At 52.2% G+C, this 57671-nt stretch carries 55 protein-coding genes, 2 tRNA genes and 4 rRNA genes (2 of these 61 only partly in view); 23 read left to right on the top strand and 38 right to left on the bottom strand.

Features of this window, described 5'->3' with window-relative positions; translation table 11 throughout:
- The 3 genes in view from aaeB to aaeX are tightly spaced (at most 7 nt apart) and all read right to left on the bottom strand, a layout consistent with a single transcriptional unit that may run on beyond the window.
- Positions 1-1350, bottom strand: partial view of a p-hydroxybenzoic acid efflux pump subunit AaeB gene (gene aaeB / locus QEN32_RS02440; RefSeq protein WP_000510913.1) — the 5' portion only. 618 nt of this gene lie to the left of the window's left edge; the window shows 1350 of its 1968 coding nt (coding positions 1-1350); its start codon is at positions 1348-1350; the stop codon falls past the left edge of the window.
- Positions 1351-1355: 5 nt separating this feature from the next.
- Entirely contained in the window at positions 1356-2288 is a 933-nt protein-coding gene (gene aaeA, locus QEN32_RS02435) for a p-hydroxybenzoic acid efflux pump subunit AaeA (RefSeq protein WP_000855138.1), read from the bottom strand.
- A 7-nt stretch (positions 2289-2295) separates the two neighbouring features.
- The gene (gene aaeX / locus QEN32_RS02430) at positions 2296-2499 is read right to left on the bottom strand and encodes a p-hydroxybenzoic acid efflux pump operon protein AaeX (RefSeq protein ID WP_000051840.1); all 204 of its coding nucleotides are present in this window, start codon (positions 2497-2499) and stop codon (positions 2296-2298) included.
- Positions 2500-2680: 181 nt separating this feature from the next.
- On the opposite strand from aaeX, the gene aaeR reads away from it, so the two are divergent.
- Positions 2681-3610, top strand: a complete 930-nt coding sequence (gene aaeR / locus QEN32_RS02425) for an HTH-type transcriptional activator AaeR (RefSeq protein ID WP_000440300.1) — start codon at positions 2681-2683, stop codon at positions 3608-3610.
- A gap of 122 nt (positions 3611-3732) precedes the next feature.
- Here aaeR and tldD read toward each other — a convergent pair whose 3' ends face one another.
- The 8 genes from tldD to csrD form a co-directional block, all read right to left on the bottom strand.
- Positions 3733-5178, bottom strand: a complete 1446-nt coding sequence (tldD, locus tag QEN32_RS02420; RefSeq protein WP_000055940.1) for a metalloprotease TldD — start codon at positions 5176-5178, stop codon at positions 3733-3735.
- Between the two features lie 144 nt (positions 5179-5322).
- Positions 5323-9123 (bottom strand): AsmA2 domain-containing protein YhdP, encoded by a 3801-nt coding sequence (gene yhdP, locus QEN32_RS02415; RefSeq protein WP_079898407.1) that lies wholly within the window; start codon positions 9121-9123, stop codon positions 5323-5325.
- Positions 9124-9233: 110 nt separating this feature from the next.
- On the bottom strand, positions 9234-10703 hold the full coding sequence (gene rng, locus QEN32_RS02410) for a ribonuclease G (RefSeq protein WP_000123188.1): 1470 nt from the start codon (positions 10701-10703) through the stop codon (positions 9234-9236).
- Positions 10693-11286, bottom strand: coding sequence for a nucleoside triphosphate pyrophosphatase (locus tag QEN32_RS02405; RefSeq protein ID WP_000210306.1), 594 nt, complete (start codon positions 11284-11286; stop codon positions 10693-10695). The genes rng and QEN32_RS02405 overlap by 11 nt, the downstream gene beginning before the upstream one ends.
- Before the next feature lie 8 nt (positions 11287-11294).
- Positions 11295-11783: a rod shape-determining protein MreD gene (mreD, locus tag QEN32_RS02400; RefSeq protein WP_000179403.1), complete on the bottom strand. Its 489-nt coding sequence runs from the start codon at positions 11781-11783 to the stop codon at positions 11295-11297.
- Positions 11784-11785: 2 nt separating this feature from the next.
- On the bottom strand, positions 11786-12838 hold the full coding sequence (mreC, locus tag QEN32_RS02395; protein ID WP_000802538.1) for a rod shape-determining protein MreC: 1053 nt from the start codon (positions 12836-12838) through the stop codon (positions 11786-11788).
- Between the two features lie 64 nt (positions 12839-12902).
- On the bottom strand, positions 12903-13946 hold the full coding sequence (mreB, locus tag QEN32_RS02390; RefSeq protein WP_000913396.1) for a rod shape-determining protein MreB: 1044 nt from the start codon (positions 13944-13946) through the stop codon (positions 12903-12905).
- A gap of 307 nt (positions 13947-14253) precedes the next feature.
- Positions 14254-16194 (bottom strand): RNase E specificity factor CsrD, encoded by a 1941-nt coding sequence (gene csrD / locus QEN32_RS02385; RefSeq protein ID WP_001241381.1) that lies wholly within the window; start codon positions 16192-16194, stop codon positions 14254-14256.
- Between the two features lie 203 nt (positions 16195-16397).
- On the opposite strand from csrD, the gene QEN32_RS02380 reads away from it, so the two are divergent.
- From QEN32_RS02380 to QEN32_RS02320, 13 genes are all read left to right on the top strand, one after another.
- Positions 16398-17372, top strand: coding sequence for an MDR family oxidoreductase (locus QEN32_RS02380; RefSeq protein WP_039589236.1), 975 nt, complete (start codon positions 16398-16400; stop codon positions 17370-17372).
- A 112-nt stretch (positions 17373-17484) separates the two neighbouring features.
- On the top strand, positions 17485-18489 hold the full coding sequence (msrP, locus tag QEN32_RS02375; protein ID WP_265322419.1) for a protein-methionine-sulfoxide reductase catalytic subunit MsrP: 1005 nt from the start codon (positions 17485-17487) through the stop codon (positions 18487-18489).
- The gene (gene msrQ, locus QEN32_RS02370) at positions 18490-19089 is read left to right on the top strand and encodes a protein-methionine-sulfoxide reductase heme-binding subunit MsrQ (RefSeq protein WP_001240053.1); all 600 of its coding nucleotides are present in this window, start codon (positions 18490-18492) and stop codon (positions 19087-19089) included.
- 392 nt (positions 19090-19481) lie between these two features.
- On the top strand, positions 19482-19952 hold the full coding sequence (accB, locus tag QEN32_RS02365; RefSeq protein ID WP_000354626.1) for an acetyl-CoA carboxylase biotin carboxyl carrier protein: 471 nt from the start codon (positions 19482-19484) through the stop codon (positions 19950-19952).
- Positions 19953-19962: 10 nt separating this feature from the next.
- Positions 19963-21312 (top strand): acetyl-CoA carboxylase biotin carboxylase subunit, encoded by a 1350-nt coding sequence (gene accC, locus QEN32_RS02360; RefSeq protein WP_000884627.1) that lies wholly within the window; start codon positions 19963-19965, stop codon positions 21310-21312.
- Between the two features lie 108 nt (positions 21313-21420).
- Positions 21421-21663 (top strand): YhdT family protein, encoded by a 243-nt coding sequence (locus QEN32_RS02355; protein ID WP_000340018.1) that lies wholly within the window; start codon positions 21421-21423, stop codon positions 21661-21663.
- Complete coding sequence (gene panF, locus QEN32_RS02350) at positions 21653-23104, top strand: sodium/pantothenate symporter (RefSeq protein WP_001175684.1); 1452 nt, start codon at positions 21653-21655, stop codon at positions 23102-23104. The genes QEN32_RS02355 and panF overlap by 11 nt, the downstream gene beginning before the upstream one ends.
- Before the next feature lie 11 nt (positions 23105-23115).
- On the top strand, positions 23116-23997 hold the full coding sequence (prmA, locus tag QEN32_RS02345) for a 50S ribosomal protein L11 methyltransferase (protein ID WP_001145849.1): 882 nt from the start codon (positions 23116-23118) through the stop codon (positions 23995-23997).
- A 660-nt stretch (positions 23998-24657) separates the two neighbouring features.
- Positions 24658-25623, top strand: coding sequence for a tRNA dihydrouridine synthase DusB (gene dusB / locus QEN32_RS02340; protein WP_001219664.1), 966 nt, complete (start codon positions 24658-24660; stop codon positions 25621-25623).
- Positions 25624-25648: 25 nt separating this feature from the next.
- Positions 25649-25945, top strand: coding sequence for a DNA-binding transcriptional regulator Fis (fis, locus tag QEN32_RS02335; RefSeq protein ID WP_000462905.1), 297 nt, complete (start codon positions 25649-25651; stop codon positions 25943-25945).
- A gap of 85 nt (positions 25946-26030) precedes the next feature.
- The gene (gene yhdJ / locus QEN32_RS02330) at positions 26031-26915 is read left to right on the top strand and encodes an adenine-specific DNA-methyltransferase (RefSeq protein WP_000642611.1); all 885 of its coding nucleotides are present in this window, start codon (positions 26031-26033) and stop codon (positions 26913-26915) included.
- 82 nt (positions 26916-26997) lie between these two features.
- Entirely contained in the window at positions 26998-27162 is a 165-nt protein-coding gene (locus tag QEN32_RS02325) for a DUF2556 family protein (protein ID WP_000620015.1), read from the top strand.
- 150 nt (positions 27163-27312) lie between these two features.
- Entirely contained in the window at positions 27313-29388 is a 2076-nt protein-coding gene (locus QEN32_RS02320) for a bifunctional diguanylate cyclase/phosphodiesterase (protein ID WP_064044196.1), read from the top strand.
- A gap of 26 nt (positions 29389-29414) precedes the next feature.
- Here the strand turns inward: QEN32_RS02320 and envR are convergent, their stop codons facing one another.
- Complete coding sequence (envR, locus tag QEN32_RS02315) at positions 29415-30077, bottom strand: acrEF/envCD operon transcriptional regulator (RefSeq protein WP_001085725.1); 663 nt, start codon at positions 30075-30077, stop codon at positions 29415-29417.
- A gap of 413 nt (positions 30078-30490) precedes the next feature.
- Between envR and QEN32_RS02310 the strand changes: the two genes are divergently transcribed.
- The 3 genes from QEN32_RS02310 to QEN32_RS02300 all read left to right on the top strand — a co-directional run bounded on the left by QEN32_RS02310 (position 30491) and on the right by QEN32_RS02300 (position 35231).
- On the top strand, positions 30491-31648 hold the full coding sequence (locus QEN32_RS02310) for an efflux RND transporter periplasmic adaptor subunit (RefSeq protein ID WP_000160383.1): 1158 nt from the start codon (positions 30491-30493) through the stop codon (positions 31646-31648).
- An 11-nt stretch (positions 31649-31659) separates the two neighbouring features.
- On the top strand, positions 31660-34773 hold the full coding sequence (locus QEN32_RS02305) for an efflux RND transporter permease subunit (RefSeq protein ID WP_001273283.1): 3114 nt from the start codon (positions 31660-31662) through the stop codon (positions 34771-34773).
- Between the two features lie 236 nt (positions 34774-35009).
- The gene (locus tag QEN32_RS02300) at positions 35010-35231 is read left to right on the top strand and encodes a membrane protein (RefSeq protein WP_000825645.1); all 222 of its coding nucleotides are present in this window, start codon (positions 35010-35012) and stop codon (positions 35229-35231) included.
- 783 nt (positions 35232-36014) lie between these two features.
- Here the strand turns inward: QEN32_RS02300 and rrf (QEN32_RS02295) are convergent.
- The 7 genes from rrf (QEN32_RS02295) to QEN32_RS02265 all read right to left on the bottom strand — a co-directional run bounded on the left by rrf (QEN32_RS02295) (position 36015) and on the right by QEN32_RS02265 (position 41831).
- Positions 36015-36130 (bottom strand): 5S ribosomal RNA (gene rrf, locus QEN32_RS02295).
- A 39-nt stretch (positions 36131-36169) separates the two neighbouring features.
- Positions 36170-36245: transfer RNA gene (locus QEN32_RS02290), tRNA-Thr, on the bottom strand.
- Positions 36246-36259: 14 nt separating this feature from the next.
- A 5S ribosomal RNA gene (rrf, locus tag QEN32_RS02285) occupies positions 36260-36375 on the bottom strand.
- A 196-nt stretch (positions 36376-36571) separates the two neighbouring features.
- Positions 36572-39578, bottom strand: a 23S ribosomal RNA gene (locus QEN32_RS02280).
- A gap of 193 nt (positions 39579-39771) precedes the next feature.
- Positions 39772-39847: transfer RNA gene (locus tag QEN32_RS02275), tRNA-Glu, on the bottom strand.
- Positions 39848-39932: 85 nt separating this feature from the next.
- Positions 39933-41472, bottom strand: a 16S ribosomal RNA gene (locus QEN32_RS02270).
- The 16S, 23S and 5S rRNA genes sit together here with 2 tRNA genes alongside, the layout of an rRNA operon.
- Before the next feature lie 206 nt (positions 41473-41678).
- The gene (locus tag QEN32_RS02265) at positions 41679-41831 is read right to left on the bottom strand and encodes a hypothetical protein (protein ID WP_000795911.1); all 153 of its coding nucleotides are present in this window, start codon (positions 41829-41831) and stop codon (positions 41679-41681) included.
- A gap of 113 nt (positions 41832-41944) precedes the next feature.
- On the opposite strand from QEN32_RS02265, the gene QEN32_RS02260 reads away from it, so the two are divergent.
- Positions 41945-42499, top strand: coding sequence for a gamma carbonic anhydrase family protein (locus QEN32_RS02260; RefSeq protein ID WP_020899306.1), 555 nt, complete (start codon positions 41945-41947; stop codon positions 42497-42499).
- Here the strand turns inward: QEN32_RS02260 and QEN32_RS02255 are convergent.
- From QEN32_RS02255 to dprA, 6 genes are read right to left on the bottom strand one after another with little or no spacing between them, the layout of a single operon-like run.
- A complete protein-coding gene (locus tag QEN32_RS02255) occupies positions 42475-42732 on the bottom strand; it encodes a DUF1488 domain-containing protein (RefSeq protein ID WP_001070575.1) in 258 nt (85 codons plus the stop codon). The genes QEN32_RS02260 and QEN32_RS02255 overlap by 25 nt on opposite strands.
- Complete coding sequence (gene aroE / locus QEN32_RS02250; protein WP_023994025.1) at positions 42729-43547, bottom strand: shikimate dehydrogenase; 819 nt, start codon at positions 43545-43547, stop codon at positions 42729-42731. Before aroE ends, QEN32_RS02255 begins: the two co-directional genes overlap by 4 nt.
- 4 nt (positions 43548-43551) lie before the next feature.
- Entirely contained in the window at positions 43552-44124 is a 573-nt protein-coding gene (gene tsaC / locus QEN32_RS02245; protein ID WP_001063613.1) for an L-threonylcarbamoyladenylate synthase type 1 TsaC, read from the bottom strand.
- A gap of 4 nt (positions 44125-44128) precedes the next feature.
- Complete coding sequence (locus tag QEN32_RS02240) at positions 44129-44671, bottom strand: type I DNA topoisomerase (protein WP_001129708.1); 543 nt, start codon at positions 44669-44671, stop codon at positions 44129-44131.
- Positions 44672-44697: 26 nt separating this feature from the next.
- Complete coding sequence (gene smg, locus QEN32_RS02235; protein WP_000460663.1) at positions 44698-45171, bottom strand: DUF494 family protein Smg; 474 nt, start codon at positions 45169-45171, stop codon at positions 44698-44700.
- Complete coding sequence (gene dprA / locus QEN32_RS02230) at positions 45143-46267, bottom strand: DNA-protecting protein DprA (RefSeq protein ID WP_000124533.1); 1125 nt, start codon at positions 46265-46267, stop codon at positions 45143-45145. The genes smg and dprA overlap by 29 nt, the downstream gene beginning before the upstream one ends.
- A 131-nt stretch (positions 46268-46398) precedes the next feature.
- On the opposite strand from dprA, the gene def reads away from it, so the two are divergent.
- The 5 genes from def (at position 46399) to mscL (ending at position 51165) form a co-directional block, all read left to right on the top strand.
- Entirely contained in the window at positions 46399-46908 is a 510-nt protein-coding gene (gene def, locus QEN32_RS02225) for a peptide deformylase (protein ID WP_000114987.1), read from the top strand.
- Positions 46909-46923: 15 nt separating this feature from the next.
- On the top strand, positions 46924-47871 hold the full coding sequence (fmt, locus tag QEN32_RS02220; RefSeq protein ID WP_001285165.1) for a methionyl-tRNA formyltransferase: 948 nt from the start codon (positions 46924-46926) through the stop codon (positions 47869-47871).
- Between the two features lie 51 nt (positions 47872-47922).
- The gene (rsmB, locus tag QEN32_RS02215) at positions 47923-49212 is read left to right on the top strand and encodes a 16S rRNA (cytosine(967)-C(5))-methyltransferase RsmB (RefSeq protein ID WP_265322222.1); all 1290 of its coding nucleotides are present in this window, start codon (positions 47923-47925) and stop codon (positions 49210-49212) included.
- 21 nt (positions 49213-49233) lie between these two features.
- On the top strand, positions 49234-50610 hold the full coding sequence (trkA, locus tag QEN32_RS02210; protein ID WP_000691374.1) for a Trk system potassium transporter TrkA: 1377 nt from the start codon (positions 49234-49236) through the stop codon (positions 50608-50610).
- A 141-nt stretch (positions 50611-50751) separates the two neighbouring features.
- The gene (gene mscL, locus QEN32_RS02205; RefSeq protein ID WP_000008119.1) at positions 50752-51165 is read left to right on the top strand and encodes a large-conductance mechanosensitive channel protein MscL; all 414 of its coding nucleotides are present in this window, start codon (positions 50752-50754) and stop codon (positions 51163-51165) included.
- Here the strand turns inward: mscL and QEN32_RS02200 are convergent.
- The 13 genes from QEN32_RS02200 to rpsE form a co-directional block, all read right to left on the bottom strand.
- Entirely contained in the window at positions 51101-51370 is a 270-nt protein-coding gene (locus QEN32_RS02200; RefSeq protein WP_001543084.1) for an alternative ribosome-rescue factor A, read from the bottom strand. The genes mscL and QEN32_RS02200 overlap by 65 nt on opposite strands.
- A 57-nt stretch (positions 51371-51427) precedes the next feature.
- Positions 51428-51853: a Zn(2+)-responsive transcriptional regulator gene (gene zntR, locus QEN32_RS02195; protein ID WP_000285588.1), complete on the bottom strand. Its 426-nt coding sequence runs from the start codon at positions 51851-51853 to the stop codon at positions 51428-51430.
- A 10-nt stretch (positions 51854-51863) separates the two neighbouring features.
- Positions 51864-52232, bottom strand: coding sequence for a DUF1992 domain-containing protein (locus tag QEN32_RS02190; RefSeq protein ID WP_000266515.1), 369 nt, complete (start codon positions 52230-52232; stop codon positions 51864-51866).
- 107 nt (positions 52233-52339) lie between these two features.
- A complete protein-coding gene (rplQ, locus tag QEN32_RS02185; protein WP_001216370.1) occupies positions 52340-52723 on the bottom strand; it encodes a 50S ribosomal protein L17 in 384 nt (127 codons plus the stop codon).
- A 40-nt stretch (positions 52724-52763) separates the two neighbouring features.
- Positions 52764-53753 (bottom strand): DNA-directed RNA polymerase subunit alpha, encoded by a 990-nt coding sequence (gene rpoA / locus QEN32_RS02180; protein ID WP_001162094.1) that lies wholly within the window; start codon positions 53751-53753, stop codon positions 52764-52766.
- A gap of 25 nt (positions 53754-53778) precedes the next feature.
- Positions 53779-54399, bottom strand: coding sequence for a 30S ribosomal protein S4 (rpsD, locus tag QEN32_RS02175; RefSeq protein WP_000135226.1), 621 nt, complete (start codon positions 54397-54399; stop codon positions 53779-53781).
- A gap of 33 nt (positions 54400-54432) precedes the next feature.
- Positions 54433-54822: a 30S ribosomal protein S11 gene (rpsK, locus tag QEN32_RS02170; protein WP_001029758.1), complete on the bottom strand. Its 390-nt coding sequence runs from the start codon at positions 54820-54822 to the stop codon at positions 54433-54435.
- Between the two features lie 16 nt (positions 54823-54838).
- On the bottom strand, positions 54839-55195 hold the full coding sequence (gene rpsM / locus QEN32_RS02165; protein ID WP_000090780.1) for a 30S ribosomal protein S13: 357 nt from the start codon (positions 55193-55195) through the stop codon (positions 54839-54841).
- Between the two features lie 146 nt (positions 55196-55341).
- Complete coding sequence (gene rpmJ / locus QEN32_RS02160) at positions 55342-55458, bottom strand: 50S ribosomal protein L36 (protein ID WP_000868187.1); 117 nt, start codon at positions 55456-55458, stop codon at positions 55342-55344.
- A gap of 31 nt (positions 55459-55489) precedes the next feature.
- Entirely contained in the window at positions 55490-56821 is a 1332-nt protein-coding gene (secY, locus tag QEN32_RS02155; protein WP_001118864.1) for a preprotein translocase subunit SecY, read from the bottom strand.
- A gap of 7 nt (positions 56822-56828) precedes the next feature.
- Positions 56829-57263 carry a 50S ribosomal protein L15 gene (gene rplO / locus QEN32_RS02150; RefSeq protein WP_001238917.1) on the bottom strand — a complete coding sequence of 145 codons (435 nt, stop codon included), beginning with the start codon at positions 57261-57263 and terminating at the stop codon, positions 56829-56831.
- Positions 57264-57266: 3 nt separating this feature from the next.
- On the bottom strand, positions 57267-57446 hold the full coding sequence (gene rpmD / locus QEN32_RS02145) for a 50S ribosomal protein L30 (RefSeq protein WP_001140434.1): 180 nt from the start codon (positions 57444-57446) through the stop codon (positions 57267-57269).
- A gap of 3 nt (positions 57447-57449) precedes the next feature.
- Positions 57450-57671 carry the 3' portion of a 30S ribosomal protein S5 gene (gene rpsE, locus QEN32_RS02140; RefSeq protein ID WP_000940121.1) on the bottom strand. 282 nt of this gene lie beyond the right edge of the window, so 222 of the gene's 504 nt are visible here — the last part of the coding sequence; its start codon lies off the right edge, out of view; the stop codon is at positions 57450-57452.

The raw sequence follows: 57671 nt of genomic DNA, 5'->3' as shown, positions 1-57671 counted from the left end.
CTCAATGCCGATAAAGAACCCCAATACCGCCAGGCTCAAACATAACAACAGCATACTTTGCTGCGTATTGGGAATAATCACCAGGAAATAGAGCAATCCCAGCGGCAACGCCGCCAGAGTGCCATAAATAAAATCAATGCAGACCATGCGCGGATTGGGTAAACGCATCGCCAGCGAGGTCACCACGGCAATCATCACCATCGCGCCATTACCCGATGTCCAGCCGGTCCATAGCCAGAATAATGTCCCCAGAATGCAGGAAAGCGTGGTGCGCCAGAAGTTCACCATCGCATGGTGGCGTTCAGCGGATTCCACTTTAACTACGGGCTCGCCTTGCAGGATCTCTTCTTCCGTCGCGCTGATTTTGGTGTTGCTGATCACGCCGCGTTTAAGCAGCAGATAGCGCGTCGCAGCGCCTACCCAGCTATAAAGCGTGACGGGCGTTTCGCGCTCACCGGTCCAGACAATGACACGCCGCATCCGTTTTAACTGCCTGTGGACGTCCTGTACCGTTTCAACCGGCGTCTCGAACAGTTCCCGGAATGTATCGGTAATCAGTTCCGGCCGCGTGTTTTGAATAAGATAAGTTTCACAGGATTGCGTAATCAGCGTGAGCGAAAGCGTATTCAACGCTTTCAGGCGGCGGTTAGCGCGTACCCAGCGCGAAGATTCCATATTCAGATTACTTCGCATCCCCTCCAGCGCCGCCGTGCGTCGCACCAGATCGCCCCAGGCGTTGTCGACTTCTTCGCTGTCGCCATGCTTAATACAAAGTTGCATTAGCTGATATTGCGCTACCAGTAAACTGTCCAGTTCGCGATCAACCTCCTGCTTTATCGATCGCGGCGAGAAAAGCAGATCCGCTAAAATAGCACAGCCAATGCCGATAACGATTTCGCTACAGCGCTCAAGCGCAAATTGCGGCGTGAGCAGCGGCTCCGTCTGAATGGTAATCACAATGATCAGCGCAGTATAACCTGACAGTCCCCACGCATAAGAGTTTTCGATCCGTACTAAAGAGGAGATCCAGGTACAAAAACCGGCCCAGACACAGCACACCAGAATCATCAATAGCGGCGCGCGGATCATAGAGATAATAATGATAAGCGCGGCGATACAGCCAATAAACGTCCCGATAATACGCAACATTCCGCGATAACGGATAGCGCCGGAATAGGGTTCCCCGCCGGCGGCAAATGCCGGGCCTGCCGCCACGATCGCGGCGGTCAGCACCGCCCAACGCGGCGTCTCCAGTTGAAAATGGAAGCCGATAAATAATGCCAGCACAATGGCGCACGCCAGCTTTACCGCAAAACGAATGTGCTGGTTGGCAATGGAGAAAATGCCCATGACGATTAACCGAATTCGCGCAGCCGGTGCGCCAGTTTACGGAAGAAGGAGTCCTGGCTTGCGTCACGATCCTGCTTACCGGTGATCACGACGGTTGCCGTCGTACCGGCAGGCCACAAATTCCCCTGTTGCTCGTCGAGCCGGATGCGCACCGGGACACGCTGGGCCAGACGCACCCATTCGAGGTTAGAGTCTATCGTCGCCATCCCTTTCGCATCGCTGGTACTGCTGGCATTCGTTACCCCTGCCGCCACGCTATCGACGGTGCCTTTTAATACCCGGTTGCTGCCAAGCGGCGTGATTTCGGCACGATATCCCGGACGCACGCCTTCCAGCTTGGTCTCTTCCATATAGGCCTGCACGTAAAAAGAGTTCTTTTTCACCAGGGCGACGGCTGTGGAACCGCGGGTAATAAATTCACCGGCATAAACATTGAGGTTAGTCACCCAGCCGTCGGCAGGCGCGCGAATGACGGTGCGTTCCAGATCGAGTTTAGCCAGATCGCGCGTCGCCTGGGCTTTAGCCAGTTGATGCAGTACAGTCTGCAAGACATTGTTCGCCTGATCGATCTCTTCCCGGGACATCGCCTGTACGCCGAGGCGATTACGGCGACTGGCTTCCTGGCGTTTTTCCTGCGCCAGGACCTGATAATAGGCTACATCAGCTTCCGCTTCCGCCAGCGCTTTTTGATAGCGTGGCTGATCGATGGTAAACAGAACCTGATCCTTTTTCACCAGTTGGTTATCATGCACGTTTACATGGGTAATCAGGCCCGCGACATCCGGGGCAATAGCGACGACATCGGCGCTAAAACGCGCGTCGCGCGTCCAGGGAGATTCGGTGTAATACACCCAGGCGCGGAAAATGGCGATAAAGGCCAGAATAACCAGTACGAGGGTAATGGCCGTACGGGAGAGTTTTCTTGTTAGTGTTTTCACTTCAACCTCAAACGAACAGGCGCGATATTAAATAAAACAGACAACAATACAGCGCGGTATTGAACAGAGCCGGATGCCAGACAAAATCATAGATACCCGTCGGCACAAGCATCCGACGCACCAGCCAAAAAATAGCCAGTGACAAAAGCAATTCGAAAAATATCGGTGGGAAGGAAAGACCAAACACCACGATAACGGGAAACAGACTCATGTTGACCTTGATTTCTGAGAGAGAGCAGGCGATAGATTGTTAAGCTACATCGCCGCAGAGAAGGGCAAGAGACGCCAGGCGAGAGCGACATAGCTCTTATTCGAATAATAGTATATTAACGTAATTGTTATGCTGTTATCTATATTATGTGATCTAAATCACTTTTAAGCCAGAGTGAATAATGGAACGATTAAAACGAATGTCGGTATTCGCCAAAGTTGTTGAGTTTGGCTCTTTTACCGCCGCAGCCAGACAGCTGCAAATGAGCGTATCGTCCATCAGCCAGACTGTGGCGAAACTGGAAGATGAGCTTCAGGTTAAATTGCTCAACCGCAGCACACGCAGCATTGGGCTCACCGAAGCTGGAAAAATCTATTATCAGGGCTGTCGGCGTATGTTGCATGAAGTGCAGGATGTTCATGAGCAGCTTTACGCTTTTAATAACACGCCCATCGGTACATTGCGTATCGGCTGTTCTTCAACCATGGCGCAAAATGTGCTGGCCGGGCTTACCGCAAAATTATTAAAAGAGTATCCCGGTCTGGCGGTCAATCTGGTGACAGGAATTCCGGCCCCGGATTTAATTGCCGACGGGCTGGACGTGGTGATCCGCGTGGGCGCGCTGCAAGACTCCAGCCTATTTTCCCGTCGACTCGGCGCGATGCCGATGGTTGTGTGCGCCGCCAAGCCGTACCTCGCTCAGTACGGCGTCCCGGAAAAACCCGCCGATCTCAGTAGCCATTCCTGGCTGGAATATAGCGTGCGCCCGGATAATGAGTTTGAACTTATCGCGCCGGAAGGAATTTCTACCCGACTGATTCCACAGGGGCGGTTCGTCACTAACGATCCGATGACGCTGGTACGCTGGCTGACCGCCGGAACCGGAATCGCCTATGTGCCGCTGATGTGGGTGATCGATGAGATCAATCGTGGCGATCTGGAGATCCTGCTGCCTCGCTATCAGTCCGATCCTCGTCCGGTGTACGCGCTGTACACCGAAAAAGATAAGCTGCCGCTTAAAGTGCAGGTAGTGATTAACGCGTTAACTGACTATTTTGTCGATGTCGCACACCTGTTTCAGGGAATGCACGGGCGAGGGAAAGAAAAATAAAAACACCAGGTAATTGCTGAAGACGATTGTAGGTCAGATGCCACCCGACGCAGACATTGCCTGGTGGCGCTGCGCTTATCAGGCCTGGGCGGCACACACCACAGGCCTGATAAGGCGGACAGTTATGCGGTGCCGCCAACCGTCAGGTTATCGACTTTCAGCGTCGGCTGGCCTACGCCTACCGGCAGACTTTGCCCCTCTTTACCGCAAACCCCCACCCCGTTATCCAGCTTAAGGTCATTGCCGACCATGGAGATCTGTTGCATCGTTTCAATGCCTGATCCAATTAACGTCGCGCCCTTCACCGGCGTCGTGACTTTGCCGTTTTCAATCAGATACGCTTCCGAGGTAGAAAACACAAACTTGCCGGAGGTGATATCTACCTGACCGCCGCCAAAGTTAGGCGCATAGATGCCGTACTCAACGGATTCGATAATTTCCTGCGGCGTTGACTGCCCCGCCAACATATAGGTATTCGTCATACGCGGCATCGGCAGATGCGCATAAGATTCGCGACGCCCGTTACCGGTCGGCGCAGCGCCCATCAGGCGCGCGTTCAGCTTGTCCTGCATGTATCCTTTCAGCACGCCATTTTCAATCAATACGTTGTACTGGCCTGGCGTACCTTCATCATCGATAGCAACGGAGCCGCGACGGTTCATCATTGTGCCGTCATCCACTACGGTGCAAAGCGCGGAGGCAACCTGCTCGCCGATCTGACCGCTAAACACGGACGTCCCACGACGGTTAAAATCACCTTCCAGCCCGTGACCGACCGCTTCGTGCAGCAATACGCCCGGCCACCCGGCGCCCAGAACCACCGGTAACGTCCCCGCTGGCGCAGCGACCGCGGAGAGATTAACCAGCGCCATGCGTACCGCTTCTTTCGCCCACGCGTCGGCGCGCACCTCGCCGTCGAGATCGGCAAGAAAATACTCATAACCAAAGCGACCGCCGCCGCCGCTGGCGCCGCGCTCGCGTTTACCGTCTTCTTCCACCTGCACGCTAACGGACAACCGCACCAGTGGACGGACATCCGCCGCCAGCGTCCCGTCGGTCGCCGCCACGAGGATTAATTCATATACGCCGGTCAGGCTGGCGTTAACTTCCTGCACGCGTTTATCGGCTTCTCGCGCCACTTTGTCAACGCGTCTGAGGATATCCAGCTTCTCTTCGCGGCTCATACTTTGCAGCGGATCAAGGGTGGTGTAGAGCGGCTGATGCGCTACGGCGGCGAGCGTTTTTACCTTGCCTTCGCCGTTCTCGCGTACAATGGTTCGCGCTGCCTGCGCACTCTGCTCCAGCGCCAGGAGGCTTATCTGGTCAGCATAAGCAAAACCGGTTTTTTCGCCGCTAATGGCGCGAACGCCAACGCCCTGGTCGATATTATATGAACCATCTTTAATGATGCGGTCTTCTAAAACCCAGGATTCGTGATAGCTCGACTGAAAATAGAGGTCGCCATAATCAAGACGGCGTTCGGCCAGTTGGCCCAAAATAGCGAACAGATCCTGATGGTTCAGGCCATTCGCCGCTAGCAATTGTTCACTTACCAGGTTCAGACTCATCGTTTTTGCTACTCGTTGATTTCTGCCGGATGGCGGTTCACGCCTTATCCGGACTACGTTGTTAGATTGTACAAACCGGATAAACGCAGCGCCGTCCGGCATGACTATTTACTGAGAGTGGGGCAATTCCTCGCCCCCGTCAAATCATTGCTGGCTTTCTTTTATCGGTTGGCGCAGAACTTCGTTGATCTGCGGCGCATCGACCGGACCGGTAATGCGATATCGCAAAATGGAGACCTTGCTCCATAGCGGCCCCAACACTTTACTGGCGGCAAATACCGCCGCGCCGACAATCGGGTTAACGGCAAACGCGGCGGCGACGCCCACGGTGGCGGAAATTTCCGGCGCGACAACGGCCTCCATATCAAGACGACGACGCACCAGATCAACAGAACCTTTCATTGCAATATCCGCTTCCAGCCCATCCACCAGCGTATCGTCAGTATGCAGGACGCCATCTTTAATCCACGCGGTACTATGAATAGAGTCGAAATAGAAACCCTCGCTAAAGGTATCTCTGAAGTCAAACCGCAGCTTACGCAGCAACGCATCAAAACTGAGCAGCCGCAGTAGCTGTCCGGCATGACCGCTACTGAGATCAGTAAACTCGCCTTTACCCAGACGCGTGCGTAAAATCCCGTTGAGCGTGGCTTCATCAGGTTGCCAGGGCGGGTTTCGCCAGTGCAGATCGTAATCTACGTTAAAAGACGCGTTCTGGATTGGCGTCGAGATGCCGAAGAACCCGGCTGCCGTGTCGAGGTTACTACCATGCAAACTACCTTTCAGCGAGGTTCGTTCATTACCCGGCGCATTCACCCACTCGCCGTTCGCTTTCAAACGGGCGAATCCGGTATCGATCAGGCCATTCGTCAGAGTCAGCGTATTGCCTTTGATGGCGAAATCGCCATCAATACGCCCATATTTTTGTCCCCACAGCCAGCACTCTTCGCAGCGAAGCTGTAAGTCCGGCCAGCCGCGGAAGCTAATCGTGTTCGCCGAAGCCAACGGCGATGTCGGCGTTGGTGACGAGGCGTGCGTTTTTGCGACGCCAGGGTTGTAGTACAGGTACTTAATGTTCGCCAGCCACGGCGCATGGTTGCGCATGAGCAGTGTGGCGTTCACCTCACGCCCCTGCGCTTCAATTTTTGTTCCGTTCAGCGAGGGGGCTGAAACGACGCTCAAATTGTTCCACTGCTGGCCGCCCAGCGATAGCGCGGGAGTACGCAACGTGACGCGTTGAGGAAACTCGGCCGAACTGCTCACGTTATCCGCCGCGCCTTTCTGGAATAACGCCAGCCATTGCGCGCCATCCAGCGCCGGCAGATTGAGCTCAACGCCTTGTTGAGCAGGTAATGGCGGAATCGTCCGGCTGTCCGTCGTCCAGATAGCCCGATCCAACGTCAGCTTCTGATTTAATAACCAGCGGCTGTTAAAGTGATTTTTACTCCCTGCGCTCCCCGTTAGCGCAAAACTTTTCAGGTTGCCGTCAGCCTGAATGTTCACCGGAATGGCTTCGCCTGCGGGTTTATTTAGCGGAGAAGGTAAGTGACTGCTCACATTTCTCAGATCGCCATTCAGCTCGATGTGATAAGTGGTGTCAGCGTGATACGGAAGATCGATGCCGACTTTACCATTCCACGTCACGCTGCCGCTCAGGGCATCATTCAGTTGCGGCGGTAAGACGCCCATACGCGTTGGTTGCCAGTTACCGTTCAGGTTGACGGCGACCTGATAGGCTTTCGCCCCTTCCGTCGTACTGAAATCCAGGTTAAGCGGCTGATTAAACCAGTTTGCCGTCAGCGGCCCGCTTTTTAGCGCGCCATTTACAAAGCTGAATTTACCGTTCAGATTTTTGAGCGTGCTGTTTAGCGGCTTAATAAACAGGCTGTTGTTACGCAACGAGACATCGCCCTCAGCAGTAACCTGTTCGCCATCCAGCGGAATATCAAGATGTAAGCGAGCATTCACATCGCCATCTAACTGGAGCTCCGCCAGCGTCGAGCCAAGCGAGTCTTTTAGCGGCGTCTCGTCAAAATAAGGCCCAACGGCTTTTCCCGGCCCGTTAATATCGGCATCAATGAGCAGTTTCTCTTTGGAATAATCCGGAATCGCCGCCGCGAGTTTGCTGGCCTTCACCCCGCCCAAATCGACGCTATCCGAACGCATCCACAGACCGTCGTTCAGGAAATCCAGTTCAATGTTGAGATTTTTTAGCGCCGGCCAGTCGGGTTGAAAGGCAAACGTCGCATTGCGCAGCGGCACCAGCACTTCAAACTGACCTTCGTTATGCTTATAGGGAAAGAGGTGCGGGTTACCACCGTAAACCAACGTGGCGTTATCCGCCTCGCCGCCCTGAATCGCGCCGCTAAGGTAATCGACCAGCGCTTTGCCCATCAGGTTTTCCGGAAAATAGCGCCACGCCTGAGATCCATCGTCGGTACTGATTCCGGCCAGAATGCCCAGCCACGGTTCGTCGCCCGTCGGTTGCAGATAGCGGAACCCGCCGCGCGCATGTACCGCCTTTGCTTTGACGTCAATGTCGCGGCCATCAAGCTGAAAGCCGTTCTCATTCTTCAACCAGCTAAGCGTCGCGACGCCGTTTTCAATTTCCAGCGGCGCGCGAAAAACGGTTTCATAGGGCATCTTAGCCTGCTGCATCGCAACCTTCATCTGCCCGTCTTCTACGCTTCCCGCCAGCGTACCGGAAAAATGTTCCGCGCCGGGCAACAGCTTCCACTGTTTCCAGGCAAGATTTTCCCACGATGCCTGAAAACGCGTTTTTTCGGTGGCCTGTAGCGGAATATCCAGCGCCAGTGTGGCGATCTTTCCGCTCGGCTGCGTAGCCTGCCATATTTCGCCCAGCACAGGCGACAGTTTAGCCGCCAGCGGACGTAATGCTTCCAGCCCCGCCAGTTCAAGATTACTGGCGCGAATGCGTAGCTCATCGCTACGTGTGTGATTCTCACCGCCGACGTCCTGCTGCGGGAGCCAGGCCACGGTTAAGGCTCCGCTCGGCCAGGGTTTACCATCAAGCGTAATCCGTGTGTCCGGAATATAAAACTGCCAGCCCGGCTGCTCGCGGCTAATCTGCGCCGTCAGGTTATCGACAGACAGCGTGTGCGTCGTGTTATCGCCCAGCCAGCTTGCGCCACCCTGTTTCAGCCAGACGTCTCCTCCGGCGATTTCGCCTTTACTGAGCGTCATCCAGCCTTCCAGACTGAAACGCGCCGTCTGGAGCGCCACATTATCCTGCATCCATTTGCCCAGCCACGGCTTGACGTCAATATCGTCGGCCTGTAACCAGACTCTGCCGTTATTTAGCAAACCGTCGTCATCGCGTAAATCCATCCGCACCTGCATCACGCCGTGCTGCCCGGTCAGGCTGGAGAGGCTGACCTCGCCTTCGGCGCGGTGCCGCTCTTTGCCGTTTAGCCAGGTAAGCTGTGGGATCGCCAGCTCCGCGCGTTGTCCGGAAAGCGTCAGAAAACTGATTTGGCTATCGCGCAGATCGAAATGATCGAACTGCCGCAGGAAAAGATCGCTTAAACGGCTGGTTTCGATGCCTTCGCCGTCGCTGCTTTGAAGAGGCGTGTTGGTGCGGAAATTGAGTTGCCAGAAGGTCAGGTCGCGAAACTGCCAGCGCATATGCAACAGGCTTTGCCAGACGTCCAGCGCCAGCGTAACGCGTTTTATCGACAGTTCGCCGCCATCTTTCAGGGCTGCATGAATATTATGCGCTTCCAGCGTAGGGCCAAAATTTTGCCAGCTTGCGGAGAGTTGGCTGGCGGCCACCGGCACGCCGGTCACAGACTCAATCTTATTCAGGATAGCTGGACGCCAGGCGTCAAGATGAGGCAACGCCAGGCGCAGCCCGCTAACCAGCAGCGCTGCAATGACGATGAGCGCGGCTCCAGTGAGCAATAAAATCCCCGGCAATCGCCTCACGCGTCTCTCCTTGTCTGCCAAAAAATACGACTCACACCCCTTGAAGGTATATTGCCGGATGGCGGCGCTTGCGCCTTATCCGGCCTACATGCGCTGGTGCTACTACTCAATTACATCATTACGACGTCAAACTGCTCCTGGTTATAAAGCGGTTCGACCTGAACTTTAACCTGTTTGCCGACAAAGATTTCGACTTCCGCCAGCGCGTGTGATTCTTCGCCTTTCAGCGCTTCCGCCACCGCAGGAGAAGCATAAACCAGGAAGCGATCGGAGTCATAAGCGTGATGAACACGTACAATTTCACGCATGATCTCATAGCAGACGGTTTCCACCGTTTTTACCGTCCCACGGCCATGACAGGTTGGACACTCGTTACAAAGCACATGTTCCACGCTTTCACGAGTCCGTTTACGGGTCATTTCCACCAGTCCCAGCGGCGAAAAACCGTTAATACTGGTTTTCACGCGATCCTTACTTAACGCCTGTTCCAGCGAATGCAGCACCCGGCGGCGATGATCTTCATTATTCATGTCGATAAAATCGATAATGATAATGCCGCCCAGATTACGCAGGCGTAGCTGGCGGGCAATGGCCTGAGTCGCTTCAATATTGGTATTAAAAATGGTGTCGTCGAGATTACGGTGTCCAACAAACGCGCCGGTATTGATATCTACCGTCGTCATCGCTTCGGTTTGGTCGATAATCAGATAACCGCCGGACTTGAGTTCAACCTTACGCTCCAGCGCGCGCTGGATCTCATTTTCCACGTCATAAAGATCGAAGATCGGCTGATGGCCACTGTAATGCTCCAGCTTACTGGTCATTTCCGGGATGTATTCTGCGGTAAACTCCAGCAGCGACTCATAGGTCAGACGTGAGTCGACGCGAATTCGGTCCAACTGCGCATCGGCGAAATCGCGCAGCACGCGCTGCGCCAGCGCCAGTTCGCCATACATCTGGTAGCGCGTTTGCGGACGCTTTTTGCGCTCCATGACTTTCGTCCAGACGCGCTTGAGATAGGCGGCGTCAGACGCGAGATCCTCTTCACACACGCCTTCCGCCGCAGTACGGATAATAAACCCGCCCTGTTCGTCGCAGTATTCCGCCACCACCTTTTTCAGGCGCTCGCGTTCACTTTCGCTTTCGATACGCTGGGAAACGCCAACGTGTGACGCGCCGGGCATAAAAACAAGGTAACGGGAGGGCAACGTGATGTCCGTAGTCAAACGCGCGCCTTTCGTGCCGAGCGGATCTTTCACTACCTGCACCATCAGATCCTGTCCCTGGCGCACCAGCTCGGAGATATCGCGCACGGTAAACTGTTTTTGCTCGTCGCCTGCCACGCATTCGGTATGCGGCATAATGTCGGAAGCATGAAGAAATGCGGCTTTATCCAGCCCAATATCTACAAAAGCCGCCTGCATACCTGGAAGTACACGACTTACACGACCTTTGTAGATATTGCCTACGATTCCGCGTCGCGCTTCACGCTCAATATGGATTTCCTGAAGAATACCGCCATCAATGTACGCCACGCGCGTTTCCGATGGCGTTACGTTTACCAACAATTCAGCCGTCATGTTTATCCCTTTTATCACGCAGTGCGTTAAAATGACTCAACAACTCATACGTTTCAACCAGCGGTAAGCCGACCACGGCGTGATAGCTGCCATTTATCTTCCTGACAAAACAGCCACCCCGCCCCTGAATACCGTATGCACCTGCTTTATCTAAAGGCTCGCCGCTGGCGACATAGCCAGTAATATCCTGCGCAGAAAGCGTGCGGAAAGTCACCTCCGTTACCACCAGACAATCCAGCGTCTGCTGCGAGTCCGCAAGCGCAACAGCAGTCATCACCTGATGCGTATTTCCGGAAAGCAAACGCAGCATTTCTGCGGCATGAGCGGCGTCGCGCGGCTTTTCCAGCACCTCGCCGTTTAACACGACTATCGTATCCGCGCCCAACACCGGCAGATCACGGGGAACCAGCGCCACGCCAGCCTGCGCCTTTTCGCGCGCCAGCCGAACAACATACTGCTGCGCGCTTTCCTGAGCACGCCGTTGCTCTTCAATACCAGGCACGACCTGCTCGAATGAAAATCCAAGTTGAGTCAATAATTCCTGGCGACGCGGGGAACCGGAAGCAAGATACAGAGTTGTCATATCGACCTTTATTGCACAGCAAACTGCTGGCGTACTTTACGCATCAGCAAAAAGAGCCAGGGCCACAGCACGCCATTGACTACACTACTCCAGAACACTTCCGGTCTGAAAGAGACGTTGATCACTAAAAACTCGGCCCAGAAAACAATAATGTCCACGGCCAGTGAAAGCAACATTACCACCAGCGCCTGCTGCCAGAGCGCCAGGTTACGGAAGAGCTGGAATTTCAGAGCGACCAGATAGGCGACAATACTCATCGACAGAGCGCGCACGCCAAGTGTGGAACCGCTGATGAGATCAAGTATGGCACCCATCACAAATCCCGTCCCCACATTTACGCGGTGCGGCAGGGCCAGAATCCAGTACAGTAAGATGAGCAAAACCCAGTTTGGCCGGAAAACAATGATGTCGTCCGGCCAGGGCATGATTTGCAGCAACAGCGCAATAAGAAACGAGAGCCAGATAACCCAGCGCCCCTGGCTACGATAGCTCGCCACTATTACCCTCCCGGCGCACGCGCAGGCGGCGTGGTCGCGCCCGAAGGCGATGGTTGCGTTGATACCGGCGCAGTCTGGCCCGCAGATGGCTGAGTAATCCCCGTCGCCGGGTCCGGCACTGGCGCCGGCGGCCCCATCGCATCCGGAGAAGGCAACACCTGCGGCATCATCTGCATCAGGCGCTCATTGGCGACGCGGTGAACCTCTTCCGGCGTCATCGGATTGGCGCCGTTACGATCGGCTCCCCACAACAGCAGCAGATAGCGCAAACGCTGCAAACCCGCGGTTGGACGTGCCTGAATGACGGTATAGGCGCGCTGAGTGTCCAGCTTGACGGAGGAGACCACCGCCACCGGATACCCTTCCGGGAAACGCCCACCAAGTCCGGACGTTACCAGCACATCGCCAACGCGAATATCGGTATTGGCGGGCAGATGTTCAAGCTGAAGATCGTCAGTGCAGCCGTTACCGGCGGCAATCACGCGGATGTCATTGCGCAGTACCTGAATCGGCAGCGCATGAGTCGCATCGCAAATCAGCAACACGCGGCTGGTCAGTTTCGCCACGGCGACAACCTGCCCTACGACGCCTTTGTCGCTAATGACCGGTTGACCTTCATATACGCCATTAACGCTGCCTTTATCGATAACGACCTGATCGCTGTAAGGATCGTTAACCGTTGAAATAACCTGCGTCACCATTTTCTGCTCGTCCTGACGCAGCGGCGACCCCAGCAGCTCGCGCAACCGCGCGTTCTCCTGTTTGTACTGCCCCAGCATCAGCAGGTCGCTGTTTTTTAGCAGTAATTCCTGGCGCAGCGCCCGATTTTCCAGCTCAAGCTGGTCGCGAGAAGCCAGCGTTTGTGACACGCTGTCGAGCAGTTCACGAGGGCCGTTTGAAATAAAATAGAAAGGACTGACGGCAGTGTCCATGTACGTTCGGATTTGACTGAACGTCCCCAGGCGGCTGTCGGCAATGATAACGCCGAGCGCCACCAGCACCGCCAGAATAAGGCGAATCTGTAGCGACGGGCCACGGCTAAAAATTGGCTTCATAGGCTATGCGTATTCTCGCGTCGGAGAGGCAGGACAATCCAGGGATAATCCTGCCCGTATCCAACTACTCTTCGCTGAACAGGTCGCCGCCGTGCATATCGATCATTTCCAGCGCCTTGCCGCCGCCGCGCGCCACACAGGTCAGCGGATCTTCAGCAACCACGACAGGAATGCCCGTCTCTTCCATTAACAGACGGTCAAGGTTACGCAGCAGCGCGCCGCCGCCGGTGAGCACCATACCGCGCTCGGAGATGTCTGACGCCAGCTCCGGCGGACACTGTTCCAGCGCCACCATTACCGCGCTGACGATACCGGTCAACGGTTCCTGCAACGCTTCCAGAATCTCGTTTGAGTTCAGGGTAAAGCCGCGTGGAACGCCTTCCGCCAGGTTACGGCCACGCACTTCGATCTCGCGGACTTCGTCGCCCGGATAAGCGGAACCGATTTCGTGTTTAATACGTTCTGCGGTGGCTTCACCAATCAGAGAACCGTAGTTACGACGAACGTAATTAATGATGGCTTCGTCGAAGCGGTCACCACCAATACGGACAGAAGAAGAGTAAACCACGCCGTTCAGGGAGATCACGGCAACTTCAGTGGTACCACCACCGATATCCACAACCATTGAACCGGTTGCTTCAGAAACTGGCAGACCTGCGCCGATCGCGGCCGCCATCGGCTCTTCGATCAAAAAGACTTCACGGGCGCCTGCGCCCTGAGCGGATTCACGAATTGCGCGGCGTTCTACCTGCGTCGCGCCGACCGGCACGCATACCAGTACGCGCGGGCTTGGGCGCATAAAGCTGTTGCTGTGCACTTGTTTAATAAAGTGCTGGAGCATTTTTTCGGTCACAAAGAAGTCAGCGATAACGCCGTCTTTCATCGGACGGATCGCAGCGATATTGCCCGGCGTACGGCCCAGCATCTGCTTCGCATCATGACCGACTGCAGCCACGCTTTTCGGCGAACCGGCACGATCCTGACGAATGGCCACAACGGAAGGCTCATTCAATACGATGCCTTGTCCTTTTACATAAATGAGGGTATTCGCGGTACCCAGGTCAATGGACAGGTCATTGGAAAACATGCCACGAAATTTTTTCAACATACTAAGGGATAATCCTGAAAGCTGGGGCGGAAAACAAAATCCGCTTACTTTACCAACCACACGCAGCAGCGACAAGGCGCAAAAATCATCTGCTACGGTGAAAATTAGTGCAGTTCGTTTCCTTTGTTACAAATCTCGGCCTGAGTCCCTCAGGGCTGAAAAAATCAGCAGCAATCCTCGCCTTCGTTTGCAACCTGTCAAAGGTCATTCACCTGCATATTTGCTGCAACAATCTGGCGAGCAGACAAGCACACCCCCATGAGGCGCAGCGCGCGTTATTCTACGTGAAAACAAATTAAACGGCAGGTTAAACCGAGTATCTTTGCGAATATTTTTTCACGTTTGTGTCAAGTAGTTGGGAGGAGGCAAAAAAATCACCCTGCCCACCAGCCACGCCGCGTTTTGTCAGCGTCTGCCACTCGCCGCGCGAACGGACGCCCGTCGCGTAAACCTGCGTAGGCGTACCCGCGCAGGCCTCTACCAGACTTTGAACCAGAAGCTGGTTTTCCGTTCGCTTCTCAATGTTTCTGACCAGACTCGGATGCAGCTTGAGTAATTCCACATTGAGCGCTTTAATCCAGCTCGTGCTAACCAGCGTCAAACCCGCCTGTGTCACCGCCACCCGAACGCCAAGCGCATTGACTAAGCGAAGGATGGGTTGTAACCGGCTGATGTGTTGACAAACATCTGCCTCCGCAAGTTCAATAATTATGCGATTTCGCTGTGATTTTTCACACTGCATTAACGTATCGCGCAACCAGCGCTGAAAACGCGGACGAATCAGCGACTCAACCGTCAACTGCATTGCCAGATTTTCATCCGGCCAGTAGCCCAGCAACGTAATCAGGCGGCTAATTTGTAATCTGTCATACTCTTCCGATAAACCAAATTGCAACACCATCGGCATATACTCCGCCGAGCTCACCTCTTCTTTACCGTCATAGATGCGACACATCAATTCCCGATGATGTACGCGACCTTCTCGCGTGACCGCTGGTTTTTGATAAAGTCGCGGTCCGCCCCGGTTCAGCATCTGCTCAATCAATGTGCGCCAGCGTACATTGCCGCGCCCTTTTTCCGGCAGAGTGTCGTCGTAGATAGCCCAGCTATTTCCCCCCTGCAGGGCGGCATTCCGCGCCGCGGCTTCAGCATGTTCCATCACCTGCTCGGTGGACTGTCCGCTGCGCCAGGCGCAAATGCCGATATGTACCATATCGTCACGATCGAGCATTTTGTTAGCCGGTAGCGCATCGACAGCTTTTAAAAGTTGTCCGGCAATACTTTCCGCTTCTTTCAGCGTTCGATGCGGTAGCAGCACGGCAAAGTCGCTGCGGTGATAACGCGCCAGCAGCGAGCCTGGGTAACGCATAATAAATGTCGATAGCAGATTGATAAGCATAAACATCTGCTCTTCCGCCTGATTGCCTCCCAGGCTGTCGCGCAGAAGATTGAAGTCTGGCAAGCGGATCATCATCACCACGCCATGCACTCCCACTTTTTCCTGATCTTCCAGCAGCGTCGCCAGTTGGTTATCAAAAAACAGACGGTTACCGAGCCCGGTTTTGGTGTCCTGCGCGGCGTAGGAGCGAATGAGGGTGTCCAGGCGACTACGCTGTTCGTGAGCAAACTGAATTTCGGAAAGCAATACATCAAGCGCGCTACTGGTGCGCGCCGGCCATTCGTAAACAGAACCGCGGACATTCGCCCCACGTTCGCCGTTCAGAATACGCGTTGAGCGAATTTCCAGAAGCTCTTGCCCGGAAAGCTGCCGCTGCAGCCAGCGCACCGATAAAAACAAAATCAGAACGATAAAACCGATCGCCAGCGTCAGCGGCGCCGTGGTGATCAGTGAGTGAAAATAGTTACCCATCGGGTCCTGGTAAACCAGACGTAGCGACATTCCTGGATGTTTTATCAGCGGTACGACCAGCTCGCGATACATGTCGCTGGTGCCGGCTGGCCGATAACCTCTGGCGCGAGAATGGCTGTAGACGCTGCGCTCCCCCTGCAACAGATCGACACGCACAATATCGGAAGCGATCATGAGCTCGTCGATTTGCGGCGTCAGCGAGACAATATCATGGGTCACCAGGTGCGTATCAATGGCTGTCGCCGTCGCCTGCACACGGCTGACATACTTATACTGTACGGCGTTATAAAAGCTTAGCGAGCAACCTATCAGAGTCACGAAGATCGTTAACCCCGTGAGCAGCGTGATAAAAGCTGAGAATTTCGTCGTTAATCGCATCCTTGAGTTAACTCCGACGGTTATAAACAGTATGAAAAAGCGAATCTGAAGGCGGAATTCGCCACGGCGCGCAATGAAGCAGGCATACTACCAAAATGGATCTATCTGGCAATTTATTGCGTTGCATCGGCATCACGTTTTAATTAGCGAGTATAGTCTTCGTAGCTATTTTTCCAATCTACCATGTAAAGTGAGGACAGGTTATGCAGGCGTTGATCTTAGAACAGCAGGACGGTAAAACCCTCGCATCCGTGCAACATCTCGAAGAGAGTCAACTGCCGGCAGGTGATGTGACGGTGGATGTCCACTGGTCCAGCCTGAATTATAAAGATGCTCTGGCTATCACCGGAAAAGGGAAAATTATCCGTCATTTTCCGATGATTCCTGGTATTGATTTCGCCGGCACCGTTCACGCAAGCGAAGATCCTCGCTTTCATGCAGGCCAGGAAGTACTACTGACTGGCTGGGGCGTGGGCGAAAACCACTGGGGCGGCCTGGCCGAACGCGCACGCGTTAAAGGCGACTGGCTGGTCGCGCTGCCTGCGGGACTGAGCAGCCGTAACGCCATGATCATCGGCACCGCCGGTTTTACCGCCATGCTGTGCGTCATGGCGCTTGAAGATGCAGGTATTCGCCCGCAAGACGGTGAGGTTGTCGTCACCGGCGCCAGCGGCGGCGTGGGCAGCACTGCCGTTGCATTACTGCATAAGCTGGGCTATCAGGTTGCAGCAGTATCAGGACGTGAAAGCACCCACGGCTATCTTAAGAGCCTGGGAGCTAACCGTATTCTCAGCCGCGATGAGTTTGCTGAATCTCGCCCGTTGGAAAAACAGCTGTGGGCCGGTGCAATTGATACCGTTGGCGATAAAGTGCTGGCGAAAGTCCTGGCACAGATGAGCTATGGCGGTTGCGTGGCCGCCTGCGGCCTGGCGGGCGGCTTCGCGCTGCCGACCACCGTTATGCCATTCATTCTGCGTAATGTGCGTTTGCAAGGGGTGGACTCGGTGATGACCCCACCGGCACGTCGCGCAGAAGCCTGGGCGCGTTTGGTTAAGGATCTGCCGGAATCGTTCTATGCTCAGGCCGCCACAGAGATTACGCTGGCGGATGCGCCGAAGTTCGCCGATGCCATCATCAATAATCAGGTTCAGGGCCGTACGCTGGTGAAGATAAAATAACGTCACGTATAAAAAAATTTACACTTAATTAACTATTTATTTTTACACATTGACACACTCCCTGTCATATTCACTACACGCCATGTTGTGGTGGGTAGACCGGGAGTCTGTGATGAAAAAGATACGTCCATTAACAGAAGCCGATGTGACTGCGGAATCGGCTTTTTTTATGCAGCGCCGACAGGTGCTAAAAGCATTAGGCATCAGCGCGGCCGCCTTATCCTTACCCTCAACGGCGCAGGCCGATCTCTTCAGTTGGTTTAAAGGCAACGATCGTCCGAAAGCGCCTGCCGGTAAACCGCTTGAGTTTAGTCAGCCTGCCGCCTGGCGAAGCGATTTAGCGTTAACGCCGGAAGATAAAGTGACGGGCTACAACAATTTCTATGAGTTTGGCCTTGATAAAGCCGACCCGGCGGCCAATGCCGGAAGTCTGAAAACCGAACCGTGGACGTTGAAAATCAGCGGGGAAGTCGCGAAGCCATTTACGCTGGATTACGACGATTTAACACATCGTTTTCCATTAGAAGAGCGTATCTATCGAATGCGCTGCGTCGAAGCGTGGTCCATGGTCGTGCCGTGGATTGGTTTCCCTTTATATAAGCTACTCGCGCAGGCACAGCCCACCAGCCACGCTAAATATGTGGCATTCGAAACGCTATACGCGCCGGATGATATGCCGGGACAGAAAGATCGCTTTATTGGCGGCGGACTGAAATACCCTTATGTCGAAGGGCTACGTCTGGACGAAGCCATGCATCCGCTGACTCTGATGACCGTTGGCGTCTATGGTAAGGCGTTACCCCCGCAAAACGGCGCGCCTATTCGACTCATCGTTCCATGGAAGTATGGTTTTAAAGGTATTAAATCTATTGTCAGCATTAAACTCACCCGCGAACGTCCGCCAACCACCTGGAATTTGTCGGCTCCCAACGAATATGGTTTTTACGCCAATGTGAACCCGCATGTGGATCATCCACGCTGGTCTCAGGCTACCGAACGCTTTATTGGTTCAGGCGGTATCCTCGATGTACAAAGACAGCCGACGCTGCTGTTTAACGGCTACACCAATGAAGTCGCTTCGCTGTATCGCGGTCTCAATTTGCGGGAGAATTTTTAAGTGCGTCTGACAGCAAAACAGATAACCTGGCTAAAAGTTTGTCTGCATCTTGCCGGTTTTTTGCCGCTTCTGTGGCTCTTTTGGGCGATAAATCACGGTGGACTCAGCGCAGACCCGGTAAAGGATATCCAACACTTTACCGGCAGAACCGCACTCAAATTTTTGCTCGCCACCTTGCTGGTTTCACCGCTGGCGCGCTACGCTAAACAGCCATTATTGATACGCACACGCCGCCTGTTAGGATTATGGTGTTTCGTTTGGGCTACGCTGCATTTAACCAGCTATGCCTTACTGGAACTGGGGATACATAACCTGGCGTTGTTAGGAAGCGAGTTGATTTCACGCCCTTATTTGACGCTTGGGATCATTAGCTGGCTGGTGTTATTGGCGCTGACGTTGACCTCAACGCAATTTGCGCAGCGTAAATTGGGCAAACGCTGGCAAACACTGCATAACGTCGTCTATCTTGTTGCGATCCTGGCTCCCATACATTACCTGTGGTCGGTAAAGATTTTATCACCGCAACCGGTCATCTACGCGGCATTAGCGTTAGCCCTTTTAGCGTTGCGTTACCGGAAGTTTCGCCAGTGGTGGCGCTAGTTTGGTGAACTGTGCGGTCGATTGCAAAACGCAAAACAGGTAATGTCCTTTTTATGTTTCGGGTTGATTATCTTCCCTGATAAGACCAGTATTTAGCTGCCAATTGCGACGAAATAGTTATAATGTGCGACTTTACATTGCCCAACGGCGATTTTCGTTCGCAGAAAGGGTGACAATCGAGCAATGAAGGTATATTTTGTTTTTTGCCCGAAAATGGCAGAAGATAGCCACACAATGACTGGCAAATCATGAATTTCACCTTCGGGTGCTACGGCATAACAGGCAAATCAAAGATGCGCGGTATTTTACCCGCGGCAGTCATTCACATGCTTTACAGACGGCGCTAAAACGCCTGTCACAATCACACTAAACAAAGAGTACGGAACCCACTCATGGATATTCGTAAGATTAAAAAACTGATCGAGCTGGTTGAAGAATCAGGTATCTCCGAACTGGAAATTTCTGAAGGCGAAGAATCTGTTCGCATCAGCCGCACAACGGCAAACGCCGGTTTTCCGGTGATGCAGCAGGCTTATGCGGCGCCGATGATGCAGCAACCCGCTCTGTCTAACGCTGTCGCGCCAGCGGCTACTCCAGCAATGGAAGCGCCTGCCGCAGCGGAAATCAGTGGTCACATCGTACGCTCCCCAATGGTTGGTACTTTCTACCGCACCCCAAGCCCGGACGCGAAAGCGTTCATCGAAGTGGGCCAGAAAGTGAACGTGGGCGATACCCTGTGCATCGTTGAAGCCATGAAAATGATGAACCAGATCGAAGCTGACAAAGCAGGTACTGTGAAAGCGATTCTGGTCGAAAGTGGTCAACCGGTAGAATTTGACGAGCCACTGGTCGTCATCGAGTAACGAGGCGAACATGTTGGATAAAATTGTCATCGCCAACCGCGGCGAGATCGCACTACGTATTCTTCGAGCCTGTAAAGAACTCGGCATCAAGACCGTCGCTGTGCACTCAAGCGCGGATCGCGATTTAAAACACGTATTGCTGGCGGATGAGACGGTCTGTATTGGTCCGGCACCGTCCGTAAAAAGTTATCTGAACATCCCGGCTATCATTAGCGCCGCTGAAATCACCGGCGCGGTGGCAATCCACCCGGGTTACGGCTTCCTTTCTGAGAACGCCAATTTTGCCGAGCAGGTTGAACGCTCCGGCTTTATCTTTATCGGCCCGAAAGCGGATACCATCCGCCTGATGGGCGATAAAGTGTCCGCGATTACCGCGATGAAAAAAGCGGGCGTGCCGACCGTACCAGGATCTGACGGCCCGCTGGGCGACGATATGAATGCGAACCGCGCTCATGCCAAACGTATTGGCTATCCGGTGATCATCAAAGCGTCCGGCGGCGGCGGCGGCCGCGGTATGCGCGTGGTTCGTAGCGATGCTGAACTGGCGCAGTCCATCTCCATGACCAAAGCGGAAGCGAAAGCGGCTTTCAGCAACGACATGGTATACATGGAAAAATACCTGGAAAATCCACGCCACATCGAAATTCAGGTGCTGGCGGACGGCCAGGGCAACGCTATCTATCTGGCGGAACGCGACTGTTCCATGCAGCGTCGCCACCAGAAAGTGGTTGAAGAGGCCCCGGCGCCAGGCATTACGCCGGAACTGCGTCGCTATATCGGCGAACGCTGCGCGAAAGCGTGCGTAGACATCGGCTATCGCGGCGCAGGGACGTTCGAATTCCTGTTCGAAAACGGCGAGTTCTATTTCATCGAAATGAACACCCGTATTCAGGTTGAACACCCGGTGACTGAAATGATTACCGGCGTCGATTTGATCAAAGAGCAGCTGCGCATCGCGGCGGGTCAGCCGCTGTCGATCACACAGGACGAAGTTGTCGTTCGAGGCCATGCGGTAGAATGCCGCATCAATGCCGAAGATCCGAACACCTTCCTGCCAAGCCCAGGCAAAATCACGCGCTTCCATGCGCCTGGCGGCTTTGGCGTTCGCTGGGAATCTCATATCTACGCGGGCTACACGGTGCCGCCGTACTATGATTCCATGATCGGCAAACTCATCTGCTACGGTGAAAACCGCGACGTGGCGATTGCCCGTATGAAAAATGCCCTGCAGGAACTGATTATCGATGGTATCAAAACCAATATCGATCTGCAGACCCGCATCATGAATGACGAGCACTTCCAGCACGGTGGAACCAACATCCACTATCTGGAGAAAAAACTCGGTCTTCAGGAAAAGTAATCGCACGTTAATCTCAAAAGGCCGGTGAATCCGGCCTTTTTTATTTCTGGGGATAGCGATGCCCCATCATGTACAATTCCCGCTTTCTTCACCCATAAGGGACAAAAAATGGACGCTCGTTTTGTTCAGGCCCATAAAGAGGCGCGCTGGGCGCTGTGGCTGACCCTTTGCTATCTGGCGGCATGGTTAGTGGCTGCTTACTTACCTGGAGACTCGCCGGGAATTACCGGTCTGCCGCACTGGTTCGAGATGGCCTGCTTATTGACGCCGCTGGTCTTTATTTTGCTGTGCTGGGCAATGGTGAAATTCATTTATCGCGATATTTCGCTGGAGGATGACGATGCAGCTTGAGGTCATTCTACCGCTGGTAGCCTATCTGATCGTGGTCTTCGGGGTCTCGATTTACGCTATGCGCAAGCGTACCGCCGGCACTTTTTTAAACGAATATTTTCTTGGCAGCCGTTCGATGGGCGGGATCGTGCTCGCGATGACGCTTACCGCCACCTATATTAGCGCCAGTTCATTTATCGGCGGTCCCGGCGCGGCTTATAAATACGGTCTGGGCTGGGTCTTGCTGGCGATGATCCAGCTTCCCGCCGTCTGGCTTTCACTGGGTATTCTGGGTAAAAAATTCGCTATCCTGGCGCGTCGCTATAATGCCGTCACGCTTAACGATATGCTATTCGCGCGTTACCAAAGCCGCCTGCTGGTGTGGTTGGCAAGCCTGAGTTTATTGGTCGCGTTTATTGGCGCAATGACCGTACAATTTATCGGCGGCGCGCGACTGCTGGAGACCGCGGCGGGGATTCCCTACGAAACCGGCCTGCTAATATTTGGCGTCAGTATCGCACTCTATACGGCGTTTGGCGGCTTTCGCGCCAGCGTACTTAACGATACGCTACAGGGCCTGGTGATGCTGGTCGGCACGATAGTGCTGCTGGTGGGCGTGGTGCATGCGGCGGGCGGTCTAAGTCAGGCCGTTGACACGCTGCACGCTCTCGACCCCAAACTGGTAACGCCGCAGGGCGCCGATGACATACTTTCTCCCGCCTTTATGACCTCTTTTTGGGTACTGGTCTGTTTTGGCGTGATTGGCCTGCCGCATACGGCGGTGCGCTGCATCTCCTATAAAGACAGTAAAGCGGTACACCGGGGCATTATTATCGGTACGATTGTCGTGGCGATTTTAATGTTCGGGATGCACCTTGCCGGCGCGCTGGGTCGCGCGGTGCTTCCGGATCTGACGGTGCCGGATCTGGTGATCCCAACGCTAATGGTGAAAGTTTTGCCGCCGTTTGCCGCCGGGATCTTCCTCGCTGCGCCAATGGCGGCGATCATGTCAACAATTAACGCCCAACTGCTGCAAAGTTCCGCGACGATCATTAAAGATCTCTATCTCAACCTGCGCCCCGATCAGATGCAAAATGAGATCCGGCTGAAGCGTATGTCGGCAGCGATTACATTACTGCTAGGCGCGCTGTTGCTGCTGGCAGCATGGAAACCGCCAGAGATGATCATTTGGCTCAACCTGCTGGCGTTTGGCGGCCTGGAAGCGGTGTTCTTATGGCCGCTGGTACTGGGCCTTTACTGGGAGCGGGCAAACGCGGCAGGCGCATTAAGCGCCATGATCGTGGGCGGCGTGCTATATGCCCTGCTTGCCACATTTAATATTCAGTACCTGGGCTTTCATCCGATTGTGCCCGCGTTACTGTTAAGTTTATTGGCTTTTCTGATCGGAAACCGATTCGGCTCTTCCGCTTCGCAAGCCACCGTATTGTCTACTGATAAATAAAGAGTTTTGCCATGCCATGGATCCAATTGAAACTGAATACCACCGGCGCGAATGCTGAAGAGCTGAGTGATGCGCTGATGGAAGCGGGCGCCGTTTCCATTACCTTTCAGGATACGCACGATACGCCGGTTTTTGAGCCATTGCCGGGCGAAACCCGTCTGTGGGGCGATACCGATGTGATCGGTCTGTTCGACGCCGAAACCGACATGAAAGACGTTGTCGCTATTCTGGAGCAACATCCGCTGCTGGGTGCCGGATTTGCCCATAAAATCGAACAACTGGAAGATAAAGACTGGGAACGCGAATGGATGGATAATTTCCATCCGATGCGTTTTGGCGAGCGTCTGTGGATTTGTCCCAGCTGGCGCGACATTCCGGACGAGAATGCCGTCAACGTGATGCTCGACCCGGGACTGGCGTTCGGTACGGGTACGCACCCCACCACCTCTTTATGTCTGCAATGGCTGGACGGGCTCGATCTCAACGGCAAAACCGTGATCGACTTTGGCTGCGGTTCAGGCATTCTGGCGATTGCCGCGCTGAAGCTGGGAGCGGCAAAGGCGATTGGTATTGATATCGATCCGCAAGCTATTCAGGCCAGTCGCGATAATGCCGAACGCAACGGCGTGTCTGACCGGCTGGAGCTGTACCTGCCGAAAGACCAGCCAGAAGCCATGAAAGCCGACGTGGTCGTCGCTAACATCCTGGCAGGCCCATTACGCGAACTGGCCCCGTTAATCAGCGTACTGCCCGTTGAGGGCGGTCTGCTGGGGCTTTCAGGTATTCTCGCCAGCCAGGCGGAAAGCGTCTGTGATGCTTACGCCGAGCTTTTCACTCTCGACCCGGTCGTAGAAAAAGAAGAGTGGTGCCGCATTACTGGCCGTAAGAAATAATTCTTGTCAGCGTGGTCGCCCGGCCACGCTTTTCTCCACACAACTGCCTTAACGCCTTTCAGGCACCGAGACATCATTAAGTTCATCAAATGAATGCCTGAAATGACTTCTTTGTCACTATCCGTCTGGATAAACAGCTGCTACCAGCGGACAAAAGGTACTGGCGTTTTAACGGGTCGCAGCCATCGCCCTCGTACTTAGTAATGCTGTCCGGGTTGTTCTGCAGCATCCGCTAACGCGCTCTTCAGCACAGCTGGAAAAATTTATGCGTGCCATTCATGAACACAAAAGCGCATCTGTGCGCCCCCTTCCGACTGGCAATGGAGAAAAGCCACGCGCAGCGGGAAGTGATCTTGTCCTGAAACGAGACGGCGATCCCATTCATTTGGGGTAATTAGCTTATAAAAAAAGCAGATTATTCCGCTTATCTTGTTTCTGGACGAAGAAATAGAGAGAAGTTACGGGAATTTGTAAGCGCGTACAAAACCGCCGACAATAAATAACCCTATGATTTTACTGAATTATAAATTTATTTTGCTGTTTTTAAGCACGATTCATTGATCTACAACAGTGGATTGTTCAAAGTTTGGCCTTTCATCTCGTGCAAAAAATGCGTAATATACGCCGCCTTGCAGTCACAGTATGGTCATTTCTTAACTCATGCGCATCGGACAATATCAGCTCAGAAATCGCCTGATCGCAGCGCCCATGGCTGGCATTACTGACAGACCTTTCCGGACGCTGTGCTATGAGATGGGAGCAGGATTGACAGTATCCGAGATGATGTCTTCTAACCCGCAAGTGTGGGAAAGCGATAAATCTCGTTTACGGATGGTGCACGTTGATGAGCCAGGAATTCGCACGGTGCAAATTGCCGGTAGCGACCCTGTTGAGATGGCCGATGCCGCACGTATTAACGTGGAAAGCGGCGCCCAGATTATTGATATCAATATGGGGTGCCCGGCGAAGAAAGTGAATCGTAAGCTGGCAGGTTCAGCCCTCTTGCAGTACCCGGATTTAGTGAAGTCTATACTCATCGGGGTCGTAAACGCAGTGGACGTTCCTGTGACTCTCAAGATTCGCACCGGCTGGGCGCCGGAACACCGTAACTGCGTAGAGATTGCCCAACTGGCTGAAGATTGTGGTATTCAGGCTCTGACCATCCATGGCCGCACCCGCGCCTGTTTGTTCAACGGAGAAGCTGAATACGACAGTATTCGGGCAGTTAAGCAGAAAGTTTCCATTCCGATTATCGCGAATGGCGACATTACTAACCCGCATAAAGCCAGAGCTGTTCTCGACTATACAGGGGCGGATGCCCTGATGATAGGCCGCGCAGCTCAGGGAAGACCCTGGATCTTTCGGGAAATCCAGCATTATCTGGACACTGGGGAGCTGCTTCCGCCGCTGCCGCTGGCAGAGGTAAAGCGCTTGCTTTGCACGCATGTTCGGGAACTGCATGACTTTTACGGTCAGGCAAAAGGGTACCGAATCGCGCGTAAACACGTCTCCTGGTATCTCCAGGAGCACGCTCCAGACGACCAGTTTCGGCGCACATTCAACGCTATTGAGGACGCCAGCGAACAGCTGGAGGCGTTGGAGGCATACTTCGAAAATTTTGCGTAAACAGAAATAAAGAGCTGACAGAACTATGTTCGAACAACGCGTAAATTCTGACGTACTGACCGTTTCTACCGTTAACTCTCAGGATCAGGTAACCCAAAAACCCCTGCGTGACTCGGTTAAACAGGCACTGAAGAACTATTTTGCTCAACTGAATGGTCAGGACGTTAATGACCTGTATGAGCTGGTACTGGCTGAAGTAGAACAGCCCCTGTTGGACATGGTGATGCAATACACCCGTGGTAACCAGACCCGTGCTGCTCTGATGATGGGCATCAACCGTGGTACGCTGCGTAAAAAATTAAAAAAATACGGCATGAACTAATTTCGATTAGCTAACTGCTTGTTTAAAAAGGCGCTACTCGGCATGGGGAAGCGCCTTTTTTATACGCATCACATGGAATTTGGTCATGAAAGCGGAATGTGAACCTCAGTACTTTGGCGATGAATCGAAGAAGATTATTCACGGTGACGCGCTAACAGAACTTAAAAAACTGCCTTCTGAAAGCATTGACTTAATTTTTGCCGATCCGCCTTACAATATCGGAAAAGATTTCGACGGTATGGTGGAATCCTGGGACGAAGCGTCTTTTCTGGCCTGGCTGTATGAATGCATTGATGAGTGCCACCGCGTACTGAAGAAACACGGCACCATGTACATCATGAATAGCACAGAAAATATGCCGTATATCGATCTCAAATGCCGAACGCTTTTTACCATCAAAAGCCGTATCGTCTGGTCCTATGATAGTTCCGGGGTGCAGGCGAAAAAATACTTTGGTTCTATGTATGAACCGATCCTGATGATGGTAAAAAACCCGAAAAGCTATACCTTTAACCGTGATGCGATTCTGGTCGAAACCACTACGGGCGCTAAGCGCGCGCTAATCGATTATCGAAAAAACCCGCCCCAACCATACAATCAGAAAAAAGTGCCGGGCAACGTCTGGTCATTTCCTCGCGTACGTTATCTGATGGATGAATATGAAAACCATCCTACGCAAAAGCCCAGCGCGCTGTTAAAACGGATCATACTGGCCTCTTCTAACCCGAGCGATACCGTATTGGACCCTTTCGCGGGCAGTTTCACCACAGGCGCTGTCGCAGCGGCGTCAGGTCGTAAGTTTATCGGTATTGAACTCAATAATGAGTACGTAAAAATGGGGCTCAGAAGATTGAGCGTCACTTCGCATTATTCAGAAAATGAACTTGCAAAAGTCAAAAAGAGAAAAACACAAAACCTGTCCAAAAAGCAGCGAAATGTCGGGATAAACGCGCTATCTTCAGAGAAGTAAAAGCATTGTAAGTCCGCTTTTCAGCGTCAAAATTTCATGTATATTCCCAGCACGCATGGGCATGAATACACAGGATTTGACGATGATACGTAAGTATTGGTGGCTGGTTGTTTTTGCCGTCTCCGTTTTTCTTTTTGATGCGCTTTTGATGCAATGGATCGAATTGATGGCGACTGAACAGGATAAGTGCCGAAACATGGATTCGGTTAACCCTCTTAAATTGATCAATTGTACCGATCTGGAGTAGCGAACCGGGCAATTTAACCTATGATTATTTATCGCCCGGATTTCTTTTATCCCTTATAAAAACAGGGAATTAAAACACGTTGAGGATAAAAGAAGGGGTGATACTGTCTCGTCCTGTTCTTTTCCTGCATAACCAATGAGCTAATGATACATGCCGGTTAGTGAGTACAACCACATCCTTGTGGCGGTTTCATTTGCTGTCGCTATTTTTGCGTCCTATACCGCATTAAATATGGCCGGACGCGTAGCCGGAAGCGCCCGATCAAACGCCAGAATATGGCTAATGGGCGGCGGCTTCGCGCTGGGCGTCGGTATTTGGGCGATGCATTTTGTCGGGATGCTGGCGATGGATCACGCGATGAACATGCGCTTCGATCCGTTCCTCACCGGCCTCTCCATGCTGATCGCGATCGGCTCCTCCCTGTTTGCGCTATGGCTGGTTAGCGCTGAAAAACTGCGCCTGCGCCGTTTACTGCCGGGCGCGCTGGTGATGGGACTGGGCATCAGCGCAATGCATTATACCGGGATGGCGGCGCTGCAATTTGCTTCCATTATCGTCTGGAATAGCGCGTGGGTTGCCCTCTCTATCATTATCGCGCTACTGGCGTCCTGCGGCGCGCTGTGGCTCACGTTCCGCCTGCGTCATGAGGGAACAGATGTCGCCCTGAGGCGAGCAGGCGCCGCGGTATTAATGGGGATAGCTATCGCCGGCATGCATTACGCCGGCATGAAGGCCGCACACTTTCCCCAAAACTGGCCGATGGAGCATCGTGGCGTCGATAGCAACTGGCTGGCTGTTCTTGTCAGCGTGGTCGCGCTGACTATCCTGGGCATTACTCTGCTGGTTTCTTTATTTGACGCCCGGCTTCAGGCCCGCACCGCACTACTTGCCTCTTCGCTGGCGCAGGCGAACCAGGAACTGGCGCAGCTGGCGCTGCATGATACGCTCACCCGTTTACCAAACCGGGTACTCCTTGAGGATCGTCTGGAACAGGCCATCAGCAAAGCGAATCGGGAAAGCACGTCTTTCGCGCTACTGTTTATGGATCTGGATGGCTTTAAAGCCGTTAATGACGCTTATGGTCATGATATCGGCGATAAGCTACTGGTAGCGGTCACGCATCGTCTGAACCAACCGCTGAGCGGTCAGTTTACCCTGGCGCGGATTGGCGGCGACGAATTTGTGCTGCTTGCAGAAGTCAGCGCGCCTGACGAAGCGGCTTCCCTTGCCAGCGCGCTGGTACATTCGATAGATGCGCCCTTTACGATAGATCCGTACGAACTGGTCGTCACCCTTAGCGTGGGAATAGCGCTCTATCCGCTGGACGGAAAAAACGAACGGGAACTGATGTTCAACGCCGATGCCGCAATGTACCACACGAAACATACGGGGCGTAACGGATACCATTTCTTTCAGCCATCAATGAATATGCTGGCGCAAACCCAGCTTCAGCTAATGAATGACCTGTGGCTGGCGCTGGAAAGACAAGAACTCAGGCTAGTGTATCAGCCTAAATTTCAGGCCCCTGCCGGCCCCATTGTAGGATTTGAGGCCCTGTTGCGCTGGTATCATCCAAAACAAGGCGTACTGAATCCTGACCAGTTTTTACCGCTGGCGGAAAAAACGGGTCTTATCGTCACTATCGGTAGCTGGGTGATAGACGAGGCGTGTCGACAGCTCCGCGAGTGGCACTTACAGGGATACGCCTTATGGTCAGTGGCGGTAAATCTGTCCGCCTTACAATTTGAGCAGCCCGGCCTTGTGGACACCATTACGCGGAGCCTGGCCCGACACAGTATCCGTCCCGATTTATTGATTCTGGAAATCACCGAAACTACGGCGATGAACAAGCCAGAGCAAAGCGTCGCTATACTCACCAGATTAACGGAAATGGGGGTTAAGGCCTCTATTGACGACTTTGGCACCGGCTATTCCAGCCTTCTCTATCTGAAACGTCTTCCGGCATGCGAACTAAAAATTGATCGCGCTTTCGTACATGAACTCAGCGAGGCAGGCGACGGCGCGACCATTGTTGCGGCTATTGTCGCGCTGGCGAAAGCGTTAAATCTGCAAATTGTGGCAGAAGGGGTAGAAAATGAAACGCAGCAACAATTTTTGACCCAGTTAGGATGCCATACGCTTCAGGGGTTCCTGCTTGGCAAGCCGCGTACGGCAGAGGAAATTGCTCGCGATATTCGGGACCCTGCCAATATATTCACAAGGTAAATATATAATATCAACTCAAAATAATCTCAGGCTTCTTCCGCCTGTTGTTCATTTGGCATTAATTGCCTCACACTGCCATCCGGGCTTAGCATTTTTAATACATTATCGACTAATGCAGGCGCCTGCTTATAAAGATCATAACTTGTGGGATTCATTAACCAGTTCTTTACTATTCCGCTAAAACTACCATGCAGAATAATTAATATGACATCCAGATCAAGACTGCCTGAGATCAGCTTTTTATCCATACATCGCTGTAATACTTCAAGCAGCGACTGATGATGGAAACCCATCTTCTCCCGAATGGCCTGTTCCGATATCATACCATTATGGAATTCACATTTATGATATAAAATCTGCATTAATGCCTGCTGACGAGGCACTGCCGCAATATATTGTAAGGCTGCAATAAATTTCTCTCGTAGATCCTGTAAAGGATTATCATTCCAGCATCCCGTAAGCCGATCCTGAATAAGTTCGCGTAAAGGTGGTTGCTGTAACCAAACCTCATTAAACAACTGCGTTTTATTCTCAAAGTGCCAGTAGATGGCGCCCCGCGTGACATCAGCGGCATCAGCGATATCATTCAACGTCGTGTTGGCAACGCCGCGCAAAGCGAACTGCGCAATAGCGGTTTCAATCAAATGTTGCCGCGTTTTAAGCGCATCCGCCTTCGTTTTCTTCGCCATAATTAAGATATCCTGGACCATAAAAACGATAAATACGCTGATAAAATACTCAGCACAAAAAACAACTTTACCATGTCCTTTTTAGTCAGACGAGAGACAGCCATTTTTATTTCGCACAATATCGCCAAATCAATAATAAAAACAAATAAATTAATAAAACATATTCATATAAAATATATATTTCTAATTATGTTATTCAACATCATGATTTTACTAATCGGGACATTATGAAACGACAGGGAATAGTTCTTTTTTTTTGCTTTTATGTGCCGTGAACCCCATCCCAAAATAAGTATTGCTTACATCACAAGCTAATAATTTGTAGGATACCCCACTGCTATTCTATTTTTCGCGCGTTAACGCCTTACCGTTATCCGGTGAATAACGAGCTTTCGGTTTTTTAAGGAACAGTAATGACGAAACATGCCAGGTTTTCACTCCTGCCCTCATTCATCATATTCTCTGCTGCGCTGCTGGCCGGTTGTAATGACCAGGGAGATACCCAGGCTCATGCCGGCGAGCCGCAAGTCACCGTCCATGTGGTCGAAACAGCGCCGCTAGCCGTAACGACCGAACTTCCCGGACGTACGTCCGCATTTCGCATTGCGGAGGTTCGCCCCCAGGTGAGCGGGATCGTGCTTAAAAGAAACTTCACCGAAGGTAGCGATGTAGAGGCCGGGCAGTCGCTTTATCAGATCGATCCTGCCACTTATCAGGCCGATTATGACAGCGCTAAAGGCGAACTTGCTAAAAGCGAAGCGGCTGCGGCTATCGCGCACCTGACGGTCAAACGCTATGTTCCACTGGTCGGCACAAAATATATCAGCCAACAGGAATATGATCAGGCGATTGCCGACGCCCGCCAGGCCGATGCCGCCGTTGTGGCGGCAAAAGCCGCTGTTGAAAGCGCGCGTATTAACCTTGCGTATACCAAAGTCACCTCACCCATCAGCGGGCGTATAGGAAAATCTAATGTGACTGAAGGCGCGCTGGTGACTAATGGTCAGTCAACTGAACTGGCTACCGTGCAACAACTCGACCCGATTTATGTCGACGTGACGCAATCAAGCAACGACTTTATGCGACTCAAGCAATCCGTCGAACAAGGTAACCTGCATAAAGACAGCGCCAGTAGCACGGTTCAACTGGTAATGGAAAATGGTCAGGTCTACCCGATTAAAGGCACGCTGCAATTTTCCGACGTTACCGTAGATGAAAGCACCGGCTCTATCACGCTCAGGGCAGTTTTCCCTAACCCGCAACACAGTCTGCTTCCCGGTATGTTTGTTCGCGCCCGCATTGATGAAGGCGTCCAGCCCAATGCCATCCTTGTCCCCCAGCAGGGCGTAACCCGCACGCCGCGCGGCGACGCAATGGTGATGGTGGTTAACGATAAAAGCCAGGTCGAAGCCCGCAATGTCGTGGCGGCGCAGGCTATTGGCGATAAATGGCTCATCAGCGAAGGGTTAAAACCGGGCGATAAGGTCATCGTCAGCGGCTTACAAAAAGCGCGACCGGGCGTCCAGGTGAAAGCCACTACCGATGCTCCTGCAGCGAAAACGGCGCAATAAGGTAACCGTACATGGCAAACTTTTTTATTAGACGTCCTATTTTCGCCTGGGTTCTGGCCATTATCCTGATGATGGCTGGCGCACTGGCAATAATGCAACTTCCCGTTGCGCAGTATCCAACCATTGCGCCGCCAGCGGTTTCTATTTCTGCAACCTATCCTGGCGCGGATGCGCAGACGGTACAGGATACGGTTACTCAGGTTATCGAACAAAATATGAACGGTATCGATAACCTGATGTATATGTCCTCTACCAGCGACTCTGCTGGTAGCGTGACCATCACCCTGACCTTCCAGTCCGGAACCGATCCGGATATCGCGCAGGTTCAGGTGCAAAATAAATTGCAGCTCGCCACGCCTTTACTGCCGCAAGAAGTCCAGCAGCAGGGGATTAGCGTTGAAAAGTCCAGCAGCAGCTTTTTGATGGTCGCCGGGTTCGTCTCGGATAATCCGAACACTACCCAGGACGACATCTCTGACTATGTCGCCTCTAACATTAAGGATTCTATCAGCCGTCTTAATGGTGTGGGCGACGTTCAGCTATTTGGCGCACAGTACGCCATGCGTATCTGGCTGGATGCGAATCTGCTAAATAAATACCAGCTCACGCCAGTTGACGTCATCAACCAGTTAAAAGTACAGAACGACCAGATTGCGGCAGGCCAACTGGGCGGCACGCCAGCATTACCGGGCCAGCAGCTTAACGCCTCAATCATCGCCCAAACGCGTCTGAAAGATCCGGAAGAGTTCGGCAAAGTTACGTTGCGCGTCAATACCGACGGCTCTGTCGTTCATCTCAAAGATGTCGCGCGTATTGAGCTTGGCGGTGAAAACTATAACGTTGTAGCGCGCATTAACGGTAAACCGGCCTCCGGTCTCGGTATTAAACTGGCGACCGGCGCTAACGCGCTGGATACCGCAACCGCAATCAAAGCGAAACTGGCGGAGCTGCAGCCTTTCTTCCCCCAGGGAATGAAGGTGGTTTATCCTTATGACACAACGCCCTTCGTAAAAATATCTATCCACGAAGTGGTAAAAACGCTGTTTGAAGCGATTATTCTGGTGTTCCTGGTAATGTATCTGTTCTTACAGAATATCCGGGCAACCCTGATTCCTACCATCGCTGTTCCTGTCGTGTTGCTAGGCACTTTTGCGGTACTCGCCGCCTTTGGCTATTCCATCAATACCCTGACGATGTTCGGCATGGTACTGGCGATAGGGCTGTTGGTTGACGATGCGATAGTGGTCGTAGAAAACGTTGAACGTGTAATGATGGAGGATAACCTTTCTCCCCGAGAGGCGACGGAAAAATCCATGTCGCAGATTCAGGGAGCGCTGGTTGGTATCGCGATGGTACTGTCTGCGGTATTTATCCCGATGGCCTTTTTTGGCGGCTCGACCGGGGCAATTTATCGCCAGTTCTCTATTACTATTGTTTCAGCAATGGCGCTATCCGTTCTGGTTGCGTTGATTCTGACGCCAGCACTGTGCGCTACGCTGCTTAAACCCGTATCTGCTGAACATCACGAGAAAAAAAGCGGCTTCTTTGGCTGGTTCAATACCAGGTTTGACCACAGCGTTAACCACTATACTAACAGCGTAAGCGGCATCGTGCGTAATACGGGTCGCTATCTCATTATCTATCTGCTTATTGTAGTCGGAATGGCGGTTCTGTTTTTACGCCTCCCGACCTCCTTCCTGCCGGAAGAAGATCAGGGGGTATTCCTGACCATGATTCAGCTCCCCTCTGGCGCTACGCAAGAACGTACGCAGAAAGTGCTGGATCAAGTCACTCATTACTACCTGAATAATGAAAAAGCGAACGTCGAAAGCGTGTTTACCGTAAACGGCTTTAGCTTTAGCGGTCAGGGACAAAACTCAGGGATGGCATTTGTTAGCCTTAAACCCTGGGAAGAGCGTAACGGTGAAGAAAATAGCGTCGAAGCCGTTATCGCCAGAGCGACACGCGCCTTCAGCCAGATTCGCGACGGGTTGGTGTTCCCCTTCAACATGCCGGCAATTGTCGAGTTAGGTACCGCGACAGGTTTCGACTTTGAACTGATTGATCAGGGAGGGCTCGGTCACGATGCGTTAACGAAAGCGCGTAATCAACTCCTGGGTATGGTCGCGAAGCATCCTGATCTATTAGTGCGCGTACGCCCGAACGGGCTGGAAGACACGCCACAGTTCAAGCTGGATGTCGATCAAGAAAAAGCGCAGGCGCTCGGTGTTTCGCTGTCTGATATCAACGAAACCATCTCCGCGGCGTTGGGCGGCTATTACGTTAACGACTTTATCGATCGCGGACGAGTGAAAAAAGTATACGTTCAGGCTGACGCTCAGTTCCGTATGCTGCCGGGAGATATCAACAATCTTTATGTACGCAGCGCCAATGGCGAGATGGTGCCCTTCTCTACCTTTAGCTCAGCACGGTGGATTTATGGTTCGCCACGCCTGGAACGCTATAACGGGATGCCGTCAATGGAACTGCTCGGTGAAGCAGCGCCCGGACGAAGTACCGGTGAAGCCATGTCGTTAATGGAAAACCTGGCTTCACAGCTGCCAAACGGTATTGGCTATGACTGGACAGGTATGTCGTATCAGGAACGGTTGTCAGGTAACCAGGCGCCGGCGCTGTACGCAATCTCACTCATTGTCGTTTTCCTCTGCCTTGCCGCTCTGTATGAAAGCTGGTCAATTCCGTTCTCGGTAATGCTGGTCGTACCGCTTGGCGTGGTTGGCGCTCTGCTTGCAGCGTCATTGCGCGGTCTGAACAATGACGTTTACTTCCAGGTTGGCTTGTTAACCACTATTGGCCTTTCTGCTAAAAACGCCATCCTGATTGTCGAGTTCGCCAAAGATCTCATGGAAAAAGAAGGACGTGGATTGATTGAAGCGACGCTGGAAGCATCCCGTATGCGTTTACGTCCTATTCTAATGACCTCGCTGGCCTTTATTCTCGGGGTAATGCCGTTAGTTATCAGTCGTGGCGCAGGTAGTGGGGCACAGAACGCAGTAGGCACAGGGGTTATGGGGGGAATGTTAACCGCAACCTTATTAGCTATCTTCTTCGTGCCAGTATTCTTCGTTGTTGTAAAACGCCGATTTAATCGCCATCATGATTAACCGGTAAACAGAGGCGTCTTCGGACGCCTTTTTAAACGGTACGTCTTTATCTCCGCTATTCCCCCTCTCCGCTTACCTCTGCATTCTCCATAGTTTTTACAATTCACATGAATTGAGATGATTCCTCATGTCGGCCATTTTTTCTGTGGTGGTAAAATAACTCTCGTTTTCGCAGCGGTTAGAGCCAGCATTTACGTTGCTGTACTTCGCGAAACGCTGATTAATGAGGTAACACCATGAAAAGACTAATTCCAGTTGCATTGCTTACCACCTTATTGGCAGGTTGTGCACATGATTCTCCCTGCGTACCGGTTTATGACGATCAAGGGCGACTGGTTCATACCAATACATGTATGAAAGGTACAACGCAGGATAACTGGGAGACAGCAGGCGCTATTGCTGGCGGCGCTGCGGCGGTAGCAGGGTTGACGATGGGTATCATTGCGCTTTCTAAATGATTCATGCAGGCGCGGCAATGCCGCGCTTTCAGTAATAATATAAAGGTCGTAAGGATACTCAGCGACGTAATCTATTCAGCCTGTCCCCCGAAAGTTAACACGATAAAACGCTCTCTTTTCTTACTCGCCCATCCCGATGGTATTTATTCTATTCCTTGTCCGATGCAGACAAAATTGTAGCTTGATAGCATCGTAAGCCGCATTACAAACAGGCTTTATACAGTAAGACTTAGAGCGTGGTCATTAGGCGTAATTATTACAGACAGTCTGGATATAAACCGGAGCATACACGTAATACATGAGGATTTTGAGCACTGCCCCAGGGCCAAACTGGCAAATAAAATAGCCTAATGGGCCAGATTCTTAGTCCTCAGCGAATATCTCTATTGCTTATTAGAGGCGTAAGTAAAAGCCGTTTGTACATCTACTTCAGCACGGTTCACATTCGATGGTTCAGGCGGATATATGGCGGGAAATCACGTTGACTAAAACGGTTTTTATCCACTCTACGAAGATGTTTAAAACGCGTCGGCGCCATTAACCGATAACTTTTTCCATAGAGAGATAAATGCAAAAAGGCCCAATCTTTCGATTGAGCCTTTTGCTTTATTTGATGTCTGGCAGTTTATGGCGGGCGTCCTGCCCGCCACCCTCCGGGCCGTTGCTGCGCAACGTTCAAATCCGCTCCCGGCGGATTTGTCCTCCTCAGGAGAGTACTCACCGACAAACAACAGATAAAACAAAAGGCCCAGTCTTTCGACTGAGCCTTTTGTTTTATTTGATGTCTGGCAGTTCCCTACTCTCGCATGGGGAGACCCCACACTACCATCGGCGCTACGGCGTTTCACTTCTGAGTTCGGCATGGGGTCAGGTGGGACCACCGCGCTACTGCCGCCAGACAAATTCTTTTTCAAATGCCGAACTTTAACCGTATTAAGTGGTGCTGATACCCAGAGTCGAACTGGGGACCTCACCCTTACCAAGGGTGCGCTCTACCAACTGAGCCATATCAGCACACTAAATTTGATGCCTGGCAGTTCCCTACTCTCGCATGGGGAGACCCCACACTACCATCGGCGCTACGGCGTTTCACTTCTGAGTTCGGCATGGGGTCAGGTGGGACCACCGCGCTAGTGCCGCCAGGCAAATTCTTTGTGCTCTGTACGCAATTCTTTATCGCATCAGCGGCGTTGCCTGCGCTCGTAAACTCAGTCACATACTTCTGTATGCTCCTTCCTTTCCTTCGCTTGCCGCCTTGCTGCTGCGCAAATTATTGCGTACTCAACTCTGAATCAGTGCTGAAAATCGTCTCTCATCCGCCAAAACATCTTCGGCGTTGTAAGGTTAAGCCTCACGGTTCATTAGTACCGGTTAGCTCAACGCATCGCTGCGCTTACACACCCGGCCTATCAACGTCGTCGTCTTCAACGTTCCTTCAGGAGACCTAAAGTCTCAGGGAGAACTCATCTCGGGGCAAGTTTCGTGCTTAGATGCTTTCAGCACTTATCTCTTCCGCATTTAGCTACCGGGCAGTGCCATTGGCATGACAACCCGAACACCAGTGATGCGTCCACTCCGGTCCTCTCGTACTAGGAGCAGCCCCCCTCAGTTCTCCAGCGCCCACGGCAGATAGGGACCGAACTGTCTCACGACGTTCTAAACCCAGCTCGCGTACCACTTTAAATGGCGAACAGCCATACCCTTGGGACCTACTTCAGCCCCAGGATGTGATGAGCCGACATCGAGGTGCCAAACACCGCCGTCGATATGAACTCTTGGGCGGTATCAGCCTGTTATCCCCGGAGTACCTTTTATCCGTTGAGCGATGGCCCTTCCATTCAGAACCACCGGATCACTATGACCTGCTTTCGCACCTGCTCGCGCCGTCACGCTCGCAGTCAAGCTGGCTTATGCCATTGCACTAACCTCCTGATGTCCGACCAGGATTAGCCAACCTTCGTGCTCCTCCGTTACTCTTTAGGAGGAGACCGCCCCAGTCAAACTACCCACCAGACACTGTCCGCAACCCGGATTACGGGTCCACGTTAGAACATCAAACATTAAAGGGTGGTATTTCAAGGTCGGCTCCATGCAGACTGGCGTCCACACTTCAAAGCCTCCCACCTATCCTACACATCAAGGCTCAATGTTCAGTGTCAAGCTATAGTAAAGGTTCACGGGGTCTTTCCGTCTTGCCGCGGGTACACTGCATCTTCACAGCGAGTTCAATTTCACTGAGTCTCGGGTGGAGACAGCCTGGCCATCATTACGCCATTCGTGCAGGTCGGAACTTACCCGACAAGGAATTTCGCTACCTTAGGACCGTTATAGTTACGGCCGCCGTTTACCGGGGCTTCGATCAGGAGCTTCGCTTGCGCTGACCCCATCAATTAACCTTCCGGCACCGGGCAGGCGTCACACCGTATACGTCCACTTTCGTGTTTGCACAGTGCTGTGTTTTTAATAAACAGTTGCAGCCAGCTGGTATCTTCGACTGACTTCAGCTCCATGAGTAAATCACTTCACCTACATGTCAGCGTGCCTTCTCCCGAAGTTACGGCACCATTTTGCCTAGTTCCTTCACCCGAGTTCTCTCAAGCGCCTTGGTATTCTCTACCTGACCACCTGTGTCGGTTTGGGGTACGATTTGATGTTACCTGATGCTTAGAGGCTTTTCCTGGAAGCAGGGCATTTGTTGCTTCAGCACCGTAGTGCCTCGTCGTCACGCCTCAGTGTTAAAGTGAACCGGATTTACCTGGAACACACACCTACACGCTTAAACCGGGACAACCGTCGCCCGGCCAACATAGCCTTCTCCGTCCCCCCTTCGCAGTAACACCAAGTACGGGAATATTAACCCGTTTCCCATCGACTACGCCTTTCGGCCTCGCCTTAGGGGTCGACTCACCCTGCCCCGATTAACGTTGGACAGGAACCCTTGGTCTTCCGGCGAGCGGGCTTTTCACCCGCTTTATCGTTACTTATGTCAGCATTCGCACTTCTGATACCTCCAGCAACCCTCACAGGCCACCTTCGCAGGCTTACAGAACGCTCCCCTACCCAACAACACACAGTGTCGCTGCCGCAGCTTCGGTGCATGGTTTAGCCCCGTTACATCTTCCGCGCAGGCCGACTCGACCAGTGAGCTATTACGCTTTCTTTAAATGATGGCTGCTTCTAAGCCAACATCCTGGCTGTCTGGGCCTTCCCACATCGTTTCCCACTTAACCATGACTTTGGGACCTTAGCTGGCGGTCTGGGTTGTTTCCCTCTTCACGACGGACGTTAGCACCCGCCGTGTGTCTCCCGTGATAACATTCTCCGGTATTCGCAGTTTGCATCGGGTTGGTAAGCCGGGATGGCCCCCTAGCCGAAACAGTGCTCTACCCCCGGAGATGAATTCACGAGGCGCTACCTAAATAGCTTTCGGGGAGAACCAGCTATCTCCCGGTTTGATTGGCCTTTCACCCCCAGCCACAGGTCATCCGCTAATTTTTCAACATTAGTCGGTTCGGTCCTCCAGTTAGTGTTACCCAACCTTCAACCTGCCCATGGCTAGATCACCGGGTTTCGGGTCTATACCCTGCAACTTAACGCCCAATTAAGACTCGGTTTCCCTACGGCTCCCCTATGCGGTTAACCTTGCTACAGAATATAAGTCGCTGACCCATTATACAAAAGGTACGCAGTCACCCCACCACTAAGCCCCCTCTGCTTCTTTTGCGGTTGAACGTCGCTTTCGCTCCGTTAACCATTGCCTTCAGCAAAGGATGCGTATGTGGAGTTCACCACTGGCTTAGTGGTGGGGCTCCCACTGCTTGTACGTACACGGTTTCAGGTTCTTTTTCACTCCCCTCGCCGGGGTTCTTTTCGCCTTTCCCTCACGGTACTGGTTCACTATCGGTCAGTCAGGAGTATTTAGCCTTGGAGGATGGTCCCCCCATATTCAGACAGGATACCACGTGTCCCGCCCTACTCATCGAGCTCACAGCACATGCGCTTTTGTGTACGGGGCTGTCACCCTGTATCGCGCGCCTTTCCAGACGCTTCCACTAACACACATGCTGATTCAGGCTCTGGGCTCCTCCCCGTTCGCTCGCCGCTACTGGGGGAATCTCGGTTGATTTCTTTTCCTCGGGGTACTTAGATGTTTCAGTTCCCCCGGTTCGCCTCATTAACCTATGGATTCAGTTAATGATAGTGTGACGAGTCACACTGGGTTTCCCCATTCGGGTATCGCCGGTTATAACGGTTCATATCACCTTACCGGCGCTTATCGCAGATTAGCACGCCCTTCATCGCCTCTGACTGCCAGGGCATCCACCGTGTACGCTTAGTCGCTTAACCTCACAACCCGAAGATGTTTCTTTCGATTCATCATCGTGTTGCGAAAATTTGAGAGACTCACGAACAACTTTCGTTGTTCTGTGTTTCAATTTTCAGCTTGATCCAGATTTTTAAAGAGCAAATATCTCAAACGTGACTCGTAAGTCAGTTTTGAGATATTAAGGCAGGTGACTTTCACTCACAAACCAGCAAGTGGCGTCCCCTAGGGGATTCGAACCCCTGTTACCGCCGTGAAAGGGCGGTGTCCTGGGCCTCTAGACGAAGGGGACACTGAAGTCTCAATCGCAAGACGCCTTGCTTTTTACTTTCTATCAGACAATCTGTGTGAGCACTGCAAAGAACAGTTCTTTAAGGTAAGGAGGTGATCCAACCGCAGGTTCCCCTACGGTTACCTTGTTACGACTTCACCCCAGTCATGAATCACAAAGTGGTAAGCGCCCTCCCGAAGGTTAAGCTACCTACTTCTTTTGCAACCCACTCCCATGGTGTGACGGGCGGTGTGTACAAGGCCCGGGAACGTATTCACCGTGGCATTCTGATCCACGATTACTAGCGATTCCGACTTCATGGAGTCGAGTTGCAGACTCCAATCCGGACTACGACGCACTTTATGAGGTCCGCTTGCTCTCGCGAGGTCGCTTCTCTTTGTATGCGCCATTGTAGCACGTGTGTAGCCCTGGTCGTAAGGGCCATGATGACTTGACGTCATCCCCACCTTCCTCCAGTTTATCACTGGCAGTCTCCTTTGAGTTCCCGACCTAATCGCTGGCAACAAAGGATAAGGGTTGCGCTCGTTGCGGGACTTAACCCAACATTTCACAACACGAGCTGACGACAGCCATGCAGCACCTGTCTCACAGTTCCCGAAGGCACCAATCCATCTCTGGAAAGTTCTGTGGATGTCAAGACCAGGTAAGGTTCTTCGCGTTGCATCGAATTAAACCACATGCTCCACCGCTTGTGCGGGCCCCCGTCAATTCATTTGAGTTTTAACCTTGCGGCCGTACTCCCCAGGCGGTCTACTTAACGCGTTAGCTCCGGAAGCCACGCCTCAAGGGCACAACCTCCAAGTAGACATCGTTTACGGCGTGGACTACCAGGGTATCTAATCCTGTTTGCTCCCCACGCTTTCGCACCTGAGCGTCAGTCTTTGTCCAGGGGGCCGCCTTCGCCACCGGTATTCCTCCAGATCTCTACGCATTTCACCGCTACACCTGGAATTCTACCCCCCTCTACAAGACTCAAGCCTGCCAGTTTCGAATGCAGTTCCCAGGTTGAGCCCGGGGATTTCACATCCGACTTGACAGACCGCCTGCGTGCGCTTTACGCCCAGTAATTCCGATTAACGCTTGCACCCTCCGTATTACCGCGGCTGCTGGCACGGAGTTAGCCGGTGCTTCTTCTGCGGGTAACGTCAATTGCTGCGGTTATTAACCACAACACCTTCCTCCCCGCTGAAAGTACTTTACAACCCGAAGGCCTTCTTCATACACGCGGCATGGCTGCATCAGGCTTGCGCCCATTGTGCAATATTCCCCACTGCTGCCTCCCGTAGGAGTCTGGACCGTGTCTCAGTTCCAGTGTGGCTGGTCATCCTCTCAGACCAGCTAGGGATCGTCGCCTTGGTGAGCCGTTACCTCACCAACAAGCTAATCCCATCTGGGCACATCTGATGGCAAGAGGCCCGAAGGTCCCCCTCTTTGGTCTTGCGACGTTATGCGGTATTAGCCACCGTTTCCAGTAGTTATCCCCCTCCATCAGGCAGTTTCCCAGACATTACTCACCCGTCCGCCACTCGTCACCCGAGAGCAAGCTCTCTGTGCTACCGTTCGACTTGCATGTGTTAGGCCTGCCGCCAGCGTTCAATCTGAGCCATGATCAAACTCTTCAATTTAAAAGTTTGATGCTCAAAGAATTAAACTTCGTAATGAATTACGTGTTCACTCTTGAGACTTGGTATTCATTTTTCGTCCGAGGACGTCAAGAATCCGTATCTTCGAGTGCCCACACAGATTGTCTGATAAATTGTTAAAGAGCAGTGCAACGCGGCTTTCGCTCACCGTTGCGAGGTGGCGTATATTACGCTTTCCTCTTTCAGAGTCAACCCTGAATTTCAGGATTTTTCTCTTCAACCGACCGGCTGTTTGTGTGAAGTGATTCACATCCGCCGTGTCGATGGAGGCGCATTATAGGGATCCCATTTTTTTGCACAAGCGTTTTTTGGATCTTTTTTTCTGTTTGTTGATTTTTCATCCCTTTCGCTCCATTCCTGCGCAAAGTGGCGATTTTTTGATGCTATCTCCCCTTGCACAACGCCGTTAAAGCAACCAAAGTCTTCATGACTATTCATTTATGATGAGGTAGACATGTCTGACACATTACGTCCTTATAAGGATCTTTTTCCTGAAATCGGTCAGCGCGTGATGATCGATACCAGCAGCGTGGTTATTGGCGATGTCCGTCTGGCGGATGATGTCGGGATCTGGCCGCTTGTGGTAATTCGCGGCGATGTGAATTACGTTGCGATAGGGGCTCGTACGAACATTCAGGATGGCAGCGTTCTTCACGTAACCCACAAGTCTCCATCCAATCCACACGGCAACCCATTAATCATTGGCGAAGATGTTACCGTTGGCCATAAAGTTATGCTGCACGGCTGTACCATCGGTAAACGCGTACTGGTCGGTATGGGCTCCATTGTGCTGGATGGCGCGATAGTAGAAGATGACGTAATGATTGGCGCGGGAAGCCTGGTGCCGCAGCACAAACGGCTGGAAAGCGGCTATTTATATCTTGGCAGTCCGGTAAAACAGATCCGCCCCCTGAGCGATGCTGAGAGATCGGGCCTGCAGTACTCCGCCAATAACTATGTAAAATGGAAAGACGACTATCTTTCTCAGGATAACCATATCCAACCGTGATCGTCTTCCTGCTGGGCCAGGATTAATGCTTCAGCCTCTTCTTCCAGGTCCCAGCGATACTCACGAAAAATGGCCAGCCATTGCTCCGCTGTTTCTCCACCAAAGCGATACGCCAGTACATCTTTTTTTATTGCACACGTGAGTTGCATCCCATTAACCAGGGCGGGAAAGATGACAGCGCTGGCGGCAGTATCCCATTCTTCGCGGTCAGGAAATTGTATGGCCTGGTTCACGCTAATAATTCCTGCTGTAGCAGCTTAATTACTGGCTCGACCTGCGGTAATACACCGTGCCAAAGCAAAACGGCATGTGCAGCCTGCCCCACCAGCATTCCCAGCCCATCTGCGTAACGTTTTGCGCCCTGTTGTACACACCAGGAGAGAAATGGCGTATTCCCTTTTTGATAGAACATGTCATAGCAACAGAGGGAAGGGTGAATAAGTGACGCTGGTATCGCCGGGATTTCGCCCCGTATGCCGCTGGAGGTCGCATTAATAATCAGGTCAAACTCACAACCATCCAGCTTGTCCATATCCATGGCATGAATGCTGCCGGTATGAGCAAAGATTTTCGCCAACGCTTCGGCACGTGAAGCTGTACGGTTGGTGATAGTGACCGCGCAATCCAAAGAAAGCAGAGGTAACAGCACGCCCCGGGATGCGCCGCCCGCGCCAATCAGCAAAATACGCCATCCTGGGCGGATAAAATTTAAACGTTTGAGATCGCTTAATAAACCGATACCGTCAGTATTGTCGCCAAGCAAACGACCATCTTCCAGCCGTTTTAATGTATTGACTGCTCCCGCCAGCGATGCTCGTTCCGTTAACTCATCCGATCGCGCAAACGCCTCCTCTTTAAAAGGTACTGTGATGTTTGCGCCTTTTCCCCCTGCCGCGAAAAAGGCATCAAGCGTATTAATGAAATTATTAATAGGGGCCAGCACGCGACCATAGGGGTGAACAATATCTAGCTGCTGAGCAAATTGCTGATGAATAAATGGCGATTTGCTGTGCGCAATCGGATTTCCAAAAACAGCATAGGTTTCCATCATATTACCCCTGTCGAAACAGTTCGCCCGTCAGAGCATCGCGAATTTCTGAAGGATTTAAACGCCCACCCGTTGCGCCTTCAACCACCGGAAAATCATCACCAAATTGCGCACGCACCTCTTCAACGGTACGGCATGGCGGTAATCCGCTCAGATTGGCGCTGGTGGAAACCAGCGGTTTGCCATACGCATTGCATAGCGCGACCACCAGCGGGTGATTAGTAACACGAACGGCCAGGGAATCAAAACGTCCCGTGAGCCACCGCGGCGTTGTCGCGGGCGCAGGAAAAACAAACGTTACCGGCCCGGGCCAGCAATCAAATACCGCTTTACGCTGTGCGGCGGTAAGTATGCTGTCATCAATATAAGGTTTTAACTGCTCAAAGCTGGCGGCAATCAAAATGAGTCCCTTATCGACGGGCCGTTGTTTTAACGCCAGCAGGCGCGTAACGGCTGTTTCACTATCGGGATCGCAGCCGACGCCGAAAACGGCTTCTGTTGGATAAGCGATGACATTTTCTTTATTCAGGAGATCTACCGCCGCGGCGATAGATCCTGTTGGCAGGTTATTATTCACTTGTTTATTCCACCGGAACCGGCTTTCCACATTGTTTACTGGCGCAAAAGCGCTTCACGCCCTGCGCGGTTTTCTTTTCGATGAGTAGCGGATAATGGCACTCGGGGCATTCCCCCGCAACCGGTGTGAAGTTAATGACGAACTGACATTCCGGGTAGCGATCGCAGGAATGAAAGATTTTACCGTAACGAGAACGGCGCTGGACCAAATGTCCTTGCTGGCAGGCTGGACAGGCAATCGCCGTTTCATCCGGTTTATCAATAACCACTGTATGTTCACATTGCGGATACTGACTGCATCCGATGAACATGCCAAAGCGCCCCTGACGCAGCACCAGTACGGCGCCACACTCAGGACACAGTTGCCCCTCCAGAATTTTAACGATATGTCCGTCCGCCTGACTTTTCAGCGGACGAACGTAATCGCATTCCGGATAGCGAGAACAGCCGAGAAACGGACCATGTTTCCCGGAGCGAATTACCAGTTCGGCCCCGCACTGCGGGCAGGGCTCATTTTTACGCACCGAAAACAGTGCTGATTTAGCCATATTCACTCATGCAGCATTAACACCTATCAATGCAGCATACCTTCATTTACCTCAAAGAGTAATTCTTCCATTTGTTGATAGGCGTTTTCACAGCCCGGAATGTTGAATAACACCATCAAAATAACCCATTTCAAGTCTTCCAGGTCAAACTCTGCGGTATCCAGCGCCAGCACACGCTCAATCACCATTTCTCGTGTTTCGAGGTTTAGCACCTGAATCTGCTCAAGGAATAACAGGAACCCCCGGCAACTGGCATCAAGCCTTTCACACTCTTCAACCGTATAAATGCGCATTGAAAGAGGGTCGGAAGCAAGTTGCATGGGTTCCGCGAGGCCATCCTGATAGTCAGCGAGTTTTTCCAGCCACAGCAGCGCATTGTAGATGTCTTCGCGATCAAACCCAGCGTCGGTGAGATCACGCTCCAGTCTGTCCTGATCCACGCGCAGCTCGGCTTCGTTATGGATGTATGTTTCAAACAAATACATTAGTACGTCGAACATGGCTTGCCCTCCTTAATCGGACATAGCCGCCGGGTACAGCTGCGATCCATCCTGCTAACTCCAGTTCGAGTAGCTGAGCCACTACCGCTGGCACAGGTTGGCCGGCACGTTCAGCGACGACGTCAACAGGTGTTACCTCATCTCCTACGTTAGCCAGGAGCTCAGGAAATGGCAATGCCGCCTCATCCTGATTTAGTGAATAAAGTGAATTTTCCGCCGTAGTTGGCAACCAGTGTAAGCCGTATTGCAAATTTTCCAGAATATCCTCCGGCGTCGTCACAAGCGTGGCCCCTTGTTTAATTAACCAGTGCGTGCCTTCGCTTCCCGGACTACCGATAGGACCTGGTAATGCAAAAACGTCCCGCCCCTGTTCAAGCGCGCAGCGCGCCGTCACCAACGAACCGCTGCGCAACGCCGCCTCAATCACCAGCACGCCTTTGCTCAGTCCGCTGATAATGCGGTTTCTGCGAGGAAAATTTTGCGGTAGCGGAGGCGTTGAAAGCGGAAATTCTGAGACCACTGCGCCGCCAGTGGCAATCAAGTTTTCAGCCAGCACGGCATGTCGGCGAGGATAAATCTTTGCCAAACCATTCCCTAACACCGCTACACTTTTTCCCCCCATACTCACCGCGGCGTTGTGTGCTACGCCATCAATTCCCCGGGCAAGGCCACTGGTGATCGTCAAACCGCTTTTCGCAAGGCTTTCGCAAAGCAGACGTCCCCAGCGTTCTCCATACCAGGAGTGGCTCCGGCTTCCTACGACGGCAAGTTGGCAGGTATGCAGACAGGCAGGATCGCCGTCAATAAAAATAGCGCCGGGATAATCGTCAATAGCACGCAGCTGAGGAGGATAAATTTCACTATCCGCACACAGAAAATGGTGCTGCGGTAGTTCAAGCCAGCGTAATGTCTCATCAAGCACACCTGCTGGAAGCTGTAAAAAACGTTCAGCTTGCCGCGCGGTAAGACCAGCTTCCTGAAGGTGCGTGCGATTTATCTGAGGCTGGCGAATAAGCGAATTCGCCATGTTCAACATCGCCTCGCCATAAAGGTCGCCGACGTACATTAAACGTAACCAAATTTCGGTACGGGCCATCCTTTCCCTCCCCTGCCACAAGCAGTCTGAACAATCTTTGCGATTGGTCACTGATGCTGTCAATCAGGTGGGGATTTGTCTAGAATAGAGGTAATAATCTTTTCAACTCCTGAACACAACTCTGGATAATTATGTCAGTTTTGCAAGTGTTACATATTCCGGACGAGCGCCTTCGCAAAGTCGCAAAGCCGGTTGAAGAAGTGAATGCAGAAATTCAGCGTATCGTCGATGATATGTTCGAAACGATGTACGCGGAAGAAGGTATCGGTCTGGCCGCAACGCAGGTCGATATCCACCAGCGGATCATCGTGATTGACGTTTCGGAAAACCGCGACGAGCGCCTGGTACTCATTAACCCGGAATTGCTGGAGAAAAGTGGCGAAACGGGTATAGAAGAAGGCTGTCTGTCGATTCCGGAACAGCGCGCTTTAGTGCCGCGCGCCGAGAAAGTGAAAATCCGCGCGCTGGATCGCGACGGCAACCCGTTTGAGCTTGAAGCGGATGGTTTGCTGGCAATTTGCATTCAGCATGAGATGGATCATCTGGTCGGTAAACTGTTTATCGATTATTTGTCGCCGCTGAAGCAACAACGTATTCGTCAGAAAGTAGAAAAACTCGACCGCCTGAACGCCCGGGCTTAAAGGACAAGAACCAACGTGTCAGATTCACTACGTATTATTTTTGCGGGTACACCTGACTTTGCAGCGCGTCATCTCGACGCGCTGTTAACTTCTGGACATAACGTTGTCGGCGTATTTACCCAACCCGATCGTCCAGCAGGTCGCGGCAAAAAGTTGATGCCCAGCCCGGTAAAAGTGCTGGCGGAAGAAAAAGGCCTGCCCGTTTTCCAGCCCGTGTCGCTTCGTCCTCAGGAAAACCAGCATCTGGTTGCTGACTTACATGCCGACGTCATGGTTGTCGTAGCATATGGTCTGATTCTCCCAAAGGCAGTGCTGGATATGCCCCGTCTCGGATGTATCAACGTTCACGGTTCTCTGCTTCCACGCTGGCGCGGCGCGGCGCCTATTCAGCGCTCACTCTGGGCAGGCGATGCGGAAACCGGCGTCACAATTATGCAGATGGATGTAGGGCTGGATACCGGCGACATGCTGTATAAACTTGCGTGCCCGATTACCGCAGAAGATACCAGTGGCTCACTGTATAATAAGTTGGCTGAACTTGGCCCGCAGGGGTTAATTACCACACTAAAACAACTGGCGGACGGCACAGCGACGCCTGAAGCGCAGAATGAAGCGCTGGTCACTCATGCGGAAAAGCTCAGTAAAGAAGAAGCGCGTATTGACTGGTCTCTCTCCGCAGCACAGCTGGAGCGTTGCATTCGCGCCTTTAATCCGTGGCCAATGAGCTGGCTGGAAATCGACGGCCAGCCGGTAAAAGTCTGGCAGGCGTCCGTCATTGAGGACGCCACGCAGTCGCTGCCGGGAACCATTCTGGCCGCGACGAAACAGGGCATTCAGGTTGCAACAGGCAAGGGGATATTAAATTTGCTTTCGCTTCAGCCTGCCGGCAAAAAAGCGATGAGCGCCCAGGATCTGTTAAATTCACGCCGGGAATGGTTTATTCCTGGTAACCGTCTTGCCTGACGGTCACGTCTTTATAAGCCCGGTGTTACCGGGCATTTTTATTTTATACATATGAAAAAACAAAACAATTTACGTAGTCTGGCAGCACAGGCCGTTGAACTGGTCGTCGAACAGGGACAATCATTAAGTAATGTGCTCCCGCCGCTGCAACAAAAAGCCGCCGATAAAGACAAAGCGCTACTTCAGGAGCTGTGCTTTGGCGTCCTGCGCACCCTTTCACAGCTGGAATGGCTGATCAATAAGCTGATGTCTCGTCCAATGACCGGCAAGCAGCGTACAGTGCATTACTTAATTATGGTCGGCTTTTATCAGTTGCTGTACACCCGCGTTCCTCCCCATGCGGCGCTGGCTGAAACCGTTGAAGGCGCGGTCGCCATCAAACGTCCGCAGTTGAAAGGGTTAATTAACGGCGTCCTGCGCCAGTTTCAGCGCCAGCAGGAAACGTTGCTTAATGAGTTTGCGACCAGCGATGCGCGCTTTTTACATCCAGGTTGGCTGGTAAAGCGTTTGCAAAATGCTTACCCCACACAGTGGCAACACATTATTGATGCGAATAACCAGCGTCCGCCGATGTGGCTACGTGTAAATCGTACACACCACACCCGCGACGGTTGGCTTGGCTTACTTGAAGACGCAGGCATGAAGGGATATCCCCATCCCGATTATCCCGACGCTGTACGTCTGGAAACGCCAGCTCCGGTACATGCTTTACCCGGTTTTGCTGAGGGTTGGGTAACTGTCCAGGATGCCTCTGCGCAGGGATGTGCGGTTTTTCTCGCTCCTCAGAACGGTGAGCACATTTTAGACTTGTGCGCCGCGCCCGGAGGTAAAACCACGCATATTCTCGAAGTGGCCCCCGAAGCAGACGTGTTGGCGGTTGATATTGATGAACAACGCCTCTCCCGCGTTTACGACAACCTAAAGCGTCTTGGGATGAAAGCGACAGTTCAACAAGGGGATGGACGTTATCCCGCCCAATGGTGCGGCGAGCAGCAGTTTGACCGTATTCTGCTGGATGCGCCCTGCTCCGCAACCGGCGTCATTCGCCGTCATCCAGATATCAAATGGCTGCGTCGCGATCGCGATATCGCGGAACTGGCGCAATTACAGGCGGAAATTCTTGATGCCGTCTGGCCGCGCCTGAAGCCTGGCGGGACGCTGGTTTACGCCACCTGTTCCGTACTGCCGGAAGAAAACCGCGATCAGATCAAAACCTTTTTGCAACGCACTCCCGATGCCGCGCTCAGCGAAACGGGAACACCTGATCAGCCAGGACAGCAGAATCTGCCGGGCGGCGAAGAAGGTGATGGGTTCTTTTACGCTAAGCTAATCAAGAAGTGATGAGATAACGGGCCACGACTGATGAAAATTATCATACTGGGCGCAGGGCAAGTTGGCGGAACACTGGCGGAAAACCTGGTCGGCGAAAACAACGACATCACGGTGGTTGATACCAACGGCGAACGGTTACGCAGTTTGCAAGATAAGTTCGATCTACGCGTAGTTCAGGGGCATGGTTCGCATCCCCGCGTGTTGCGCGAAGCGGGCGCTGACGATGCGGATATGCTGGTCGCTGTCACCAGTTCAGATGAAACTAATATGGTTGCCTGCCAGGTAGCCTATTCACTCTTCAACACTCCAAACCGTATCGCCCGCATTCGATCCCCGGACTATGTTCGCGATGCGGATAAACTCTTTCATTCTGAAGCGGTTCCGATTGATCATCTGATCGCGCCGGAGCAGTTGGTTATCGATAATATTTATCGTCTGATCGAGTATCCGGGAGCATTACAGGTTGTAAACTTTGCTGAAGGGAAAGTCAGTCTGGCAGTAGTAAAAGCCTACTATGGCGGTCCACTAATAGGTAACGCGCTCTCGACAATGCGAGAGCATATGCCGCATATCGATACTCGCGTTGCCGCAATTTTCCGCCATGACAGACCAATCCGTCCTCAGGGCTCAACTATCGTGGAAGCAGGGGATGAAGTCTTCTTTATTGCGGCTTCACAGCATATCCGTGCAGTAATGAGCGAATTACAGCGTCTGGAAAAACCCTACAAGCGCATCATGCTGGTGGGCGGCGGCAATATCGGCGCCGGGCTAGCAAGGCGTCTGGAAAAAGACTATAGCGTTAAATTGATCGAACGCGATCAACAACGCGCCGCAGAATTGGCTGAGAAACTGCAAAACACGATCGTCTTTTTTGGCGACGCTTCCGATCAGGAATTGCTGGCGGAGGAGCATATTGATCAGGTCGATCTCTTTATCGCGGTCACTAACGATGATGAAGCCAATATCATGTCCGCGATGTTGGCCAAGCGGATGGGCGCCAAAAAAGTGATGGTGCTGATTCAGCGCCGCGCTTATGTCGATCTTGTGCAGGGTAGCGTTATAGATATTGCGATTTCTCCGCAGCAGGCCACCATCTCTGCATTACTGAGCCATGTGCGTAAAGCGGATATCGTCGGCGTTTCCTCACTACGTCGCGGGGTTGCCGAAGCCATCGAAGCCGTCGCGCACGGCGATGAAAGCACTTCCCGCGTGGTTGGCCGCGTCATTGACGAAATTAAACTGCCGCCAGGCACCATTATTGGCGCGGTGGTGCGTGGAAATGATGTCATGATTGCTAATGACAATTTGCGCATTGAACAAGGCGATCACGTCATTATGTTTTTGACCGATAAAAAGTTTATTACCGACGTCGAACGTCTGTTCCAGCCAAGTCCTTTCTTCCTCTAATTTAAGGGGCGCTCATTCAGCGCCCTTTTTAATTCCCTTTATTTATCAAGGTTTAATTTATTTCGCTAAACAGAAGCCGTAAATGGAAAATGCCTTAGCATTTGTTAAACTTATAACGTCAGCTGCATAGGGAGAATAAAAATGAGTTTTATTAAAGAATTTCGCGAATTCGCGATGCGCGGGAATGTTGTGGATTTGGCAGTGGGTGTCATTATTGGCGCGGCATTCGGTAAGATTGTTTCTTCACTGGTTGCCGATATCATTATGCCGCCGTTGGGATTGTTAATCGGCGGGATCGACTTTAAACAATTTGCTTTTACGTTACGCGAAGCGCAGGGAGATATTCCGGCGGTCGTCATGCATTACGGCGTGTTTATCCAGAACGTATTTGATTTTGTGATTGTGGCCTTTGCTATCTTTGTTGCCATTAAGCTTATCAACAGACTCAACCGTAAAAAAGCAGAAGAGCCGGCAGCTCCGCCAGCGCCTTCTAAAGAGGAAGTGTTATTGGGCGAAATCCGCGATCTGCTGAAAGAACAAAATAACCGTTCTTAATAAGCAGAAGGCCAGTGGTAAAAAAGTCACTTACTTTCTTGCCACTGGCCTCCCAGTTCCCTCGATTACCGTGTTTACCTTTACGCAGATAACTTCCTTTGCCTTTCTTATTTTTTTCAACGCGTTGCCTGAAAAGGGGATCGTGCAGTAATGCCTCAATGGCATTGTCCTTTATCTGCCCTTTCTTATGTTGATAACGACTCATAATGTCTCCCGATTGTATAAATTAACGGCGCGAGTGTCGCCCCGCCGGTTCAATAAATCAACATCCTGATTTCGCCCCACTGGCCCCCTGCTCCAGGGCTTCCAGAATGGAACAATAGACGCTACTGTGGGCCGTTCCACAACAAGCATCATTAAGCCTTTGTAACGAACGCTGCATCGTTTGCAGTTCCGCAATCCTGGCTTCAACCTCCTGCAATCGTTCTTGCACAATACTTTTTGACTCCTGACAGGTATGGTGCTCAGGATCAATTCTGATCGATAAAAGTTCGCGGATCGACTCAAGCGTGAAACCCAACTGCCGCGCATAACGAATAAACTTGAGACGCTGCAGATCGTTTTCGGTATACAGACGAAACCCGCCTTCAGTACGTACCTCATGATCCATCATCTGCTGTTTTTCATAGTAGCGAATGGTATCAGGCGTTACGTCTGCCAGCTTTGCCAGCTCACCAATGCGATACATACAAGCTCCGTTAATTATCGTTGATTTTATGCAGCAGTTTTTCTGCATACTCACCGTGTAAAAAGTCGGTACTCAACCCAGCCTGCCGAAGTTTTAGTTCAAGCAGGGAGAGCTGGCGACTAACCTGATGGTATCGAGGGTCATCTTCCCGGATACTGTTGAGGATATCAAGTAACTGAATAGCGTCTCTGCGCTGCTCCAGTTCAGGGGGAAGACAGCCCGCATTCTTGAGTAAGCGATAACCCGCACGAAGTTCCGCCGGCACATGAGAATCATCATCCAGAATAAGCGGCTCGCCACGGCCAGGCAAATTATCAAACTCGCCTTTACGCTGTGCCTCGATAATATGACGCTCTGCCCACTGGTCAAGTAACCACATACGTCGCTCCAGGGATTGAACGAAAAGAATACAATTATTGTAGATATGTGGGGTTCAGGAGGATATAAAAAAACCCGCCGAAGCGGGTTTTTTTACGTTACTACAGATTACTCTGCAGCAGCTTCTGTTTTCTCTGAACGATCAACCAGCTCGATGTATGCCATCGGCGCGTTGTCGCCTGCACGGAAGCCACACTTCAGAATGCGAGTGTAACCACCGGCGCGGCTCGCGAAACGCGGGCCCAGCTCGTTAAACAGTTTTGCCACGATCTCGTTATCACGAGTACGGGCGAATGCCAGACGACGATTAGCAACGCTATCAGTCTTGGCAAGAGTAATCAGCGGCTCAACTACGCGACGCAGCTCTTTCGCTTTAGGCAGGGTCGTCTTGATGATTTCATGACGAACCAGTGAACCTGCCATGTTGCGGAACATAGCCTGGCGATGGCTGCTGTTGCGGTTCAGTTGACGACCACTCTTACGATGGCGCATGACCTTATCCTTCTCAGTAAAACCTTAACCTGTGATCCGGTTACTCGTCAGCGATGCTTGCCGGTGGCCAGTTTTCCAGGCGCATACCCAGAGACAGTCCACGGGAAGCCAGCACGTCTTTAATCTCGGTAAGAGATTTTTTACCCAGGTTAGGCGTCTTAAGAAGCTCAACCTCGGTACGCTGTACCAGATCACCGATATAGTGGATAGCTTCTGCCTTGAGGCAGTTAGCAGAGCGGACAGTCAATTCCAGATCGTCAACAGGGCGCAGCAGGATCGGATCGAATTCTGGTTTCTCTTCTTTCACTTCCGGTTGACGTACATCACGTAAATCAACGAAAGCTTCCAGTTGTTCAGCCAGGATGGTTGCCGCACGACGAATCGCCTCTTCAGGATCGATTGTGCCGTTGGTTTCCATTTCGATGACCAGCTTGTCCAGGTCGGTACGCTGTTCTACACGCGCTGCTTCAACATTGTAGGCAATACGCTCTACAGGGCTGTAGCAGGCGTCGACCAGCAGACGGCCGATTGGGCGCTCATCTTCTTCCGAATGAATTCGGGTAGAAGCCGGCACATAACCACGACCGCGCTGAACTTTGATACGCATACTAATAGACGCGTTTTCATCGGTCAGGTGGCAGATCACGTGCTGCGGCTTGACGATTTCGACATCCCCATCATGGGTGATATCGGCTGCAGTCACAGGGCCAATGCCAGATTTATTCAAGGTAAGAATAACTTCATCTTTACCCTGAACTCTCACCGCCAGCCCTTTCAGGTTGAGCAGGATTTCCAGGATGTCTTCCTGAACGCCTTCTTTGGTGCTGTACTCATGTAGTACACCATCAATCTCAACCTCGGTCACCGCGCAACCCGGCATCGATGAGAGCAGAATACGGCGCAGTGCGTTACCCAGAGTATGGCCGAAGCCACGCTCTAAAGGCTCAAGGGTCACCTTGGCGTGCGTCGAACTCACTTGCTCGATATCTACCAGGCGCGGTTTTAGAAACTCTGTCACAGAACCCTGCATTGTGTCCTCTCTTTGGTACTAAGCTTTACTTGGAGTAAAGCTCGACGATCAGGTGTTCGTTAATGTCCGCAGACAGATCAGAACGCTCAGGCTTACGCTTGTACGTACCTTCCATCTTGCCAGCATCAACTTCCAGCCAGGTTGGCTTTTCACGCTGCTCAGCCAGCTCCAGAGCGGCTTTCACGCGAGACTGCTTCTTCGCTTTCTCACGAATGCTAACAACGTCATTCGGACTAACCTGATAAGAAGCGATGTTAACAACACGACCGTTTACCATAATTGCTTTATGGCTAACCAACTGACGTGCTTCTGCACGAGTGGCGCCGAAGCCCATACGGTATACAACGTTGTCCAGACGACCTTCCAGCAGAGCCAACAGGTTTTCACCGGTGTTGCCTTTCAGACGTGCTGCTTCTTTGTAGTAGTTACGGAACTGACGCTCCAGCACACCGTAAATGCGGCGAACTTTTTGCTTTTCACGCAACTGCACACCATAGTCAGACAGACGCGGCTTACGCGCACCGTGCTGGCCAGGAGCTTGTTCAATTTTACACTTGGTATCGATCGCGCGAACGCCAGACTTAAGGAATAAGTCGGTGCCCTCACGACGGCTCAGCTTGAGCTTAGGACCCAAATATCTTGCCATTTTCTTTCTCCAACTAACCTGGAAAACGAAGCGTTATACGCGACGTTTTTTCGGCGGACGACAACCGTTATGAGGGATCGGAGTCACATCAGTAATATTAGTGATGCGGAAACCAGCGGCGTTCAGAGCACGAATAGTAGATTCGCGGCCTGGACCCGGACCTTTAACCATAACTTCCAGATTCTTGATACCGTATTCTTTCACGGCGTCAGCGCAACGCTCTGCTGCAACCTGAGCTGCAAACGGAGTGGATTTGCGAGAACCACGGAAACCGGAACCACCGGCTGTTGCCCAACCCAGCGCATTACCCTGACGATCGGTAATAGTCACGATGGTGTTGTTGAAAGAAGCATGGATATGAGCCACGCCGTCAGAGACTTGTTTTCTTACACGTTTACGTGCGCGAACTGGTGCCTTTGCCATTATTCAATCACCCCGATTATTTCTTGATCGGTTTGCGCGGACCCTTACGGGTACGAGCGTTGGTCTTGGTACGCTGACCGCGAACCGGGAGACCACGACGATGACGCAAACCGCGATAGCAACCAAGATCCATCAGGCGCTTGATGCTCATGCTGATTTCACGGCGCAGATCACCTTCAACGACAAATTTGGCAACTTCGTCACGCAGCGTGTCGATTTGTTCTTCAGACAGCTCACTGATCTTAACATTTTCAGCGATACCCGCTGCAGCCAGGATGGCTTTAGAACGGGTCTTGCCGACACCGTAGATCGAAGTTAACGCGATCACGGCGTGTTTCTGATCAGGAATGTTAATGCCTGCTATACGGGCCACTATGCACTCCTACTATTTAATATGTACGTACCATGCTGAAAAGCCCGTTTTCAGGATACTCAAATGGAAACGTACAGACATACAAAAGATTGGCTGGCTAATCTAGCCAGCTCAACCCAACTTTGCAAGAAAAATATGCGAAAAAATCAGCCTTGGCGCTGTTTATGCTTCGGCTCGGCACTGCAAATCACACGGATGACACCATCACGCTTAACGATTTTGCAGTTACGGCATAATTTCTTGACGGAAGCACGAACTTTCATTTTTACTCTCCGTAACTTCTCAGGCGACCAATTAACGGCCGTAGCCTTTCAGGTTCGCCTTCTTCAATGCAGACTCATACTGACTGGACATCATCAGAGTTTGCACTTGAGCCATAAAGTCCATAATCACGACAACAACGATAAGCAGTGAGGTCCCACCGAAGTAGAACGGCACTTTCATTGCATCACGCATGAACTCCGGGATCAGGCAGATAAAGGTAATATACAGCGCACCAACCAAGGTCAGGCGGGTCATTACTTTATCGATATACTTCGCCGTTTGCTCTCCCGGACGAATTCCTGGTACAAATGCACCGGACTTCTTCAGGTTATCTGCTGTTTCACGCGGGTTGAAAACCAACGCCGTGTAGAAGAAACAGAAGAAGATGATTGCAGACGCATAGAGTAACACATAAAGCGGTTGCCCAGGCTGCAAATACAGCGAAATTGTTGTCAGCCAGTTCCAACCAGTACCGCCCCCGAACCATGACGCGATGGTCGCCGGGAACAGAATAATACTGGAAGCGAAGATTGCCGGGATTACCCCCGCCATATTCACTTTCAGCGGTAAATGTGTGCTCTGTGCAGCATAGACACGACGACCTTGCTGACGTTTGGCGTAGTTTACCACAATACGGCGTTGACCACGTTCAACGAATACTACAAAGAACGTCACTGCAAATACTAATACTGCAACCAACAGCAACACGAGGAAGTGCAGGTCGCCTTGACGCGCTTGCTCGATAGTATGGGCAATGGCTGGCGGGAGTCCCGCAACGATACCAGCGAAGATGATGATTGAGATACCGTTACCGATACCGCGCTCAGTAATCTGTTCGCCGAGCCACATCAGGAACATCGTCCCTGTAACCAGACTTACAACAGCGGTGAAATAGAATGCAAAGCCTGGATTCATCACCAGGCCCTGCATACCAGGCATATTCGGCAAACCGGTAGCAATACCGATCGACTGGAATATCGCCAGCACCAGAGTACCGTAGCGGGTGTACTGGCTGATCTTACGACGACCAGACTCCCCTTCTTTCTTAATTTCTGCCAGCGTTGGATGAACCACCGTCAACAGCTGGATAATGATCGACGCCGAAATATACGGCATGATCCCCAGGGCAAAGATAGAAGCACGGCTGAGAGCACCACCAGAGAACATGTTAAACATTTCAATGATGGTGCCTCGCTGTTGCTCAAGCAGTTTGGCAAGTACAGCGGCATCAATACCAGGGATCGGAATAAAAGAGCCAATACGGAACACAATCAGCGCGCCGATAACAAACAGCAGTCTGCGTTTCAGCTCACCTAAGCCACCTTTGGCACTTTGAAAATCTAATCCCGGTTGTTTAGCCATCTGCTACTTATTCCTCGATTTTACCGCCAGCAGCTTCGATAGCAGCACGAGCGCCTTTAGTAACACGCAGGCCACGAACAGTTACCGGAGTAGTGACTTCGCCAGCCAGGATCACTTTCGCGAACTCGATCTGGATACCGATAATGTTTGCCGCTTTCAGCGTGTTCAGGTCTACAACGCCGCCTTCTACTTTCGCCAGGTCAGACAGACGAACTTCGGCTGTAATCGCTGCTTTGCGAGAAGTGAAGCCGAATTTCGGCAGACGACGGTACAGAGGCATCTGACCACCCTCGAAACCGCGACGTACGCCACCGCCAGAACGAGACTTCTGACCTTTGTGACCACGACCACCGGTTTTACCGAGGCCAGAACCGATACCACGACCCAGGCGTTTACCCGCCTTTTTGGAGCCTTCGGCCGGAGACAGAGTATTTAAACGCATCTCTTACTCCTCAACTTTAACCATGAAGGAAACCGCGTTGACCATACCACGAACAGCAGGAGTATCCTCGCGCTCTACGGTGTGGCCAATACGACGCAGACCCAGGCCAAGCAGCGTTGCCTTGTGTTTCGGCAGACGACCGATTGCACTGCGGGTTTGAGTAATTTTAATAGTCTTTGCCATGGTTTATTTCCCCAGAATTTCTTCAACGGATTTACCACGCTTGGCAGCGACCATTTCTGGAGAATTCATATTTTCCAGGCCATCAATAGTTGCACGAACCACGTTGATCGGGTTGGTGGAACCGTATGCTTTAGCCAGAACGTTATGAACCCCAGCAACTTCCAGAACGGCGCGCATTGCACCACCGGCGATGATACCGGTACCTTCGGAAGCTGGCTGCATGAA

The sequence above is a fragment of the Salmonella sp. SA14318 genome (assembly GCF_029866905.1).
Classification (GTDB): Bacteria; Pseudomonadota; Gammaproteobacteria; order Enterobacterales; family Enterobacteriaceae; genus Salmonella; species Salmonella enterica.
This window is presented reverse-complemented; position numbering and strand designations above follow the sequence as displayed.

Excerpts from the sequence above, each read along its gene's own strand:
- aaeX (WP_000051840.1), bottom strand. The coding sequence starts at position 2,499 with ATGAGTCTGTTTCCCGTTATCGTGGTGTTTGGTCTTTCCTTCCCACCG.
- aaeR (WP_000440300.1), top strand. The coding sequence starts at position 2,681 with ATGGAACGATTAAAACGAATGTCGGTATTCGCCAAAGTTGTTGAGTTT.
- tldD (WP_000055940.1), bottom strand. The coding sequence starts at position 5,178 with ATGAGTCTGAACCTGGTAAGTGAACAATTGCTAGCGGCGAATGGCCTG.
- rng (WP_000123188.1), bottom strand. The coding sequence starts at position 10,703 with ATGACGGCTGAATTGTTGGTAAACGTAACGCCATCGGAAACGCGCGTG.
- QEN32_RS02405 (WP_000210306.1), bottom strand. The coding sequence starts at position 11,286 with ATGACAACTCTGTATCTTGCTTCCGGTTCCCCGCGTCGCCAGGAATTA.
- mreC (WP_000802538.1), bottom strand. The coding sequence starts at position 12,838 with ATGAAGCCAATTTTTAGCCGTGGCCCGTCGCTACAGATTCGCCTTATT.
- mreB (WP_000913396.1), bottom strand. The coding sequence starts at position 13,946 with ATGTTGAAAAAATTTCGTGGCATGTTTTCCAATGACCTGTCCATTGAC.
- csrD (WP_001241381.1), bottom strand. The coding sequence starts at position 16,194 with ATGCGATTAACGACGAAATTCTCAGCTTTTATCACGCTGCTCACGGGG.
- QEN32_RS02380 (WP_039589236.1), top strand. The coding sequence starts at position 16,398 with ATGCAGGCGTTGATCTTAGAACAGCAGGACGGTAAAACCCTCGCATCC.
- msrP (WP_265322419.1), top strand. The coding sequence starts at position 17,485 with ATGAAAAAGATACGTCCATTAACAGAAGCCGATGTGACTGCGGAATCG.
- accB (WP_000354626.1), top strand. The coding sequence starts at position 19,482 with ATGGATATTCGTAAGATTAAAAAACTGATCGAGCTGGTTGAAGAATCA.
- accC (WP_000884627.1), top strand. The coding sequence starts at position 19,963 with ATGTTGGATAAAATTGTCATCGCCAACCGCGGCGAGATCGCACTACGT.
- QEN32_RS02355 (WP_000340018.1), top strand. The coding sequence starts at position 21,421 with ATGGACGCTCGTTTTGTTCAGGCCCATAAAGAGGCGCGCTGGGCGCTG.
- panF (WP_001175684.1), top strand. The coding sequence starts at position 21,653 with ATGCAGCTTGAGGTCATTCTACCGCTGGTAGCCTATCTGATCGTGGTC.
- prmA (WP_001145849.1), top strand. The coding sequence starts at position 23,116 with ATGCCATGGATCCAATTGAAACTGAATACCACCGGCGCGAATGCTGAA.
- dusB (WP_001219664.1), top strand. The coding sequence starts at position 24,658 with ATGCGCATCGGACAATATCAGCTCAGAAATCGCCTGATCGCAGCGCCC.
- fis (WP_000462905.1), top strand. The coding sequence starts at position 25,649 with ATGTTCGAACAACGCGTAAATTCTGACGTACTGACCGTTTCTACCGTT.
- yhdJ (WP_000642611.1), top strand. The coding sequence starts at position 26,031 with ATGAAAGCGGAATGTGAACCTCAGTACTTTGGCGATGAATCGAAGAAG.
- QEN32_RS02325 (WP_000620015.1), top strand. The coding sequence starts at position 26,998 with ATGATACGTAAGTATTGGTGGCTGGTTGTTTTTGCCGTCTCCGTTTTT.
- QEN32_RS02320 (WP_064044196.1), top strand. The coding sequence starts at position 27,313 with ATGCCGGTTAGTGAGTACAACCACATCCTTGTGGCGGTTTCATTTGCT.
- envR (WP_001085725.1), bottom strand. The coding sequence starts at position 30,077 with ATGGCGAAGAAAACGAAGGCGGATGCGCTTAAAACGCGGCAACATTTG.
- QEN32_RS02310 (WP_000160383.1), top strand. The coding sequence starts at position 30,491 with ATGACGAAACATGCCAGGTTTTCACTCCTGCCCTCATTCATCATATTC.
- QEN32_RS02305 (WP_001273283.1), top strand. The coding sequence starts at position 31,660 with ATGGCAAACTTTTTTATTAGACGTCCTATTTTCGCCTGGGTTCTGGCC.
- QEN32_RS02300 (WP_000825645.1), top strand. The coding sequence starts at position 35,010 with ATGAAAAGACTAATTCCAGTTGCATTGCTTACCACCTTATTGGCAGGT.
- QEN32_RS02265 (WP_000795911.1), bottom strand. The coding sequence starts at position 41,831 with ATGAAAAATCAACAAACAGAAAAAAAGATCCAAAAAACGCTTGTGCAA.
- QEN32_RS02260 (WP_020899306.1), top strand. The coding sequence starts at position 41,945 with ATGTCTGACACATTACGTCCTTATAAGGATCTTTTTCCTGAAATCGGT.
- aroE (WP_023994025.1), bottom strand. The coding sequence starts at position 43,547 with ATGGAAACCTATGCTGTTTTTGGAAATCCGATTGCGCACAGCAAATCG.
- QEN32_RS02240 (WP_001129708.1), bottom strand. The coding sequence starts at position 44,671 with ATGGCTAAATCAGCACTGTTTTCGGTGCGTAAAAATGAGCCCTGCCCG.
- smg (WP_000460663.1), bottom strand. The coding sequence starts at position 45,171 with ATGTTCGACGTACTAATGTATTTGTTTGAAACATACATCCATAACGAA.
- dprA (WP_000124533.1), bottom strand. The coding sequence starts at position 46,267 with ATGGCCCGTACCGAAATTTGGTTACGTTTAATGTACGTCGGCGACCTT.
- def (WP_000114987.1), top strand. The coding sequence starts at position 46,399 with ATGTCAGTTTTGCAAGTGTTACATATTCCGGACGAGCGCCTTCGCAAA.
- rsmB (WP_265322222.1), top strand. The coding sequence starts at position 47,923 with ATGAAAAAACAAAACAATTTACGTAGTCTGGCAGCACAGGCCGTTGAA.
- trkA (WP_000691374.1), top strand. The coding sequence starts at position 49,234 with ATGAAAATTATCATACTGGGCGCAGGGCAAGTTGGCGGAACACTGGCG.
- mscL (WP_000008119.1), top strand. The coding sequence starts at position 50,752 with ATGAGTTTTATTAAAGAATTTCGCGAATTCGCGATGCGCGGGAATGTT.
- QEN32_RS02200 (WP_001543084.1), bottom strand. The coding sequence starts at position 51,370 with ATGAGTCGTTATCAACATAAGAAAGGGCAGATAAAGGACAATGCCATT.
- zntR (WP_000285588.1), bottom strand. The coding sequence starts at position 51,853 with ATGTATCGCATTGGTGAGCTGGCAAAGCTGGCAGACGTAACGCCTGAT.
- QEN32_RS02190 (WP_000266515.1), bottom strand. The coding sequence starts at position 52,232 with ATGTGGTTACTTGACCAGTGGGCAGAGCGTCATATTATCGAGGCACAG.
- rplQ (WP_001216370.1), bottom strand. The coding sequence starts at position 52,723 with ATGCGCCATCGTAAGAGTGGTCGTCAACTGAACCGCAACAGCAGCCAT.
- rpoA (WP_001162094.1), bottom strand. The coding sequence starts at position 53,753 with ATGCAGGGTTCTGTGACAGAGTTTCTAAAACCGCGCCTGGTAGATATC.
- rpsD (WP_000135226.1), bottom strand. The coding sequence starts at position 54,399 with ATGGCAAGATATTTGGGTCCTAAGCTCAAGCTGAGCCGTCGTGAGGGC.
- rpsK (WP_001029758.1), bottom strand. The coding sequence starts at position 54,822 with ATGGCAAAGGCACCAGTTCGCGCACGTAAACGTGTAAGAAAACAAGTC.
- rpmJ (WP_000868187.1), bottom strand. The coding sequence starts at position 55,458 with ATGAAAGTTCGTGCTTCCGTCAAGAAATTATGCCGTAACTGCAAAATC.
- secY (WP_001118864.1), bottom strand. The coding sequence starts at position 56,821 with ATGGCTAAACAACCGGGATTAGATTTTCAAAGTGCCAAAGGTGGCTTA.
- rplO (WP_001238917.1), bottom strand. The coding sequence starts at position 57,263 with ATGCGTTTAAATACTCTGTCTCCGGCCGAAGGCTCCAAAAAGGCGGGT.
- rpmD (WP_001140434.1), bottom strand. The coding sequence starts at position 57,446 with ATGGCAAAGACTATTAAAATTACTCAAACCCGCAGTGCAATCGGTCGT.